We start from the raw sequence: 55779 nt of genomic DNA, 5'->3' as shown, positions 1-55779 counted from the left end.
CCGATGTCCTGGAGCTGATCTGCGCCCTCTGCCAACGCCCCCACAGGCCGCTCACGGCCCTGTGGATCACCCATCGGCTGGACGAGCTGGAACGCTGCACCGCCGCCGCGCTGATGGAGCGTGGTCACCTGGGTTCCTGGCAGGACGGACGCGCCCTGCGGCGCCTGCTCACCCCTTGCCGGTCGGACAGGCCGAGGGGTAGGTTCGACCGGTTGCCATCCTCGGTAGCTCAGCGGTAGAGCGGTCGACTGTTAATCGATTGGTCGCAGGTTCGAATCCCGCCCGGGGAGTTTGCCCAGACTCCAGCCCCAGGGCTGGGGTCTTTTTGGCCCAGGGGCCTGCCCCGTGAGCCGACGGAGGCCCGGCAACCCTGCTTCAATGGTGAAGAGAATCTTCAGATCTCCATGGTCAGCCGTGGGCGCTCCATCGGCTCAACCCAGCTGCCGCAGGGCTTCTGCGCTGGTGGCCTGGGCGATTTCAGCGCGACCTGGGCCGCGCCTGAGGGCCCGGCCCCGCCAGAGAGGCGGCCAGGGTCGCAGGCACGCTGAATTCGAATGAAAATGCGAATCGAAAGGAAAAGCGTTGACTTTGTCCCGTTGCTGCTCACGAACCGCCCTCGGCCCTCCGTTGGCCCCAGGCCCCGGCGCTCCGCCGGCGGCCCCCGTGACACTCCCCTGGAGCCGCCTGCGCCAGCTCCAACGCCGGCATCCATGAAGCCCAGCATCCTGCTGATCGACGAGGACCGCGCCATGCGTGAGCAGGTGACGGCCCAGCTCGAGCGGACTGGCTTTGAGGTGCAGGGCGCCGAAGACGGCCTCAAGGGGCAGGCCCTGGCCCTGCAGTTCAGCCCCGACCTGATCCTGCTGGAGCTGATCCTCCCCAAAGTCGATGGCCTCACCCTCTGCCAGAGGCTGCGCCGGGACGAGCGCACCGCCCGCATTCCGATCATGGTGATTTCGGCCCTGGGGGGCACCAAGGACATCGTCAGCGGCTTCAATTCCGGAGCCGATGACTACCTCACCAAGCCCTTTGATATCGAAGAGCTGCAGGTGCGCATCAAGGCCCTGCTGCGCCGCACCGAGCGGGCGCCGGTGTCGTCCAAACCGAGTGAGATTCTCAGTTACGGCCCGCTCATTCTGGTGCCCGAGCGCTTTGAAGCCAACTGGTTTGACGCACCGGTGCGGCTCACCCACCTGGAATTCGAACTGCTCCGCTGCCTGCTGCAGCGTCACGGCCAGACAGTGGCCCCAGCGTTGATCCTCAAGGAGGTGTGGGGCTACGAACCCGATGACGACATCGAAACGATCCGGGTCCACATCCGCCATCTGCGCACCAAGCTGGAACCCGATCCGCGCAAGCCCCAGTTCATCAAGACCGTCTACGGGGCGGGCTACTGCCTGGAACTGCCCAACGGTGCCCGGCTCGAGGAGCTCGCTCCCTTGATCGTTGCCCACCGCGGCAACAGCGGACCTCCGCTGAACGCTCCCACCGCCGCCTGAGGCCACTGGGCTTCAGCGGGGAAACGTCAGCCCAGCAAGGCCACTTCCCAGGCCAGACGCGGTTGCACGTAGGCCCTGAGCTGGGAACGCAGCTGCTCCAGGCGCCGCTGACGCTGGATCGAGGCGGTCCGGCGCCAGAGCTGAAGCTGCCACCAGTCGAGCAGCCAGAGCTGCTGCTCCCCATCCAGGGCCTCAGTGAGGTCGCGGGCCAGGGCCAGGGCCTCCATCGGGTCGCTGGACAGGGCCAGCAGGCGGTCCGCCAGGCCCTCGGGCAACTGGTTCCACTGCTCCCTGTGCCGCAGAAGCGCCCCCGGTGAGCCAGCGGCCAGCTCCAGCAGACCCGGGGGCTCCGAGATCGCCCCGGCTGGGGAGCCCAGTGCCTGCAGAACCTCGTCCATGGCCAGGGGATCCAGGCGGGAGAAGGGGATCGCCTGGCAACGGGAACGGATCGTGCTCAGCAACCGGTCGGGGGCCGCCGTGAGCAGCAGCAGCAGGCCGCCACCGGGCTCTTCGAGGGTCTTGAGCAGGGCGTTGGCCGCCCCCTCGGCCATCGCCTCCACCGCCTCGATCACCACCAGGACACGGTTGGCCTCCAGGGGCCGGCGGGCCAGAAAACCGCCCACGGCGCGCACCTGCTCCAGCCGCAGCTGGGGGGCGCCCGCCGACTGACGCCGCGCTCGACCGCTTCGGAGGCCGGCACCAGTTCCCCCTGGTGCTGGTAGGTGGGCTCCACCCAGAGCAGGTCGGGGTGGTTGCCGGCCGCCAGTCGCCGGCGCACGGACTCGCTGCCCTGGGGGCCAGCCAGCACCCCTTCGAGAAAGCGCAGGGCCGCCTGGCGACGGCCAATGCCCTCGGGGCCACAGAACAGGTAGGCGGGGGCCAGCCGCTGACGTTCCAGGGCGGCCCGAAGAAAGGTCAGGGCCCGCTCCTGACCCACCAGCCCCGCAAACAGATCAGCCATGGCCGTCCCCCAGCGGCCCCGCCGGCCCCACCACCTCCGCCGTGACCGGTGGAGGCGAAGGCAGCGGAAACCGCTCCTGGAGCAGCTGACGGATCGCCGCGCTCACCTGCTCGGGCCCCTGGTCGGCCTCGATGCGGCGCCAGCCCCGCTCGTTGGCCAGCCGGGCGAACCCCCAGCCACCCGCTCCAGGAACGCCCCACCGGCCGATTCGATCCGATCCGCCGGCCGGTGACCCCGGCGCTGCAGCGAGCGCTCCAGGGGCAGATCCAGCCAGAGGGTGAGATCAGCCACCAAACCGCCCGTGGCGAGGGCCTCCAGGGCGCTGATCCACTCAGACGGCAGCCCCCGGCCATCGCCCTGGTAGGCGGCGGTGGAGCCCACGAAGCGGTCGCTGAGCACCCAATCGCCGGCCGCCAGGGCCGGCTCGATCCGTTGGCGCACATGCTGGGCCCGATCGGCGGCATAGAGCAGCAGCTCAGCCAAGGGATCCGGCGTCGCCTCTCCGGGGGTGCAGCAGCAGCTCCCGCAGGGCCAGCCCGAGGGCCGTGCCACCGGGCTCCCGGGTCACCACCAGGGAGGCCCCGGGGGCCATCAGACCACTGGCCGGAAGCCAGTGCCGGAGGGCTTCGAGCTGGGTGGTCTTGCCGCAGCCATCAATGCCCTCGAGCACCAGAAACCTCCCCGGACCGCAGGAGACCCCACGCTCCCGTGCTCACCCATGGCCTCGCTCATGCCAGACGGGGCCGCAGCAACAGGGCGTTGACCACCACCGTGATCGAACTGCTGGCCATCAGCAGGGCGGCCAGGGGAGGCGAGAGCAGGATTCCGAAGGCCGGCAGCAGCACACCGGCGGCGATCGGCAGCACGATCAGGTTGTAGCCGAAGGCCCAGGCCAGGTTCTGACGCACCTTGGCCATGGTGGAGCGGGCCAGCCCCAGGGCGAGCGCCACCCCCTCGAGGCGCTCCCCGAGGATCACCAGATCGGCCGTGTCCTGGGCGATCTGGGTGCCATTGCCGACGGCGATGCCCAGGTCGGCGGCGGCAAGCGCCGGGGTGTCGTTGATGCCATCTCCCACCATCGCCACCGGCCCCCGTTCCCTGGCGGCCATGATCCGCTCCAACTTCTGCTCCGGCCGCAGCTCCCAGGCCAAGGCATCGACCGGCAGTCCAAGGTGAGCGGCCAACTGGCGCACGGGCTGTTCGCGATCGCCGCTGAGCACCCCGAGCTCCAGGCCCTGGCGCCGCAGTTCCGCCAGGGTGGAAGCGGCATCGGGGCGGGGCTGGTCTTCGACGGCCACCAGCCCCAGCAGCCGCGGGCCCTCGGCCACCGCCAACACCGTGGCCCCCAGGCGCTCCAACTGATCGCGTCGCTGCTCCAGCTCCGGGTCGAGCACCAGGCCCACCTCCCTCAGCCAGCCGGGTCGACCGACCCGGGCGGTGCCCGCCAGAGCATCGATCGTGCCCTCCACCCCCTGCCCGGCGAGGGTGTGGCTGGAGGTCACCGCGAGCAGGCTCAACTGACGCACCTGGGCCTCCTGGAGCAGGGCATGGGCGAAGGGATGGCGGGTCTGTCGCTCCAGGCTGGCGGCGATCTGCACCAGGCGATCAGCCTCCACGCCAGGGGCTGCCTCCACGGCCGTCACCAGCGGACGCCCCAGGGTGAGGGTGCCGGTCTTGTCGAACAGCATCACCTGCACCCGGGCCGCCCTTTCGATCACATCGCCGCCCCTGAACAGCACACCGGAGCGGGCCGCCAGGCCCGTGCCCACGGTGATCGCCGTGGGGGTGGCCAGACCGAGGGCACAGGGGCAGGCCACCACCAGCACCGCGATCGCCAGCTGCAGCGCCAGGGCGGCGGGGGTCGTGGCCATGGCCCCGAGCACGGCATGGCCCGCCTGCATTCCGCCCGCCCCGTGGAAGCCGTGGGCCGAGAACGCCGGTGCCGCCAGCAGCACCTGGGGCCAGAGCGCCGCGCCCCAGAGCCACCAGAACAGGAAGGTGGCGGCGGCCAGGGCCAGCACCACCACGCTGAAGCGACCGGCCACCCGATCAGCCAGCCCCTGGATCGGTGCCTTGCGGGCCTGGGCCTCCTCCACCAGCCGGATGATCCGGGCCAGGGCGGTGTCGGCGCCGGAGCACTCCACGTCGAGCTCCAGGGGCGCCTCCAGATTCAGGCTGCCGGCAGCCAGGGAGGACCCCGGGGCGGCCATCAGCGGCAGGGGCTCGCCGGTGAGGCTCGACACATCCACGGCCGAATGGCCTGAGTGCACCAGGCCGTCCACGGGCACCCGATCGCCGGGCAGGATCCGCAGCCGGTCCCCGGGCCGCAAGCCACCCACCCGCACCAGACGCGGTTCTCCGCCATCGAGCAGCAACAGGGCGGTGTCGGGCTGCAGGGCCGCCAGTTGCTCGAGGGAGCGGCCGGTGCGGTAGCGGGCCCGCTCCTCCAGAAAACGCCCCAGCAGCACGAAGCCCAGAAGCATCACCGGCTCGTTGAAGAAGCACTGCCAGCCCAGGGCGGGCCAGAGGAAAGCCCCCAGGCTGGCCAGGTAGGAACTGCCCATGCCCAGCCCCACCAGGGTGTCCATGCTCGGCACGCCCGCCAGGGCCCCCGGGCCCCGGCCACAAGAATGGAGCGGCCTGGCCCCGCCAGGGCCACGGTGGCCACGAGGGCATGGAACGGGATCTCCGCCAACAGGGGCACCCCCAGCTGACCCGATTCCGCCAGGTGCCCCGCCACCGAGACCAGCAGCAGGGCCAGGGCCACCACCAGCTGGCGCCACTGCTCCCACCAGTGCAGGCGTTGGCGGCGTTCCTGCGGGCTGGGTGAATCCAGGTCGCGGTTGCGGAGCTTGGCGGTGTACCCCAGGCCCCCCAGGCTGGCGATCACCGCTGGCAGCGGATCGCTGGCGCCAGCGTCGGCGCGTGGGGGATCAAGGCCCACCCAGGCCGTGCGGGTGAGCAGGTTGACACTCACCTGGGCCACCCCGGGCTGCTCCAGCAGCCGCTGTTCCACCGCCCGCACACAACCGCCGCACTTCATCCCCTCCACCTCCAACAGCAGGGGTTCGATCTCCCCAGGCGTCTGGATGTCCAGGGCGGAAGCCAGGAAACCGGTGGCGCGGCCAGTGGGGGCAGGCAGGCGGATCGGAGTTTCGGCAGAGGCCGCAAGGTTAGGGAGCCGAGCGGGGGTGAGGATGGGGGGACCTCCACGACCCTTCGCCGTGCCACGCAGTCAACGCAATGACAACTTCATCGACAAGAGCTTCACGGTCATGGCCGACTTGATCGTGAAGCTGATGCCGATCAGTTCCAGGGCCAAGGAGGCCTACATCTATTACAAAGATGGACTCTCCGCCCAGGGCGATGGGGACTACGCCGAGGCCTTGGACAACTACGAAGAGGCCCTGAAGCTGGAGGATGACCCCATCGACCGCGGCGAGATCTTCAAGAACATGGCGATCATCTTCATGAGCAATGGCGAAGAGGAGAAGTCACTCGGCTACTACGCCAAGTCTTTGGAGGAAAACCCAAACTCTCCTTCCTGCCTCAAAAACATGGGTCTGATCTATGAGAAGTGGGGCCGTCTCGCCCAGGAAGAGGGGGATCAGGATTCGGCTGATCGCTGGCTCGACAAGGCCGCGGACCTCTGGGGCCGCGCCGTGCGCCTCTACCCGGGCGGTTACCTGGAAATCGAGAACTGGCTCAAGTCCTCCGGCCGCAGCAACGTCGACGTCTACTTCTGAAGCTCAGGCTCATTCCAAAGCCAAGGCTCAATCGTCGCCGGCGGGAGTCTCCCCCAGGGCGGCCACCAGCGCCTCGGCGATGGTGGCCGCCTCCAGCAGCTGCAGCTCCAGCAACGCTGCCATCGGCCCCAGGCCGCTGCCCGGGGCACCACCGCCCGGCGGAACCCCAGCCGCGCCGCCTCCTGAAGCCGCAGTTCCAACTGCCCCACCGGCCGCAGCTGGCCGCCGAGCCCCAATTCGCCCACCAGCACCGTGCCTGGCGGCAGGGTGAGGTCGCGGCTGCTGGCCACCACCGCCGCGGCCACCCCCAGATCCGCCGCCGGCTCCTCCACCTCCAGCCCCCCGCCACCGCCAGGTAGCAATCAAAGCGGGACAGGGGCAACCCCAGGTGCTTCTCGAGCACCGCCAGGATCTGGTGCAGCCGGTTGGTGCCGATGCCGGTGGCCGTGCGCCGGGGGCTGGCGTAGCTGGTGGTGCTCACCAGGGCCTGCAGCTCCACCACCAGAGGCCGGGTGCCCTCGCAGGCCACGATCGTGGCCGTGCCGGCGGTGAGTTCCTCACTCCCCAGGAACAGCTCACTGGGGTTGCTGACCTCCACCAGGCCCCGGTCACGCATCTCGAACACCCCCAGTTCATGGGTGGCGCCGAAGCGGTTCTTCACGGCCCGCAGCAACCGGTGACTGGCGAGAGCGGTCGCCCTCGAAGGTGAGCACGGCATCCACCAGGTGCTCGAGCACCTTGGGGCCCGCCAGCATTCCCTCCTTGGTCACGTGACCCACTAGCAGCATGGCCGTGTCCTGGCGCTTGGCGATCCGGGCCAGGGCGGCGGCGCAGTCGCGCACCTGGGCCACCGAGCCCGGAGCGCTGCTGAGCTCCCCGTCGTGCAGGGCCTGGATGCTGTCGATCACGGCCACCGCCGGCCGCAGGGCCTCAAGTTCCTGCAGCACATGATCCAGGTCGGTTTCAGCCAGCAGCTGCAGGCCCGAACCCGCCTCGGCTGGCTCGGGGCTGGGTGAAGGGGCCGCCGGGTCGGCCCCGGCCGCCGAAAGCGGCTCCCCCAGCCGCCGCCAGCGCAGCTTGACCTGCTGGGCCGACTCCTCGGCGCTCACATAGAGCACGGAATGGCGACGGGCCATCACCTCGGCGCACTGCAGCAGCAGGGTGCTCTTACCGATGCCCGGATCACCCCCACCAGCACCATGGAGCCAGGCACCAGACCGCCCCCCAGCACTCGATCGAGCTCGTCGTAGCCACTGCTCAGGCGCTGGAAGGCCCCCTCCCCAACGCTGTGAATCGGCAGCGATCGGCGCGGGCGGCCGGGTTCGCCAGGGTCGACGCCAGGGCCGCCGCTGGGGGCCGGGCGCCGCCGCCGACCATCCACCGCGGGGGCGGTTTGCTCCACCAGGCTGTTCCAGCTGCCACAGGCGGAACAGCGGCCAAAGAACTGGCGCGACTGGGCTCCGCAGCTCTGGCAGACGTAGGTGGTGGTGGGGCGGGCCAAGCTGGGTGTATGAAGATTGGTGGTATTCGGTGAACCTGTGACCCTTCGGAGCTTTTCAGTGGTGCCACCGGTTGTAACGCTGACCTCGCCGCGATGACGGCTACCCCCCGCCCCCGCCAAGGGAACCATCCTCGTCGTCGACGACGAGGCGAGCATCCGCCGGATCCTGGAAACCAGGCTGACGATGATCGGGTACCACGTGATCACCGCCAGCGATGGCGTCGAAGCCCTTGAGGCCTTCCACCGGGTCACCCCCGACCTTGTGGTGCTCGACGTGATGATGCCGAAACTCGACGGCTACGGCGTCTGCCAGGAGCTGCGCAAGGAATCGGACGTCCCGATCGTGATGCTCACCGCCCTGGGCGACGTGGCCGACCGGATCACCGGCCTGGAGCTCGGCGCCGACGACTACGTGGTCAAGCCCTTCAGCCCCAAGGAGCTCGAAGCGCGCATCCGTTGCGTGCTGCGGCGGGTGGACAAGGAGCAGGTGGCGGGCATCCCCAACTCCGGTTTGATCCTGGTGGGCGACCTGCGCATCGACACCAACAAGCGCCAGGTCTACCGGGGAGACGAGCGCATTCGGCTCACCGGCATGGAGTTCAGCCTGCTGGAGCTGCTGGTCAGCAAGTCGGGCGAGCCCTTCAGCCGCGGCGAGATCCTCAAGGAGGTGTGGGGCTACACCCCCGAGCGTCACGTGGACACCCGAGTGGTGGATGTCCACATCTCGCGGCTGCGCTCCAAACTGGAGGATGATCCAGCGAACCCCGAGTTGATCCTCACGGCCCGGGGAACGGGATACCTGTTCCAGCGCATTGTCGATGCCGTTGCCTCCGAAGGAACCTGAGTCCAACCTTCCCAGCGCCCGCCGCGTGAAGCCCAACCGCGCGATCCGGCGGCTGGTGATCTGGTACCGCCGCAACGCCGCCGTCACCTCCCTGGTGGACTCGGCCACATCCGCCGCCAACACCGCTGGATCCGTCGCCGGCTCGGTGGCAGGGTCCATGGCCAACACCGCCGGTTCGGTGGCTGGATCGGTGGCCAACACGGCCGGATCCGTGGCCGGCTCGGTGCTGCACCCACTGGTGTTCGATCCCCTGCGGCGTCTGCAGCAGGGCCCCGGCGGTGGCGAGGTTCCGATCCTCGATGGGGAGCGCCTCTGGGTCGCCGTCGATGGCATGGGGGGCGACCACGCCCCCGGACCGATCCTGGAGGGCTGCCTGGAGGCGGTGCGACGCCTGCCCCTGCGCATCCGCTTCGTGGCCGAAACCGAACCCACCCGTCAGGCCGTGGCGGCGCTCGGATTGGAACGGGAGCTGCAGGGGGCCCAGGAGGCGGGCCTGATTGAGCTGGTGCCCAGCGGTCCCTCGGTGGGCATGCACGAGGAGGCCACCGTGGTGCGTCGCAAGCGCGACGCCAGCATCAACCTGGCCATGGACCTGGTGAAGGCCGGTGAGGCCCTGGCGGTCTATTCCGCTGGCAACTCCGGGGCGGTGATGGCCTCGGCGATCTTCCGGCTGGGGCGCCTGGCGGGCATCGACCGGCCGGCGATCGGGGCTCTGTTCCCCACCAAGGACCCCGCCCGCTCGGTGCTGGTGCTGGATGTGGGCGCCAACACAGATTCCAAGCCCGCCTGGCTGCATCAGTTCGCCCTGCTGGGCAGCATCTACAGCCGCGACGTGCTGCAGGTGAACCAGCCCCGGGTGGGCCTGCTCAACATCGGCGAAGAGGAGAGCAAGGGCAACGAGCTCGCCCAGCGCACCTTCGCGCTGCTGGCCGAGGAGCCGAGGCTGCGCTTCGCCGGCAACTGCGAGGGCCGCGACGTGCTCTCCGGCGACTTCGACGTGGTGGTCTGCGACGGCTTCCACCGGCAACGTGTTGCTGAAGTTCCTCGAATCGGTGGGCAGCGTCCTGCTCGATGTGCTGCGGGCCGAACTGCCCCGGGGAAGGCGGGGCAAGGTGGGCTCCGCCTTCCTGCGCTCCAACCTGGTGCGCATCAAGAAACGCCTCGACCACGCCGAGCACGGTGGTGCGCTGCTGCTCGGCGTCAACGGCATCTGCGTGATCGGCCATGGCAGCAGCAAAGCGCTCTCGGTGGTGAGTGCCCTGCGGCTGGCCCACTCGGCCGCCAACCATGGCGTCATGGACGATCTGCTCAAGCTCAGCGCCGAGTCCAGCGCGCTCGCCTCGGCCACCAGCACCGGCAGGCCAGCCACCACAAGCCCCGCTTGAGCTCGGCGCCCGAGGCCGGCCCCTGGGGCCGTCGCCTGTGATTGACTGACGCGATCTGGGTCGGATCAGGTGTCGCTCGGCCAACGGGGCTCAGGGATGGCACTGGTGGGCTGCGGCCGCGGGCTGCCCCGCCACAGCCTCAGCAACGACGACCTGAGCCGGCGGGTCGAGACGAACGACGAATGGATCCGCAGCCGCACGGGCATCGGCGCCCGGCGGGTGGCGGGTCCCGGCGAATCGCTCACCAGCCTCTCGCTCGAAGCCGCCCGCGGGGCCCTCGCCCACGCCGGCTGGGAGGCCGATGAGCTCGATCTGATCCTGCTGGCCACCTCCAGCCCCGATGACCTGTTCGGCAGCGCCCCACGCCTCCAGGGGCTGCTGGGGGCCCACCGGGCCGTGGCCTTCGATCTCACCGCAGCCTGCAGCGGCTTCCTGTTTGCCCTGGTGACCGTCAGCCAGTACATCCGCGCCGGCAACGCACGGCGGGCCCTGGTGATCGGCGCCGATCAACTCAGCCGCTGGGTCGACTGGGACGACCGTCGCACCTGTGTGCTCTTCGGCGACGGGGCCGCCGCGGTGGCCGTGGAGGCCTGCGCTCCGGAAGCCGACGGGCTGCTGGGGTTCCGCATGCGCTCCGACGGCCGCAAAGCCGATTGCCTCACCCTGGCCCAGCGCAGCGAGCGCCTTCCCCTGGTGGGGGAGGTCACCGCCCAGGTGGGCGGATTCGAGCCGATCGCCATGAACGGCAAGGAGGTCTACAAATTCGCCGTGCGGGAAGTGCCCGCCATGCTCCAGGAGTTGCTGGACGAAACCGGCACCAGCGCCGAGCAGCTCGACTGGCTGCTGCTGCACCAGGCCAACCAGCGCATCCTCGACGCCGTGGCCGAGCGCTTCGCGATCCCCCACGACCGCGTGCTCAGCAACCTGGCCGCCTACGGCAACACCTCGGCCGCCACGATCCCGCTGATGCTGCAGGAGGCTGTGGCCGATGGCCGGGTGCAGCCCGGTCACCTGCTGGCCAGCAGCGGCTTCGGCGCCGGCCTGAGCTGGGGGGCGGCCCTGCTGCGTTGGCAGGGGCCCCAGGGCTGAGGCGGCCGCCACCTACGCTCCAGCCCAGCCGCTTCCTGCGCGTCCATGGGCATCGCCTGGGTCTTTCCCGGTCAGGGGTCGCAGAAGCTGGGTATGGCCGCTCCGCTGTTGGATCTCCCTGGCGCCCTGGGGCGCTTCGAGCAGGCCTCCCAGCTGCTGGGCCGCGATCTGCTCGCCATCGTCAGCGGTGAGGGGCTGGAGCAGACCGGCGAACCCAGCGATCTCAACGACACCCGCAACACCCAGCCGGCGCTGTTCGTGATCGAGAGCCTGCTGGTGGATGCCCTCAAGGACCAGGGGCGCAGCGCCCAGCTGGTGGCGGGCCACAGCCTGGGTGAGCTGGTGGCCCTCTACGCCGCCGGCGTGTTCGATGCCGCCACCGGTCTGGCCCTGATGCAGCGCCGCAGTGAGCTGATGGCCGCCGCCGGTGGTGGAGCCATGACCGCCCTGATCGGCTTCGATCGCGGCGAGTTGGAGGCGCTGGTGGCCAGCACCGAGGGGGTGGTGATCGCCAATGACAACAGCGCCGCCCAGGTGGTGATCTCCGGCACACCGGAGGCGGTGGCGGCCGTCAGCGGCCAGGTGCGCAGCAAGCGGGCCGTGCCCCTGGCCGTGTCCGGGGCCTTCCACTCCCCCTTCATGGCCGAGGCCGCAAGCGCCTTCTCGGAGCTTCTCGAGCAGGTGCCCTTCGCCGACGCCACCATCCCCGTGCTCAGCAACACCGATCCCACCCCCGCCACCAGCGGCGCCGTGCTCAAGGAACGCCTGCGCCGGCAGATGGTGAGCGGTGTGCGCTGGCGCGAAACGATGGATCGGTTGGGCGCCGAGGGCATCAGCACCGTGGTGGAGATCGGCCCGGGCAACGTGCTCAGTGGACTGATCAAGCGCAGCCTCGAGGGGGTCACCGTGGCGCAGATCGCCGGCAGCGACGATCTGGGGCTGTGAGGGAAAGCTTCCGCCGTCTGGGGCGCCGCCGTCGGGTGAGTGAGCCACCGTTGCTGTTGACGCCGCGGCCGAGCATCACCTACCAGCTGATCAGCTACCTGCTGGTGTTTCCAGTGTTTCGGCTGCTGTTTCGGGGCCGGATCCTCGGCAAGGCCCAGGTGCCCCAGGAGGGGGCGCTGGTGGTGGTGGCCAACCACGGCTCCCACCTGGACCCGCCCCTGCTAGGCCATGCCCTGGGGCGGCCGGTGGCGTTCATGGCCAAGGCCGAATTGTTCCGGGTGCCGCTGCTGGGCCAGATCATCCGTGCCTGCGGCGCCTACCCGGTCAGCCGCGGAGCCAGTGATCGCGAGGCGATCCGCACCGCCACCGACCGCCTGGAGGAGGGCTGGGCCACAGGTGTATTCATCGATGGCAGCCGCCAGGCGGACGGTCGGGTGAACGCTCCACTGCCGGGGGCGGCGCTGCTGGCGGCCCGGGCCGGGGTGCCCCTGCTGCCGGTGGCCATCTTGAACAGCCACCGGGCCCTGGGCACGGGCCAGAGCTGGCCTCGGCTGGTGCCGATCCAGATCCGCATCGGCACGCCAATCCCGCCGCCGGCCTCAAGGCGCCGGGCCGATCTCGATGTGACCACCGCCGCCGTCCAGGCCCAGATCAATGCCCTGCTGGACCTGGGCCTGCTGACTGGAGCAGAGCCCCGAGCGGCCTTGCCCCCCACGTCCGCACGTCCCGACCCGTCAGCACCCACACCAGGGCCCTGAAACCATCCCCCCACACCTTGCGGCGCCCTTCCGGATGGCAGAGGTTGGCGCAGGGCACCGGCACCGGGGTGATCTGAATGCCGCGGCTGCCGGCCACGATCCGGCCAATCAGCAGCGCCCGGGGCATGTGGTCGCTGCTGGTGACCAGCAGCAGATGCCGGACGCGGGCACGCCTGAGCTCATCCACCAGGGAGGTGAAGTTGGTCAGGGTGTCACGGGCGCGGTAGTCGAGCTGGAACTGGCTGCGCCGCAGGCCCTCGTTGGCGAACAGCCACTGCGCATACTCGGGGTTGCTGCCACCGCTGACCACCACCGGCAGGCCGTAGCGGCGCGCCAGTCGGCCAGCCTCTTGCTCCCGGGCCACATCGCCCCCCAGCACCAGGATCATCTGGGGAGAGGGGGATGGGGCAGCCAGATCCCCCGGGACATCCAGAGCAGGGCCCCGGCCCCCAGGGCCAGCAGCCAGCGCCTGCCCCCCGTCGGCGGCGGCGCCGGGGGCTTGGAGCGATGGGTCCCGGGCCTGGGGGAGGCCGTCAAGGGCGCGGCTCCACGGGACTTGTGGGATAGAGGGGCAGAACGGCCTGCCAGGGGGCCGGCCGCTGGGCCCGCGCCGCCTCGGTGGCGATCTCCAGCAGCTGCACCGTGTCGGCCGCCGCTTCCACCCGCGCCTCCAGCCGCGGTCCTGCGGGGAGGTCCTGCTCAGAGGAGAAAAAGCGCGGGGCCTGGAGTTCCACCATCCCCCCGGATAGGCAGGGCCCGCTCCATAGCAACCGGCCACCAGCCCATGGCGGGGGAGGGTCTGCACCAGCACGAAGCGCTCCGCCGCTGCCCCTGGCACCCCCTGGGCCCGCAGGCGTCGGGCGATCAGAAGAAAACTGCCCACCCCATCGAGGGGGATGGCCAATTGCTGGGCCAGGGTGCGGGCCATCACCACCGTCAGCCGGGTGCCCGTGAAGCCGCCGGGGCCAATCGCCACCGCCAGCCGGCTGATCTCACGCCACCGGGAGGCCGGCAGGACCTGCTCCACGCAGGCGAACAGCTCGGTGGAGAGGGTTCGCCCCAGGGGAAATTCAGCCACGACGGGAGGCGCGACCGCGAGAGTGACGGTCGGCCACTCCTGCAGCCCCACGGCGAGGGTGTCGCTGGAGCTGTGAAGGGCCAACAACAAATCCGCCGTCCCGCTCATGAAGGCAGGCAAGCACCCGGGCGCAGCCCCTGCCAGCGGCCGGGCTCGGCGAGAAAGCTGGCGCAGGCGCGCACGTCCCATTCCACGCCGACGCCACCGGCGGGATGATCGATCACCTGGATGTGGATGCGGGGGTCCGTGGGCACCACATCGGGGGAAGCACTGAGATGGGGGACGCCATGCTGGCGCTCGACCGCGTGGTAGGCCTGGCAGCGGTCGACCCAGTGGCAATCCACGCAGATGCACATGCCGCCGCGCCCTCCGGAGGACCCCATTCTGGGGGCTGGGGCGGCCGCAGCGCTGTGGCAGGCGCTGGGGCCGGAGCGCTGGCCGCTGCCCTGGCAGGTGCTGCCGGAGGGAACGGCCCTGGTGGGGGGCGCCGTGCGCGATGGCCTGCTGGGGCGGCTGGGCCCCCGGCCCGATCTGGATCTGGTGGTGCGCGTTGAGGCGATCGACCTTTGCCGCCACCTGGCTGAGCGTTTAGGCGGCCAGGCGGTGGTGCTGGATCGGGAGCGCTCGATCGCCCGGCTGGTGATCCGCGGCTGGACCGTCGACCTGGCCCGCCAGGTGGGGGACACCCTCGAAGACGACCTGCGCCGCCGGGACTTCAGGATCAATGCCCTGGCCCTGCCTCTGGCCAATGAACCATCGCTGCTGGACCCCACCGGCGGCCTGGGGGATCTGAGCCGGCGTCAGGTGGTGGCCGTTGCCGAACAGAACCTGCTCGACGATCCGCTGCGGCTGCTGCGGGGACTGCGCCTCTCCAGCCAGCTCGACTTCGAGCTGGAGGAGCGCACCTGGAGCTGGATCCTCCTGCACCATGGCCTGCTGCAGGAGGTGGCCCCGGAGCGGGTGCTGGGCGAGCTGGAGAAACTGGCCGCCAGTCCCCTGGGGCACAGGGATCTCGAGTTGGCGCGCTGCAGCGGCCTGCTGGAGCCCTGGGTCAGCGGCGGTCCGGGGGCGGATCTGGCCGCACTCAGCCTTGGGCGGGCGCGCTCCTGCGGACTCAGCCCGCAGGAATCCCATGCCGCCTTGCCCCTGGCCCGCCTGGCCGCCCTGTTCGACAGTCCCGCCCTGGAGCGCTTGCGCAGCAGCCGAAAGCTGCAGGGGCGCTGCGGGCGACTGCGCCGCTGGTGTCAACGGCTGGGGGCCTCGGCCGATCAGGCCAAAGCTGAACTGGAAACGATGGAGGAGGCGGAGCGGCTGGCCCTGCACCGACAGCTTGAAGCGGATCTGCCCGCCCTGGCCCTGCAATTGCCCCCGGAGCTGGCTGAAGTCTGGATGGAGCGCTGGCGCGATCCGGGCGACCCCCTGTTCCACCCCAGGCCGCCCCTGGATGGAAGGGCCCTGCAGCGCGAGCTGGGCCTGAGCGCTTCCCCCTCCTGGGGGAGCTGATCGACCACCTCACCTCGGAGCGGGCCTTCGGTCGCATCGACGACCGCGCCGGGGCCCTGGAGGCGGCGAAACGGTGGCTGGCAAGACAGACAGATCCTGGATCACAGGGCCCCCGCCGTGATTAACTGCTTAGGCAAAGGCGAATCAAGCTGCCTGATCCAGGCTGAAGGATTCAGCTGGGCCCCATCCTTCGGGTCCCTCCCGGTCGCAGCGGCACATGTGCCTGCCCTGGGGCCCACCCTCCTTTGGCCATCCCCTACCTTTTCCCCCTTCCTTCCTCTCCATGAGCGTTCGTCTGTACGTCGGCAACCTGCCGCAGACCTTTGATTCCAAGGAGCTTGATGCTCTGTTCAGCGCCGTGGGCGAAGGGGTCCGTTTCAAGGCCGTGCAGGATCGGGAAACAGGCGCCAGCCGTGGTTTCGGCTTCGCCAACGTCGATGACGAGGCGATCGCCGACGCGGTGATCGATCAACTCAACGGCCGCGACTTCGGCGGCAACCCCCTGCGCATTGAGCGTTCCGAGCGCAAGGATGTGCGCCCCGGCACGGACCGTCGCCCCGGCGCCGCCCCCTCGACCGTGGCCCGCAAGGCGGTCAACAAGGTGGTGCACAGCGACAGCATCGAGGAAGGCGCCCCCGACCCCCGCTGGGCCGGCGAACTGGCCAAACTCAAGAACCTTCTGGCCACCCAGAAGGCGGCGGTCTGATCGATCGGCCGGACATTGGCGAGGAGATGACCACCGGCCCCTATCCCACAGGTTGGTGTCGCTCCTCGAAATGGGGCGACCATCAGATCAGCTTCATCGTCACCGGGGAGGCGCGGCAGGATCGCGCTTCGGTGGTTCTGATCCATGGATTCGGCGCCTGCAAGGAACACTGGCGCCACAACACCGCCGCCCTTGCCCGAGGCCGCCAGACCTTTGCCATCGACCTGCTCGGCTTCGGCTCCAGCAGCAAACCCAGCTCATGTCTCGACGGGGAAGCCTTGGTCCCTGGATCGATCCGTTATGGCATGGACCTCTGGGCTGAACAGGTGGTCGACTTCCTCAACGACCAGGGGGTCGCTCCGGTCCAGCTGGTGGGCAATTCGATCGGCGGTGTGGTGGCGCTCACCTGCGCCCGGCGCCTTGAGCAGCTGGGCCGACCGGCCCGTCAGGTGGTGCTGATCGACTGCGCCCAGCGGGCCCTCGACGACAAACGCCTCGCCAGCCAGCCGCTGCTGGCGCGCTGGGTGCGCCCCCTGCTCAAGAGCGTGGTGCGCCAGCGCTGGATCACCGGCCCCCTGTTCCGGACCCTGGCCTCCCCTGGGATGATCCGCAAGGTGCTGGAGGTGGCCTACCCGAGCGGAAAGAACATCGACGATCAACTGGTGGATCTGCTGCTGCAACCGGCCCGCGACCCCCAGGCACCGGAAGCCTTTCGAGGCTTCATCAATCTGTTCAATGACCGGCTTGCCCCCGATCTCCTCGCCGACCTCAGCACTCCGGTGCGGCTGATCTGGGGGAGGAGGACCCCTGGGAGCCGGTGGCGGAAGCCCGCCGCTGGCTGGCCTACCCGTCCGTCAAGGACATCGCGGTGATCCCGGGCCTGGGCCACTGCCCCCATGACGAAGCTCCCGAGCAAATCAACAGGATCCTCGACGATCTCCTGGAGCAAGGGGACCGCTGAGCCGGCCTGGGGGTCACCTCACCTGGGCGGTGAGATAAGAGAAGGGCAGATCGAGCAACTTTCCTGTCCTGGGCACATAGGCGCGATGGTTGAACACGTCGTAGTTGTGGCGTTCAATCACATCGAGAATGCCGCGATAGAGACGCAGAGACGCCCACACCGGCCAGCGGGCATCGGGGGCCAGCCAGCGCACCCCCTCCTCCGAACGGGCAAACCACTGCCTGGCCCGGCGCAGTTGAAAGGCCATCAGGTCGCGCCAGTTCTGGTTCAAGTTGCCCGCCATCAGATCGGCTTCGCTGTAGCCGAACCGCTCCAGCTCATCCTGGGGGAGATAGATACGACCACGGGCACGGTCCTCACCCACGTCCCGCAGGATGTTGGTGAGCTGGTTGGCGATGCCCAGGGCCACCGCCGCCTCGGACGTGTCCGGCCTGGAACTCCAGGGCGCCGTGGTGTAGGCCGAGTCGACGCCCATCACCTCCTGGGTCATCAGCCCCACCGTTCCCGCCACCCGGTAGCAGTAGAGCTCCAGTTCCTCGAAGCTCGCGTAGCGGTGCTGGAGGAGATCCATCCGCTGGCCCTCAATCATGTCGAGGTAGGGCTGAACGGGCTGGGGGAAGCGCTCCAGGGTGTCGACCATCACCCGGTCCAGCCCATCCCGCACCGTTCCATCGAACAGGGCCCGGGTGCGGACCTCCCAGCGATCGAGCCGATCCGAGAGCTCCTGGGCTGAAACGTGCTGGGCCTCCGGGCCGTCCATCAGCTCATCGGTGCGCCGGCACCAGACGTAGATGGCCCAGATCGCTCGCCGCTTGGCGGGCGGCATCAGCAGGGTGCCCAGATAGAAGGTCTTGGCCCATTCCGCCGTTTCCCGGCGGCAGGCTTCATAGGCCTGCTCCAGGCCCAGGGGGAGATTGTCAGTTCCAGGCAAGGGGGCCAGCACGCCTAGGCCGCCGCCAGGCTCGGTTCGACATCCGTTCCGAGTGTTGATTCGGCCCGATGATCGACCGCCTCGGCGCAGAGGCGCCCGCTGAGAACTGCCCCCTCCATCGAGGCCAGGTAGCGCTGTTTGGTGAAACAGCCCGCCAGGAAGAAATTAGGAATCGGCGAAGCCTGATCGGGCCGCAGGGCCTGGCAGCCTGGCACGGTCTTGTAGACCGAAAGTGGGGTCTTCACAACTTTCGACTTCAGAAGCCTGGCTTGATCCTCACCGGTGAAGTGCATCGGGAACAGGCGCTCCAGCTCCAGCAAGGTCGCGGCCACGATGTCGGCATCGCTGCGGCCGATCCAATCCTTGGCAGGGGCGAACACCAGCTCCAGCATCGAACGCTCGGGATCCTCGTATTCGCGGCAGGTATTGCTCATGTCGGCGTAGACACTGAGTAGCTCGCTGCGGCTGAACAGCAGATGATCGATTTCGGTGAGCTTGCGATCGAACCAGAGGTGGATGTTGATCACCGGTACGCCCTTGAGCCCCTCGAGTTTCTTGAAATAGGGAAGCTCCCTCCAGGGCTCGGGAAGCAGCAGCTTGAGTGGATCCACCGGCATGGCGCTGACGTAGGCATCAGCCTGCACGCTGCGGTCATCCTGCCCCTTGAGGCCAGCGAGACGAAAGCCCCTCACGCTGCCATCGGCGGCCAGTTCGATCTGGCGCAAGGGTGAATTGAGATGAACTTCACCACCGCGCGCCGTGATGTAGTCAACGATCGGCTGACAGAGGCGCTCGGGCGGATTGCCATCGAGAAACGCCATCTTGGAGCCATCGCTCTCCTGCAGAAAACGGTTGAGGGCCGTGAGCACCACGGTGCTGGAGATCTCTTCAGGGTTGATGAAGTTCAAGGCCTTGCTCATGGCCAGGAACACCTCATCGTTGACCCGTTCAGGAATGTTGTGAAGCTGCAGCCACTCCGTCCAGGAGTACTTATCACATTCCTCGACGTAGTCCTGGCCCTTCAGAATCGCGGGTACCAGGCCGAGCCCGAAGCGGATCTTTTCCGGCCAGCTGAGCATGTCGTTGTTGCCCAGAATGGCCGCCAAGCCATTGAAAGGAGCCGGGATGTCAGGGAAATCGAAGCGGCTGTAGGTGCCCGGAACGTCCTTCTGGTTGAAGATCATCGAATGGCTCTTCCACTGGAGCCGCTCTTCGATGCCGAGCTCGGCCAACAGCCGACGCATGTTGCGGTAGGCGCCAAAAAAGATGTGCAGCCCCGTTTCGTACCAGTCGCCGTCCTCGTCCTGCCAGGCCGCCACCTTGCCCCCGAGCACGTCCCGGGCCTCAAAAACGATCGGGGTGTGCCCCGCGTCGCAGAGGTACTTGGCACAGGACAGCCCGGCCAGCCCCGCTCCGGCGATCGCGACACGCATGGAGAAACCCAAAACCAGCGGTAACCCTAAGAGCCCCTCTCCCAGCGCCGTTGGCCCCTGGGGTTCCTAAAGTCGAACCCCTGAGATCTCTCGGGGCCTCCGCCCACGTCAGATCCGCCCGAGCACCCTGCCAGCCATGGCCGACACCCTGCTGCTCAAGTCCACCACCCGCCACATCCGCCTGTTCACGGCGCGGGTGGAGGGTCAGGACCTCGTGCCCAGCCCCGATCAGCTCACCCTCGATGTGGACCCCGACAACGAGTTCCTCTGGGACGCGGCGGTCCTGGAGAAGCTGCAGCAGCGATTCCGAGAACTGGTGGCCGCCCACGCCGGCGCCGAACTGAGCGAATACCACCTGCGCCACATCGGCTCGGAGCTGGAGGGCACGATCCGCACCCTGCTGCAGGCCGGCGAGCTCCGCTACAACCCGGAGGCACGGGTGCTCAATTACTCGATGGGCTTGCCCCGCAGCCCTGAAAGCCTGTGACCCGCTCCCGCTACGGGCGTTCCACCGAGCCGGCCCGCAGCCGCGAGCCCTACGGCTATGACGACGAGGGCTACGACGCGCCGCGCCGGACCGAAGCCCCCGTGGCCGGCGTCCGCCCAGCGGCAGTGCTGGCGGCGGTGGCGGCCCCGGTGGCGGTGGCGGCGCCCCCGGGGGTGGTCCGTTCCAGTTCAGCGTCGCGACCATGGCCGTGCTGGCCGGGGTTCTGGTGGTGGGCATCGGCATCGGCACGGCCCTCTCCAGCAACACCGCCGGCGATCAGGGCAACATCGCCAGCAGCCAGCAGCTCGATCTGGCCGTGCCCGACCCCGAGTTCTGCAAGCAGTGGGGTGCCAGCGCCTTCGTGGTGGACGTGGAGATGTACACGACCATGAACCCGAGCAGCAGCTTCGTGACCCAGCCCAAGCTGCAGCCCGGCTGCGTGATCCGCCGGGAGAACTGGTCCGTGCTCCAGAAGGAGGGGGCGGTCACCAATGAGCAGATGCGCCAGTGCAAACAGCGCATGAACACCTTCGCCTACGTCGGTTCGATCAAGGACAAGCCCGTGGTGCGCTGCGTTTACCAGACGGACATCGTCGACAACAGGTTCCAGACCAGGGGCGTGGCCGGCGCCGCCGACGACAGCGTGGGGATCACCCCTGAGGCGAATCAGTTCTAGACGTCCTGGGGTTGGCTGGAATCGACGCTGGCCAACGGCGTCCCCGAGCCAACCGAGCCTGCTGCAGCGGGCACTGCCATCGCAGGCACTGCTGCCGCCATCTGGGGCGCCCCCTGGGCGGCCCGAGCCGGCTGGCGCAGGGGGCTGTCGGGGCTGGCGAACACCGGCAGGATCTCGCGCCGAAAAGCCTCCGACGCCCTTGAGCAGTAGCGGGCCGGATGGGTGATCAGCTTGAGCTGACGCCGCACCGACAGATCCACCAGGTTGGGGCGGAAGAGGTTGCCCGCCGCCAGCTCCCGCTCGATCGAGACCACCGGCAGGAATGCGGCCCCAAGGCCCGACTGCACCGCGTTCTTGATCGCCTCGAAGGAGTTGAGCTCCATCTCGATCTTGAGCCGGCCCACATCCAGGCCGGAACGGGCCAGCAGCTGGTCGACCATCTTGCGGGTGGTGGACTGGGCATCCAGACAAACGAAACCGAGTCGGTAGAGGTCGTCCTTGCTGATCTCGGCCAGACGGGCCAGCGGATGCTTCACGGGCAGCACCAGGGCCAGCTCGTCGCTGGCGTAGGGCACCACCTGCAGCAGTTCGTTCAGTTCGCTCGGCAGCTCGCCACCGATGATCGCCAGGTCGATCTGGCCGTTGGCCACGCTCCAGCCCGTTCGCCGGGTGCTGTGCACCTGCAGCTGCACGGCCACATCGGGATACTTCTGCCGGAACAGGCCGATCATCCGGGGCATCAGGTAGGTCCCCGTGGTCTGGCTGGCACCGACCACCAGCGAGCCCCCTTGAGGTTGTGGAGGTCGTCGAGGGCGCGGCAGGCCTCCTGGCACTGGCTCAGGATCCGGTCGCAGTAACTGAGCAGCAGATGGCCGGCCTCGGTCAGTTGCGCCTTGCGGCCACCCCGATCGAACAGGGAGACATCGAGTTGCTTCTCCAGGTTCTGGATCTGGAGGCTCACCGCCGGCTGGGTGACGTAGAGGCTGTCGGCGGCCTTCTTGAAGCTGCCCTCGCTGGCGATCGCCCGCAGGATGCGCAGCTGATCGAGTGTGAACGGCAGATCAGCCATGGGAGCGCCCCGGAGGGCTGGCAGCTGCGTAGGGATCGAACTTTAAGGGGAACTGTCTCAGGGCTGGCTCAGGCTCCGCCAGACTTCATCACTGACGCCCCCAACCGTGATCTCGCCCCTCCAACACAGCAGCCTGGTGATGCTGGCCCTGCTGCTGGCCTTCGCCGTGCTCCACAGCGGTGGGGCCGCCCTGCGCGTCTGGGGGAGGAACGCATCGGCGCCAGGGCCTGGCGGCTGCTGTTCGCCGCCCTGAGCATCCCCGCCGCCGTGGTGGTGATCGGGTTCTTCATCGCCCACCGCTACGACGGCCTGCGCCTCTGGAACCTGCAGGAGCAGCCCTGGATCGTGCCGCTCGTGTGGGTGGGGACGGCGATCAGCTTCTTCTTTCTCTATCCCGCCACATACAACCTGCTGGAAATCCCGGCCCTGCTGAAGCCCGAGGTGCGCCTCTACGCCAGCGGCATCATCCGCATCAGCCGCCATCCCCAGGCGGTCGGTCAGGTGCTCTGGTGCGCCACCCACCTGCTCTGGATCGGCAGCAGCTTCACGGCCTGGGCTTGCCTGGGCCTGATCGCCCACCATCTGTTTGCCGTCTGGCATGGCGACCGGCGCCTGGCCGCGCGTTTTGGTGACGCCTTTGAGGAGCTGCGCTCGAGCACCTCGGTGCTGCCGTTCCGGGCTGTGCTGGACGGACGCCAGCGGCTGGTGCTGGCCGAATTCCTCAGACCCTCCCAGCTGGGGATCGCGATCGCGATCGGGGTGCTGTGGTGGAGCCACCGCTGGATCGGCGTGGCCGCGACGGCCTTCAACCGCAGTCCTCTCGGGGCCCTACTGGGCTGATGGCACTCCAACACATCAGGCCTGAGCCGCCCAGGCAGGCTGCCTACACTCCCTGCACCCAAACCCTTCCAGGATGAGCTCGGCCGCTGAACTTGCCTGGTTGATTCCCGTGCTGCCATTGGCGGGAGCCGCGCTGGTGGGGCTGGGGTTGATCAGCTTCAACCGCACCATCAACCGACTGCGCAAACCCGTCGCCCTGCTGCTGATCAGCCTGGTGGGGGCTTCCGCTGTGATCAGCTTCGTGATCCTGGCCCAGCAACTGGCCGGTGCCCCCGCCACCGAAGTGCTGTTCAACTGGGCCAGCACCGGCGACTTCAACCTGCAGATGGGCTACCGGGTGGATCCCCTGGGGGCCGTGATGCTGGCCCTGGTCACCACCATCGCCCTGCTGGTGATGGTCTACTCCGATGGCTACATGGCGCACGACAAGAGCTACGTGCGCTTCTTCACCTACCTGGCCCTGTTCAGCAGCTCGATGCTCGGGCTGGTGCTCAGCCCCAACCTGCTGGAGATCTACGTCTTCTGGGAGCTAGTGGGCATGTGCTCCTACCTGCTGGTGGGCTTCTGGTACGACCGCGAAGGGGCCGCCAACGCCGCCCAAAAAGCCTTCATCGTCAACCGGGTGGGGGATTTCGGCCTGCTGCTGGGCATCCTCGGCCTGTTCTGGGCCACCGGCAGCTTCGGCTTCGAAGAGATCGCTGCGCGGCTCTCCGAGGGCCTCGCCAACGGCAGCATCACCCACGTGGCCGCCGTGATCCTCTGCCTTCTGGTGTTCATGGGACCGATGGCGAAGTCGGCTCAGTTTCCGCTCCATGTCTGGCTGCCCGATGCCATGGAGGGCCCGACACCGATCTCGGCCCTGATCCACGCGGCCACGATGGTGGCCGCCGGGGTGTTCCTGGTGGCTCGGCTCCAGCCCATCTACCTCCAGTTCCCAGATGTGCAGACGGTGATTGCCGTGGTCGGCACAATCACCTGCTTCCTGGGGGCCTCGATCGCCCTCACCCAGCACGACCTTAAAAGGGCCTGGCCTACAGCACCGTCTCCCAACTGGGCTACATGGTCCTGGCGATGGGCTGCGGCGCCCCGATCGCCGGCATGTTCCACCTGGTCACCCATGCCTTCTTCAAGGCGATGCTGTTCCTGGGCTCGGGCTCGGTGATCCACGCCATGGAAGAAGTGGTGGGCCACGAGCCCGTGCTCGCCCAGGACATGCGCCTGATGGGCGGTTTGCGCAAGTACATGCCGGTCACCGCGATCACCTTTTTGATCGGCTGCGTGGCGATCAGCGGCATCCCCCCTGGCGGGTTTCTGGAGCAAGGACGAGATCCTTGGGGTGGCCTTCGCCAGTTACCCACTGCTGTGGGTGGTCGGTTTCCTGACCGCCGGCATGACCGCCTTCTACATGTTCCGGCTCTACTTCCTCACCTTCGAGGGCCCCTTCCGTGGCCATGACACCGCCATGAAGCAACAACTGCTGGCGGCAGCCGGCAAAGGCAGCAGCAGTGAGGAGCAGGGGAGGGCCACGGCCACCACGCCAGCCACCCCCACGAATCCGGCTGGCAGATGGCCGCCCCCTGGCTGTGCTGGCGGTGCCCTCGGTGCTGATCGGTCTGCTGGGCACCCCCTGGCACAGCCGCTTCGGGGCCCTGCTCGATCCACAGGAAGCCGCTGAGGCGGCCGAGCATTTCAGCTGGGGAGAGTTCCTGCCCCTGGCCGGCGCGTCGGTGGCGATCTCCATCACAGGCATCACCGTGGCGGTGCTGGCCTACTCCCTGCACAAGCTTGATCTGGCCAGGCTGGTGGCGGCCCGCTTCCCCAGCGTCAACGCCTTCCTGGCCAACAAGTGGTACCTCGATGACCTCAACGATCGCCTGTTCGTGCAGGGCAGCCGCAAACTGGCCCGCCAGGTGCTCGAGGTGGACGCCAAGGTGGTCGATGGGGTGGTGAACCTCACCGGCCTGCTCACCCTGGGTAGCGGCGAGGGTCTCAAGTACTTCGAAACCGGCCGGGCCCAGTTCTATGCCCTGATCGTGTTCGGTGGGGTGATCGCCCTGGTGGTGCTGTTCAGCGCCTTCGGCTGAGGGCCGGCCAGGGGCTTCAGCAGCCTTCGCCCCTGGGATCGGATCCACTGAATCCAGGGCCACAGGTGGTCGCCGCCCAGCCAGCCGCCGGCCTGGGTGCTGGCCCGGGGCGCCCCCGGCCCTGGCCGAATCCAAGCGCCCGGGGCCACAGGACACTCTGTGTTTAATCCCGTATCCGCACGGACCGCCCTGGACCTGCATTTCTACACTCCGGCGAGCTTCCCCTGCCTCGCCTGTGCTGCTGGACTTCGCTGTGACGACAGGCTCCGTAGCAGCCGTGCCCTGGCTGAGCATCTCGATCCTGTTCCCGATCGCCGCCGCGCTGGCGATCCCCTTCATCCCCGATGCCGGCGACGGCAAGACCGTGCGCTGGTATGCCCTCGGGGTGTCCCTGATCACCTTCCTGGTCACGGCAGCGGCCTACCTCAATGGCTACGACCCGTCGGTGGAGGGCTTGCAGCTGATCGAGCGGGTGGAGTGGCTGCCTGATCTGGGCCTGGCCTGGTCGGTGGGGGCCGATGGCCTCTCAATGCCGCTGATCCTGCTCACCAGCTTCATCACCGCCCTGGCGGTGCTGGCCGCCTGGCCGGTCACGTTCAAACCGCGGCTGTTCTTCTTCCTGATCCTGGCCATGGACGGCGGCCAGATCGCCGTGTTCGCCGTTCAGGACATGCTGCTGTTCTTCCTGGCCTGGGAACTGGAGCTGCTGCCGGTGTACCTGCTGCTGGCGATCTGGGGGGCCAAGAAGCGCCAATACGCCGCCACCAAATTCATCCTCTACACCGCCGGCGGCTCGGTGTTCATCCTGCTGGCGGCCCTGGCGATGGGCTTCCAAGGCGGCGGCGCCCCCAGCTTCGAGTACTCGGCCCTGGCGGCCAAGGAGTTCGGCACACGCTTCGAGCTGCTGGCCTATGCGGGCCTGCTGATCGCCTTCGGGGTGGAAGCTGCCTATCGTGCCGCTGCACACCTGGCTCCCCGATGCCCACGGCGAAGCCACGGCACCGGTGCACATGCTGCTCGCCGGCATCCTGCTGAAGATGGGCGGCTATGCGCTGCTGCGCTTCAACGTGCAGCTGCTACCCGACGCCCACGCCCAGTTCGCTCCGCTGCTGGTGGTGCTTGGGGTCGTGAACATCATCTATGCGGCGCTCACATCGTTTGCCCAGCGCAACCTCAAGCGCAAGATCGCCTACAGCTCGATCAGCCACATGGGCTTCGTGCTGATCGGCATCGGCAGCTTCAGCGCCGTGGGCACCAGCGGCGCGATGCTGCAGATGGTGAGCCATGGCCTGATCGGCGCCAGTCTGTTCTTCCTGGTGGGGGCCACCTACGACCGCACCCACACCCTGCAGCTCGATGAGATGGGCGGCGTGGGCCAGAAAATGCGCAAGATGTTCGCCCTCTGGACCATCTGCTCGCTGGCCTCGCTGGCCCTGCCGGGGATGAGCGGCTTCATCTCAGAGCTGATGGTGTTCGTGGGCTTTGTGACCAGCGAGGCCTACGCCCTCAGCTTCCGCATCGTGATGGCGGCCCTGGCGGCGGTGGGAGTGATCCTCACTCCGATCTACCTGCTCTCGATGCTGCGGGAGATCTTCTTCGGCAAGGAGAACCCCGAGCTGGCCAGCCACAACCAGCTGGTGGACGCCGAGCCCAGGGAGATCTACATCATCTCCGCTCTGCTTGTGCCGATCATCGGCATCGGCCTCTATCCGCGCCTGGTCACCGACAGTTACCGGGCCTCAATTGAGGCGCTGGTGGCCCGCGAAAATCTGGCCTTCAACAAGGTGATCGGACCGATCCCCACCGGCTTGATCCGCAAGAGCCTGGTGGCTCCCAGCCTGTTGCCTCCAGCGCTGGTCCGGGTCTCTGCCCTGGCCTGAGCATCCAGGGGTAACGAAACTCTGCAGTTGACCTCCGCCCGGCCCAGATCCAGGGCGGCTTCCTTACGCTCCCAGACGCCAATCCAGATGTGCGGCAGAGCCTGCGGACCCAGCGATGCGACAGCTGAATTTTCTGCTGATCTTCAGCTTCGGCCTTGCGATGGTGATGTTCACCCTCGAGAACACCGCGGCCACCACGGTGCGCTTCCTGCCGGGGATCAACCTCACCCTGCCCCTGGCCGCGCTGCTGCTGGTGGTGGGGGGCGTGGGGGCCACCGCCGCCTGGGTGTTCGCCGTCTGGACCGGAGTGATCAAGAAGGTGGAAACCCTCGCCGACAACGGTGAGCTGGAAGCCCAACAGGTGCGCATCCGCGAACTCGAGGAAGACGTGCAGCGCTACCGGGCCACGGTGGACGCCCAGCTGGGACTGCTGCCGGCGGCCGGTGAAACCTCAGCGGTGGCTGGCCTGGGTGAAAGCGGGTAGGTTGCGCCCAGCGCAAGGGGGAGACGGTTGGCTGAAGGGGGCGCCAGGCTGGCCATCCGGCTGCTGCAGGACGCCGCTGAACGCGGCGACCTGGACCCCTGGGACGTGGATGTGATTGCCGTCGTCGATGGCTTCCTCGACCAGCTGCGCCAGCGCATCGTGGTGCCCCGACTGGTCAGGGCGGACCGCGGGCAACGGGGGGCAGCTACGAGCAGGACCTCGCTGAAACCAGCGAGGCCTTCCTGGCCGCCTCTGTGCTGGTCTCCCTCAAGGCGGAGGTGCTCGAGGCCCAGACCTTCCCCCCGAAGCCCCCTGGAGGATCCCTTCGATCTCGACTCCTCGGGAGATCCGGCCTACGACGTGGTGATCGAGCTGCCCAGGCGTCCCGAGCGTCACCTCTGGCGCAGGCCCGTGGCCCCGCCGCCTTTGCAGCGACCGGTCACCCTGGGGGAACTGATTCGCCAGCTCGAGGACATTGCCGAGCGCCTGGAGCAGGAGGAGGGCCGCAGCAGGCCCAAGTACCGCAGCAAGCGCCTCAGTGATCGGGCTGCGATCGAGCAGGTGGCGGCCCTGGCCCACCGCGAAAAATTGCCGGAGACCACCGCCGCCCTGAGCCAGTTCCTGCTGCGCTGGCCCCAGGCCCTCGATTGGGTCGACTTCGACGACCTGGTCACGATCTGGACGGCCCAGGCACCAGCGGAGCTGGACAGCGACCGGGTGGGTGTGTTCTGGGCCCTGTTGTTCCTCTGCGCCCAGGGCAAGGTGGACCTGGCCCAGGAGGGGGACTGTTCGCCCCGCTGACCTTGAAACGCAACCTGGTGGAGAGCGAAAGCGTCCAGTTGCCCTTGGTGCCAGCTCCTTTGCCGGCTCGGCAGGCCCTGGCAGCCTGATTTCCGCCCTTAGGCTTGAGTCACTTGAGTAAGGCAGACAGGCGTCGATGAAGGCGATGATCCTGGCCGCCGGCAAGGGAACCCGGGTGCGCCCCATCACGCACACCATTCCCAAACCGATGATCCCGATCCTGCAGAAACCCGTGATGGAGTTTCTGCTGGAGTTGCTCAAGGAGCATGGGTTCACCGAAATCATGGTGAACGTCTCCCACCTGGCCGAGGAAATCGAGAACTATTTCCGCGATGGTCAGCGCTTCGGCGTCGAGATCGCCTACAGCTTCGAAGGCCGCATCGAAGAAGGTGAGTTGATCGGCGAGGCCATGGGTTCAGCCGGCGGCATCAAAAAGATCCAGACCTTCCAGCCCTTCTTCGACGACACCTTCGTGGTGCTCTGCGGCGACGCCCTGATCGACCTCGACCTCACCGAGGCGGTGCGGCGCCATAAGGCCAAAGGTGCCATGGCCAGCCTGGTGACCAAGCGCGTGCCGCGCGATCAGGTCAGCAGCTATGGCGTGGTGGTCACCGGCGATGACGGCCGGGTGCTCACCTTCCAGGAAAAACCCTCGGTGGATGAGGCCCTGGGGGACATGATCAACACGGGGATCTACATCTTCGAACCGGAGGTGCTTGATCACATCCCGGTGGGCGTGCCCTTCGACATCGGCGCCGATCTCTTCCCGCTGCTGGTGGAAGCAGGCGCGCCCTTCTACGCCCTGCCGATGGAATTTGAATGGGTGGACATCGGCAAGGTCCCCGACTACTGGCAGGCGATTCGCAGCGTGCTCGAAGGGCACGTGCGCCAGGTGCAGATCCCCGGCAAGGAAGTGCGCCCGGGGGTGTTCACGGGCCTCAACGTGGCCGCCAACTGGGATCGCATCACCGTCGAAGGCCCCGTCTACGTGGGGGGCATGACCAAGATCGAGGACGGCGCCACGATCATCGGGCCCGCCATGATTGGTCCCAGCTGCCACATCTGTGCTGGTGCCACGATCGATAATTCGATCATCTTCGATTACTCCCGCATCGGTGCCGGAGTGCGGCTGGTGGAGAAGTTAGTGTTTGGCCGCTACTGCGTCGATCGCAACGGCGATCACTTCGATCTCCAGGAGGCCGCCCTGGATTGGCTGATCACCGATTCCCGCCGCCAGGACCACAGCGTCCCCTCTCCTCAGCAGAAGGCCATGGCCGACCTGCTCGGCACAGATTTAGCCGTGGGCAAGGCCGGTTGAACGGCCCCAGGCCTTCCTGGCCTGGGCAACTCAGCGCACGCTCGCGGGATGGGCGAGTGGGGCGACCCCGGCCGCCGCAAGAATCGCCGGAATCCGGTCTTCGGCCTTGATCGCCATCAAATGCACCCCCTGGGCGATCGAGCGGTAGTCGCGCACCTGCTCGGCAGCAATGGCGATGCCCTCGGCGGCAGGGTCGGAAGCGGCGGCGAGGCGGTCGATCAGCACCTGGGGAATCGAGGCGCCCGGCACCACCCGGTTGATGAAGGCCGCATTGCGGGCCGATTTGAGTAGAAACACCCCCGCCAGCACCGGCAGTCCCATGGGATCAGCGATCTCCTGGCAGAAGCGCTCAAGGGCCCTGGTGTCCATCACCATCTGGGTCTGGATGAAGCGAGCCCCGGCCGCCTGCTTGCGCTCCAGCCGGCGCTTGAGACCACTCCAGCTCCCCGACTGGGGATCGGCGGCCGCACCGGCGAACAGCGCCGTGGGTCCATCGGGCAACACGCCCTGCACAGGATCCTCGCCTTGGTTGAAGGCCCGCACCAGCTCGAGCAGCCGCACGGCCTCCAACTCGTTCACCTTCCGGGCGCTGGGCTGATCGCCCGCCTGCACGGGATCACCGGTGAGGCAAAGCAGATTGCGGATGCCGAGGGCATGGGCACCGAGCAGGTCGGCCTGCAGGGCGATGCGGTTGCGATCACGGCAGGTGAGCTGCCAGACGGGCTCGATCCCCGCCTCCAGCAGCAATCGGCAGACCGCCAGGCTGCTCATGCGCATCACCGCCCGGCTGCCATCGGTGACGTTGATGGCATGCACCAGGCTCTTGAGGGACCGGGCCACCGCCAGGGCGCGCGACGGGTCCGCACCCCTCGGTGGGGTCACCTCCGCCGTGATCGCGAACTGGCCGGAGCGGAGAGCCTCTTCCAGAAGCACGAATCGACTCCGCAACCGAAGCGCCCATCATGGATCAGCGCAGCCAGCGCCACTGCGCGCCCTGCGTACAGTGGATGGGTCCGAGGGCGACTGACCCCTGATGACTGATCTCGGCGGCCTGGCAGCGGTGCGCTCCAACCTTTCGGAGCGGGAGCTTGAGATCATCGAACTGGTGGCCACCGGGCTCACCAATCAGGAAGTGGCCAAAAAGCTGATGATCAGTAAGCGCACGGTCGACAACCACGTCAGCAACATCTTCACCAAGACCGGTGCCAAGAACCGGGTGGCCCTGCTGAATTGGGCCATGGACAACGGCAAGATCTGCCGCGATGGCTTCAACTGCTGCTCCCTCCCAGAGGCTGGCCAGCGGCCCTGATCAGGCGCGGCAAAGACTCAGGCCAACGCGCTCAGGCGGCCCAGATCCACTTCGTCCCCGTCGTCACCTAAAGGCTCGAACGTGACGGCCTCGAGCTCGAACAGTTCCACATAGGCCTGGCAGGCATCACGATCTTTCCCCACGAAGCGCAGCAAACCTTGGTGGTCGTAAAGGGCGATCACGGTCTTCAACAGGGATGTGGGCGGAGGTGCTGGGGAGCGTCAAACACCCGAGCCTGTGCCGTTGGGCCCAAGCCTATGGCCTAGGGAGCGGCATCGGTGCCGCCCAGATGCTGCAGGATGTGGCTGCGTTGCTCCTCCCCCAGCAGGCGAACGGGTGGTGGGCCAGGGCCGCATTGCTGAGCTCCCCAAGGCCTGTGATCTCCCAGCGGCACCAAGGCGGGACAGGCACCGGTTGGTCGGCCCGCTCCAGCTCCACTTCGGCGATCACCAGGGGCGCATTGGCCCCTTCGAACACGTCGAGCACCCAATCGCCGCCACTCAGATCGAGCGTGTAGCGGAGCTTGCGCAAGCCCACCGGCGCCAGCGCCAGCAAGGCCTCCGCATCCTCCGGGGGAATCGGGTACTCGAACTCATGGCGGGCCAGGCCACCCGTGGGGGCCTTCAAGGTCAGCCAGGCGCTGGCCGCCCCCCGGGCTCGCTCGCTGACCAGACCCGCTTCAGGGAGCGTGCTGCGCACCCGCACGGTGAAACCCTCACGATCCCCGGCCAGGTAGCCCTGACGCAGGGCCTGCTGGCTGGTCACATGGAGGCGCCAGGCCTCCCCGGAGCGACCAGAAACCGCCGCTCGATCTCCAGTGCCATCAGCCGCCCCGGGGTCCGCCGGGCCGCGCTGATTCGGCCGCAGAAAGGCTGCCGGCCCAATGCAGTTTGTGGGTGAGGGTGCGGTAGTAGGAGGGGCTCTGCTCCAGCACCACCATCAGGGCCTGGTGGCGTGAACGGCGCACCACACAGCGTTCGCCGGGCACCAGTTCCCCGGCCTGGGCGCCGTCTTTCCAGAGGCGCACCCGACGGCCGGGCTCCCCGAGGGGGCGAATCACCAGCTGGGCCCGGGGCGGCACCACCACGGTGCGGCTGGAGAGGCTCATCGGGCAGATCGGGGTGACCACGATCGCGTCCAGTCCCGGATGCAGGATCGGACCACCGGCGGCCATGGCATAGCCGGTGGAGCCGGTGGGGGTGGCGATGATCAGGCCGTCGCCGCGGAAGTGGTCGATGACCTCGCCATCGATGGCCAGTTCCAGATCGCAGGTGGGCGAAAGGGTTTCCAGGCTGGGGCGCACGTAGAAATCGTTCAGGGCGGTGTGAACCGCCGCCGCGTCGTCGGCAGAGTCTGCTGCCGGTGCTGTGCCTGCCGCCCCAGCCGCAGGGCTGAGCGGGGCTTCGCCTTCCAGGGAGGCCTCCAGCATCATGCGGCGCTCAAGGGCGAAGCGGTCCTCGCGCAGGCGTTGCCAGAGGTTGGGCTCCCGGGCGGCGCCATCGCCGTCCCTGAGGCGCAGCAGCTTGCGGTCGTGGGTGAGGAAGCCCAGGTGCCCGCCGACATTGAAACTGAGGATCGGCACCCCCAGCGGTCCCAGGTGACGGGAGGCCCCCAGCACCGTGCCATCGCCCCCCAAGACCAGGGCCAGATCGGGCAGGTCAGCGCCTGCCGCGATCAGGGACGGGTAGGGGTCCAGGTCCAGGCCGCTGGCGGCCATCGCCACGGCGATGCCCTGGCTGCGCAGATCTGAGGCGCAGCGGCGTGCCTGGCGTTGGGCCAGAGCGCTGCCGGCCCGATGGATCAGCCAGACCATCTCCAGGCGCATGCTCAGCCCCTGGAACCATGGAATGAACCGATGAACAAGCGCTCAGACCTACCAGCGCAGCAGGTTGAAGCGTTCCATGTCGACGGTTTCACGGTTGCGGTAGAGGGAGAGCAAAATCGCCAGCCCAACGGCCGCCTCGGCCGCCGCCACGCAGATCACGAAGATCGCGAACACCTGGCCGCGGATCAGCTGACCGTCGACGTAGCTGGAGAAGGCCATGAGGTTGATGTTGACGCCGTTGAGCATCAACTCGATGCTCATCAGCACCCTTACGGCATTGCGGCTGTTGATCAGCCCCCAGACGCCCGTGCAGAACAGCAGCGCCGCCAGCACCAGGTAGGCCTGCAGGGGGATGGTGGTGGGGAGTTCAAGGCTCATGGGGTATTCTCCAGCAGGGACGATTCCAGGGCGGAGCGATCCAGCAGCAGGGGGCTGCGCTCCTTCTCGATCAGACCTTGATCCACCGGCTCACCGGTGATCACATCGCTCACAAGCACGTCGCGGCGGGCCAGCACGATCGCGCCGATCATCGACATCAACAGCAGCACCGAGGCCAGCTCGAAGGGCAGCAGGTAGTCGCTGAACAGATGTTCACCGATGCGCAGGGTGGCTTCATCCCCCAGGGGCACCGGCCCGGGGAGGGCCCAGGAGGTGGTGAGATCGACGCGCAACAGCAAGGCGAACAGGCCGGCGCAGACCGCGCCGGAGAGCACCCGGCGCAGGGCCAGCCCGGGGATGGCGGCCATGTTTTCCTTCTTGTTCACGAGCATGATCGCGAACAGGATCAGCACGTTCACGGCGCCGACATAGACCAGCACCTGGGCGGCAGCCACGAAGCTGGCGTTGAGCATCAGGTAGAGACCAGCCACCGAAAGGAACACGCCCCCGAGCAGGAAGGCCGAATAGACGATGTTGGGCAGCAGCACCACCCCGAGGGCACCCAGCACAAGGGTGATCGAGAGGGCAGTGAAGGAGATGTACTGGGCGGTGGAGGCGATGGTCATCAGGACGGGGCTCCGCTGTCGGGGGCAGGGGCGGCAGCGGCCTGGGCCGCCAGGATCTGATCGGGCCGGGCACCGGCGCGGGGACGGGACGGATCGACTCCGTGGGGATCGATGACCCCCTTGGGCAAGTAGCCAAATTCCTTGAGGGGGTGACCGCCGGATCAGTGGTGACGCTGGTGGGCAGTCGACCGAGGGCGACGTTGTCGTAGTTGAGGCTGTGGCGATCGAAGGCCGCCAGCTCATACTCCTCGGTCATCGAGAGGCAGTTGGTGGGGCAGTACTCGACGCAGTTGCCGCAGAAGATGCAGACCCCGAAATCAATCGAGTAATTTCGGAGTTCCTTTTTCTTGGTCTCTTTATTCGCGACCCAATCCACCACCGGCAGGTTGATCGGGCAGACCCGCACACAGACCTCACAGGCGATGCACTTGTCAAACTCGAAGTGGATGCGGCCCCGGTAACGCTCCGAGGGAATCAGCTTTTCGTAGGGGTACTGAACCGTGATCGGGCGGCGCTTGAGGTGATCGAAGGTGACCGACAGGCCATCGGTGATGTACCTGGCAGCGCTGACCGCGTCCTTGGTGTAGTCACCGACCTGTTTCAGGAAACCGAACATGAGCCTGGGAGGGAAGGGAAGAACGCTGGAGGCCTGGGGCCCATGATGACGTCAGAGGGACTCAGCCGCCGAAAAAGGCGGGGAACGCCAACTTGAGACCGGCGGTGACCAGCAGGTTGACCAGGGCAATCGGAAGCAGGAACTTCCAGCCCAGATCCAGCAGCTGGTCGATGCGCACCCGGGGTGTGGTCCAGCGCAGCAGGATGGCGATGAACACCAGCGCGTAGGCCTTGAGCACGGTCATCACAATGCCGACCGAGCCGGTGATCACCTGCACCAAGGGGGCATCGGGGGACTGACCCAGGGCCGAGGCCAGCCACTCCACCGGCACCGGGAAGCCCCAGCCGCCGAGGTAGAGCACGGACACCAACAGGGCCGAGAGCACGAGGTTGATGTAGCTGCCCAGGTAGAAGAGGGCGAACTTCATGCCCGCGTATTCCGTCTGATAGCCAGCCACCAGTTCCTCCTCCGCTTCAGGGAGGTCAAAGGGCAGGCGCTCGCATTCGGCCAGGGCACAGATCCAGAAGATCAGGAAACCCACCGGCTGGCGCCAGATGTTCCAGCTGAGGATGCCGGCACCGTTCTGCTGATCGACGATGTCGACGGTGGAGAGCGAATTGCTCATCATCACCACCGCCAGCACCGCCAGGGCGAGGGGAATCTCGTAGCTGATCGACTGGGCCGCCGCCCGCAGGCCCCCGAGCAGCGCGTATTTGTTGTTGCTGGAGTAACCGCTCATCAACAGGCCAATGGGCTGGATGCTGCTTAGGGAAATCCAGAGGAAGATGCCCACCCCCACGTTGCTGATCAGCAGGTGCTGGCCGAAGGGCACCACCAGCCAGGAAAGGATCACCGGCACCACCACCAGGATCGGCCCGAGCGTGAACAGCAGCCCGTCGGCCTTGGCCGGGATCACATCTTCCTTGACCAGGAGCTTGAGGCCGTCGGCGATGGGCTGAAGCACGCCGAGGGCCCCGGCGTATTCGGGGCCGATCCGTTGCTGAACCGCCGCCGAAATCTTGCGCTCCAACCAGACGGTCACGAGCACCCCGACGACGGCCGCCACCAGCACCAGCAGCATCGGCAGGGGCAGCCAGAGCAGGCGAGCGGCGGCCGGGGTGAGGCCAAGGCCCTCCAGCGCGGCGCTGAAACTCGATTCCAGATCAAGGCCTGGACTGACCACGCCTACGGCGGAGACGACGGCCGATGGGGCAACGGCTGCAAGTGCAGGGACCATGGGGGCAGCTGCGGTAGGGGCAACTTAGGCGCAGGCGGTCAGGAGCGGGCGATTGCCGGGCGGGCATTGATGGGTGCCCAGGCCCGGCGGCTGGAACCGGTGTAGATCTGCGTGGGCCGGTAGATGCGGTTGGCCCCCAGCTGCTCCTTCCAATGGGCGAGCCAACCGGCCACCCGGGCGATGGCAAAAATCGGGGTGAACAGGTCTTCGGGGATGCCGAGCTTGCGGTAGACGAGGCCGGAATAAAAATCCACGTTGGGGTAGATGCCCTTCGGGCCCAGCCGCTCGGCGGCCACCTCCTCCAACTTGCGGGCCAGGTCGTAGAGCGGGTCGTGGCCGAACTGGTCGAAGAGTTGCTCCGCCAGCTTCTGGAGGATCACGGCGCGGGGGTCCTTGACCTTGTACTCGCGGTGGCCGAAACCCATGATCTTCTGCTTGCCGGCAATCGCCCGATCCAGCCAGGGTTCCACCTGGTCTTCGCTGCCGATCTCCTCGAGCATCGTCAGCACGTCTTCGTTGGCGCCGCCGTGCAGGGGTCCGGCAAGGGTGCCCACGGCTGAAGCCACCACCGCGTAGGGGTCGGTGAGGGTGCTGGCGGTGACGCGGGCGCTGAAGGTGCTGGCGTTGAGGCTGTGCTCGGCGTGGAGAATCAGACAGGCATCGAAAATCCGAGCCGCCAGGGGATCGGGCTCCTGCTCGGTGAGCATGTAGAGGAAGTTGGAGGCATAGGCCAGGTCGTCTCGGGGCTGGATCGGATCCTGGCCCTTACGGATCAGCTGGAACGCCGCCACCATCGTTGGGATCTTGGCGATCAGCCGCACCACGGCCCCGTAGATGTATTCGGGGTTGTCGAGGGCGCGGCGGGAATAGAACAGCCCAAGGGAGGCGGCACTGGCCTGGAGCGCATCCATTGGATGGCCCGCCGAGGGGAAGCTCTTCATCATGTCCCGGATGCGGAAGCTCACCCGGCGGTGCATCTGAACCTCCCGCTCGAAGGCCCGCAGTTCCTCGGCGTTGGGCAACTCACCCCAGATCAGCAGGTGGGTGGTTTCCAGGAAGCTGCTGTGGGCCGCCAGCTCCTCAAGCGGGTAGCCCCGGTAGGTGAGCAGGCCCTGGGTGCCGTCGATGTCACAGATGGCCGATTGGGTGGCGGGCACACCCTCGAGCCCGGGGCGGAAAACCACTCCGTTGCCCATGGCGGGCTGAGGGGAAGCGTCGACCACCATCGCGGCGCGGGGTACGGGAAGGCCGGCAACCTAGGACCGCTCGCCCAAAGCCCGCAGTAGCGCTACCGACCGGCGGTGGCTCAGGCGGAAGCCTCCAGCGCCCTCAGAGCCCCAGGCTGCGGGGGCTGAGCAGCAACTGGAGCGTGGCCCCCGAAAGGGGCCAGGGACCCTCGCTGGAAGCAGCGTCACCAGCATCCGCCAGCTCCAGCAGCACCACCCCCGCCTTGCGCAGCCGCAGGCTGCCGGCGGGCGCCCCGCAAAGCGCCGTCGCCAACGCGCTGAGGTCGGGTTCATGGCCCACCAGCCCCAGGCGGCTCCAGCCGCCCCGCAGCAGCGGTTCAGGGCGCCCCCCGGGGCAAGGGCGGCGCTGATCTCCAGACGCTCCGCCAGGCCCGCCGCCAGCGCCAGTTCGGCGGTCTGACGGGCCCGCACCAGGGGGCTGCTGATCAGGTGATCGCAGCGCAGGCCGATTGCCACCAGCCGCTCCAGCACCTGTTCGCTGCGGCGGCGGCCCTGGGGGTGAGGGCACGGGCGGCGTCCTCCAGCGCCGGGGACCGCTCCTGGGCGATGCCGTGGCGCAACAGCAGCAGTTCGCGGCGGACGCCCATGGTTCAACCCAGCTCCAAGCGGGCCCTCAGCAGCAGAGCGCCGGGGCTGGAATCGCTGGCGGCCCCTGGGGCCTCGGCGCCGGGGCTCCCCCGGAGGCTCAGGGCCAGCCCTTGGACCCGATCGGTCAGGGGGCGCCAGCCAGACCGCCCAGCAGCTGCCAGGGCTGCCAACGGCCCAGCAGGGCCCGGGCCGGCACCGGCGAGAGGGCCCACTGGATCGGGGCACCCGAACTGGCCAGGGCCTCCAGCTGATCCAGGCGCTGGCGGGCGGGGGAATGGCCTTGCCACTGGTCCTGGAGCACCGCCAGGCCCTCGCCCCACCAGGCCACCCCCGCCTCGACGCTGCGGGCGCCGGCCAGGCTGGCGCGCAGTTGGTCGGGGTCGCCCTTGATCGGCCGGGCCTGAAGCTGGGTCCAGGCCGTGAGCTCGTGGCCGTCGGCACTCAGGGGGGCCTCCTGGTAGCCGGCGGCGGCCAGGGCGGGCTGCAGATCGGCGGGCCGGGGCTGCTCCGTGGCGGTGCCGATCAACCAGCCCCCGGCTGGGCCGCCACCAGCAGCGGCCCCGGGGTGCGCTGGGCCACCAGGGACGGCAGGGGCCCCCCAGGTTGGCGAGCGCTTCCGCCAACACCGTGCCCAGCAAGGCATCGCCGCTGGGGGGCTCGCCCTCGCCGCCCTTGAGCAGAGCAGCGGAATCAGCCAGAAGCAGCAGGCTGGTGGGGTTGCCCCGCAGGGCCGCCAGCAGCGGCCTGCCAGCGGCATCGGCGACGGCATTGGCGGCGGCATTGGCGGCCACTCCGAGGGTGCCCGCACCCTCCAGGCGCGCCTCCAGCACCAGTCCGGCGCCGGAGGGCGCCAGGGAGGCGACCAGGGATTGCAGGGGGAGACGGAGGCCAGGGGGGCCGGCAGACCCAGCCAGGGGGCAGCGCTCCTGGACGGGCCGTCACCAGAACGATGCCGGGACCCAGGCGCTCGATCGCCTCGCGCCAGGACGAACTGCCCGCCTGGTTGAGTGCGTCGATCTGGGAAACGTCCAGGGCCTGCTCCAGCACCATCCGCCCAGAGGCGATCAGCACCAGTTGGTCGTCGATCAGAGCAGTGGCCAGGGGCTGGGGGCGCTGGCCCAACAGGGCTCCGCGGCCGCTGATCAGACCCATGCCGCGGTAACGGCTGATCTGCAGGTCGGTGCCGGCCAGGCTGCGGGTCTGCCAGAAGCGCTGCAGAAAGCGGCGGGCCCCCTGGGGATCGCGGCTGGACAAGGCCAGCACCCAGCCGGGCGCAGCCCCTCCGTGGGGGCATCGAGCAGGGCGAGGCTGAGATCGCCGCCCAGCCAGCCGGCCAGCTCACCGGGGTAATCGAGGCCGGCGGCGGCGAAGGCCCCATCCCTCAGCCGTTCCACAGCGGCAGCGGCCTGGCGCCGCTGGCGGGGGAAGCGACCGCCCTGGCATAGGCCACCGCCTGGTCGGGGCTGATCTGGAGATGAACGCTGAGCGGAGCGTTGCGCGCAATGAAGCGGGAGGCCAGGGGCACCCGCAGGCTGTGGTTCTGGAGCGCCAGGGGGCTCTGGCGCAACAGCAACCACCAACCCCCGGCCGCCAGCGAAAGCAGGAGCAAGGCCACCGCCAGCACAACCGCAAGGAAGGGGCGGAGCTTCACGCGGCGACCACAGCAGTGGCCTCATCTTTGTGCATCGAGGTTCTGTTTGACACTCTTCCCTCTGAGCGCGCACCCTTCCGTTTGAACTCGGTAAGTTTCAGCGCCATCGGTTCGACAGCTCCCCAGCTCGGCAGGCCCAGCTGTTGAGGAGCGATCGTTTGAACAGCTCACCCATCCGGCGAACGGCCCTTCCTTCACCCCGCCACGGAACAACCCACCCCATGCCCCAACCCTTCAGCCTCTCCGCCAGCGATCTCAACAACCGCCTGAACGGCGGGGAGGACCTGCAACTGGTGGATGTGCGCGAAGCCTCCGAACTGGAGCTGGCCGCCCTGGGCCATCCCGTGATCCACCTGGCCCTGAGCGCATCAAGGGAATGGACGGAGCGGATCGACAGCCTGCTGGATCGCAGCCGCCCCGTGGTGGTGCTCTGCCATGCGGGCATGCGCAGCTGGCAGTTCGCCTCCTGGCTGATCGAGACCCAGGGCTTCAGCGACGTGTGGAACCTCCAGGGCGGCATCGAGGCCTGGAGCGTGGAGGTGGATCCAACGGTTCCCCGTTACTGAGCGCCCAGGGCTCCCCAGCATCCAGCAGCCAGTCATTAGGCAGCGCCTGCCTGGTCAGTTCCCCCTACGATCCAGGCCGGTGCACCATGACCCCCTGCTGAGCTCCGGCCTGCCTCCTCTACCCCGCCGCCAACAGGAGGTGCTGCAGGCCACCGTGCGCCATTACGTGGACACCATGGAACCGGTGGGCAGCCACACCCTGGTGCGGCGTTTCGGCCTGACCGCCAGCGCGGCCACGGTGCGCTCGGCCATGGGGGCGCTCGAGCAGAAGGGTCTGCTCACCCAGCCCCACACCTCCGCGGGGCGGGTGCCCAGCCAACAGGGCTACCGCCTCTACGTGGACTGCCTGCTGCCCGCCCCAGGGGCCGCGGCCCTGCAGCTGGAGCGGGAGATGGCCAGCCTCAGCCTGCAGTGGACAGCGCTCGATGACCTGCTGCTCCACCTGGCCCGGCGGCTGGCGGACATGACCGGGCTGCTCAGCCTGATCACCCGGCCCCAACGGAGCCAGCCCAGCCTCCAGGCCCTGCGGCTTGTGCCCAGCGGCGAGCGGCTGCTGGTGCTGCTGGTGGAAGGGTCCACCACTGCCACCAGCCTCAACCTGCGCCTGCCAGGGGCACCGCCAGCGAGGTGCCGGCCCTGGAGCGCTGGGCCGCCACCCAGCTCCAGGCCCGCCAGGACCATCAGGGCGACGGCCTCGACTGGGACAACCTGCCCCCGCAGCTGGAGCGCAGCGGCACGCTGCTTCGTCAGGCCCTGGAGCGCCACCGGCGGGCCCGTGGCAGCGAGAGCGAGGGTGCCCTGGCCCTGGGGTTGGGGGGTTGATGGGCCAACCGGAATTCAGCCGCACGGCCAGCCTCCGGCCTCTGCTGCAACTGGTGGAGGAGCAGCCCCAGCAGCTGCTTCAACCTGAAGGCATCAGCGCCCTGGGGGCATCTGGATCGGGGCGGAGCACCCCCACAAGGCGCTGGAGCATTGCGCGGTGGTGCAGGCCAGCTACGCCACCGGCGAAGGGATCGGGGGCCACGTGGCCGTCGTCGGACCGATGCGCATGGCCTATGCCACCGCCCGGGCCGCCGTACGCACGGTGGCCACCAGCCTCAGCCGATTGCTGAACTAGAGCGATCCCTCAGTTGGCAGGCCGCAGCTCATCATCGAGCCGGTCGGCCACGGTGTTCACATCTTTATCACCGCGGCCGGAGAGGTTGATCACCACCTCGGTGCCAGGCGCCAGGGTGGGGCAGAGCTGCTCCAGCCAGGCAAAGGCGTGGGCCGTCTCCAGGGCCGGGATGATTCCTTCCAGCCGGCTGACCCGCTGCAGGGCCTCAAGGGCCTGCTGATCGGTGACGGCGGCGTACTCCGCACGGCCAATCTCCCGCAGGTAGCTGTGCTCCGGGCCCACACCTGGGTAATCCAGGCCGGCGCTGATCGAGTGGGCCTCCTGCACCTGGCCCTCGTTGTCTTGAAGCAGCAGGCTCATCGCCCCGTGCAGCACCCCCACGCGGCCCTCGGTGATCGTGGCGGCGTGGCGGCCGCTGGCCACCCCCTCGCCGGCGGCTTCCACCCCGATCAGGCGCACGGAGGTGTCAGCGACGAAGGGGTGGAACAGGCCCATGGCGTTGGAGCCGCCGCCCACGCAGGCCAGCAGCACATCCGGGAGGCGGCCGAAGGCCTCGGTGCACTGGCGTTTGGCCTCCACGCCGATCACGGCGTGGAAATCGCGCACCAGCATCGGGTAGGGGTGGGGACCGGCCACCGAACCGAGGATGTAATGGGTGGTCTCCACATTGGTGACCCAGTCGCGGATCGCTTCGCTGGTGGCATCTTTGAGGGTGGCGGTGCCGGCGGTGACCGGCTGCACCGTTGCTCCGAGCAGGCGCATGCGGAACACGTTCAGGGCCTGGCGGCGCATGTCCTCGGCGCCCATGAAGACAACGCACTCCAGGCCGAAGCGGGCACAGACCGTGGCCGTGGCCACCCCGTGCTGGCCGGCGCCGGTCTCGGCGATGATCCGCCGCTTGCCCATGCGCAGGGCCAACAGGGCCTGACCGAGGGCGTTGTTGATCTTGTGGGCACCGGTGTGGTTGAGGTCCTCGCGTTTGAGCCACAGGCGCGGGCCCCCTTCCGGGCGGCGGTAGTGCTCGCTCAGCCGCTCGGCCTCATACAACGGCGTCGGCCGGCCCACATAGGTGCGCAGCAGGTGATCGAGGCGGGCGGTGAAGGCCGGGTCCGCCCAGGCCTCGGCGGCCGCCCGCTCCAGGTCCAGCAAGGCCGGGATGAGGGTTTCGGGCACGTACTGCCCCCGAAGCGCCCAAAGCGGCCCAGGGCGTTGGGGCGGGCCTCCTGCGCCAGTTCCGCCGACGTGGGCTGGGTGGTGGTCACGGGCAGGTCGAAGCAGCGGCCATCACACTAGGAAGTGAGGCTCCCTGACTACGCTCGATCGTTCAAGGCTCACTTGCCTCAATGACCTATTGCATCGGTTATTGGCTGGAGCAGGGGCTGGTGTTGGTCTCCGATTCCCGCACCAATGCGGGGGTGGACTACATCTCCAGCTACAGCAAGATGCATGTGTTCCAGCCAGGTCCTGATCGGCTGTTCGTGCTGCTGGCGGCGGGAAGCCTGGCCACCACCCAGGCGGTGATCAACTGGATCCGCCGGGATCTGGACCGTGACGCGGATCTGGAGGCAGGGTCAGGCAAGGATTTGCGTCATTGCGACCATCTCTTCGAAGCGGCGGCCTATATCGGCCGCGTGAATGTGGCCGTTCAGAAAGAGAACGAAGCCGCCCTGCGCGGGTCTGGAGCCAGTGGCGGAGCTTCTTTTATCCTCGGTGGGCAGATCGGCAGCGAGTCCCATGGGCTGTTTCTCATCTACTCCGAGGGCAACGCCATCATGGCGACGCGCGAAACGCCTTATCTTCAGATTGGAGAGAGTAAATATGGCAAACCCCCGCTCGACAATGTGGGCCACACCAACCTTTCGCTCGAAGATGCCGCCCGGCTCTGCCTGATCTCAGAAGTGCTCACCCAGCGCTCCAATCTCAGCGTGGGGCCACCGTTCGAGCTGGTGGTCATTCCAGCGGGAAGTCGGGCGATTTCGCACCAACTCAGGTTCGAGGCCGATGCACCTGAACTCTCCGAGATGATCGAGACCTGGAGCAAGGCCCAGCGGGAGGCTCTGTACCACCTCCCACGTTTTCCCTGGGAAAGCCTGGCCCCGGCAGCCCGGACCTGAGCCGATGACGGCCGCAGCAGGGCGCATCAGCCAGGGTGAGGAGTTCAGCTGACGCTCGGCAACAGGAGCCGCCAAGTTCAATGGCTGCTTGCGGGGGCCTTGGCTGGGCGCTTGTTGGCGGCGGATTTCGCTGACGGCAGCGGCGGCGGTGGGGTCACGGGCCAACCCGCCGGCATCGGCACCTTGATGCGCTTGGCCTGGCAGAGCGGCACCCCGGCCAGCGAGCCGATCAGCACCTCCTGGTCGGGGGAGGGTGGCTGACGGCAGGCGGGTGGCTCCTGGCGGCCCGGCAGCGCCACCCGCACCATCTCGACTTGCACGGGTGGGAGATCCACAGACTGTTGCTGCGCAGTGATTGCAGAAGTAGCGGGGACCTTCGCCATGGGCAAGGGCGGCTGAGAGGACAGCACCGGCCAACTGCTGCGACGTTGAACCGGAACTCCTGCCGGCACTGCCAGGATCAGGCGACACGCTCTTGAGCCCGTGTCGCCTGATCCCCCCGGTCCCGGACATCCAGGCGCCAGACCCTTCTTTTTGCCCCTGGTGGTGTTCAGTTGGCTGGGAAGCCGGCTGCTGTTCTTCGGATCCCTCGCCCTCGCGGTGACGGTCACGGCACCGGGCCAGCTCGCCGAACGACTCTCGTCATGGGACGGAGCCCACTATCTGCGGATCGCCCTTGAGGGTTACGCAGACAACAACCTGGCTTTTTTCCCAGCGTTTCCGGCCGCGGTCCGGCTGGTGAGCGATCTGCTGCCGCTGCCGCCGCTGGTGGTGGCTCTGCTGCTGTCGAACGGGGCCTTCCTGGTAGCCCTGGCACTGCTGCACCGTCTCAGTGAACGCTGGCTGGGAGCCGAGGCCGCCCGCGCCACGGTGCTGCTCACCTGCCTGAATCCGCTCAGCATCTTCTTCTCCCTGCCCTACACGGAATCGTTCTTCCTGCTCTTCAGTACCCTCTCGCTCACCTGGCTGGGAAGGGATCCGATCCCTTCGGTGCGGTTGGCGCCGATCGCCGCACTCTGCGCGGCCTCGCGTCCGAACGGCGTGGCCATCGTGGTACCGATCCTGCTCGCCTATGCCCGCCAGCGCCGCCTGGGCGCCGGCCTGGCGGTGGCCCTGGCGGGCCTGGGGGGTTGGCGGCGGTGGCCTGGATCGGCCTGCACCTGCGCGGTGACCCCCTGGCCTTCCTCCATGCCCAGAAGGCCTGGGGTAACCAGCCGGGGCTCAACATTTCCGGCCTCTCCTACTGGGCAAAAGATCTGACGAAGGTGTTCTTTGGAACCACGAAGGGAGGGCCCTCCGCCCCGCTGAAACTCCTCCATCCGGTCCTGATGACGATCACGGTGCTACTGGGGGGATCGCCTTCCTGCTGCGCCATGGGCGCCCCAAGACCGGCTTCGCGCTCTCCCTGGTGGCGTTTGTGGGGGCCTGGCTGGTGGGTGGCATGTCCGCCCTCAACCTGATGGTGGTGGTGGGTGCGGTTCTGCTGCTTCTGCGGGGCCGCCGAGAGCTTCCTCTGGAGCTCTGGGGCTTCGCGGCCGCCAGCCTGCTCCTCTACCTGATGAAACAGAACACGATGAGCCTGGAGCGGCATGTCTTCGCCACGGCGCCCCTGCTGATGCTCTACGGCGCCCAACTCCAGCGGCATCCCCGCTGGCTGGGATTCCTGCTCGGCTTCGGAACGCTGCAGCTGGTGCTCTATGCCCTGCGGCTGGCCCATGGCCTCTGGATCGGCTGACCTGCTGCGCTGTGATGGCTCAACTAACGGGGACGTTCGCCATGGGCAAGGGAGGCTGGCAGGAATTCAGCCGGGCCGAGAGCCTGCAGCGGCCGGGGCAGGGGGAACGGACCCCTGCCCCGGGCCCAGCAACGGGTGCGCGTGCAGCGCACCAAGGCGGGCAAGGGGGGCAAGACCGTGACCGTGATCACCGGCCTCGACCTGGGCGACGGGGAGGCCAAAGCCCTGCTCAAGGCCCTCAAGGCGCGCGCCGGCAGCGGCGGCACGCTCAAAGACGGGGTAATTGAACTCCAGGGCGACCAGCTGGCCGCGGCCTTGGCACTGCTGGAGCAGGAGGGCTTCCGGCCCAAGCAGGCGGGGGTAGTCCTGGCCCACCACTGGGCCCAACGCCAGGGACAATGGCTCGATCGCTTCTGCCCCCGGCTGCGCCATGACGAGCACCAAAGCCACCAACATCGTCTGGCACCACTCCTCGGTGGACCGCGCCGCCCGGGCCCACCAACGCGGGCACCGCAGCGCCATCCTCTGGTTCACCGGGCTTTCGGGCGCGGGCAAGAGCACCCTGGCGAATGCGGTGAATTCGGCCCTGTTCGAGCAGGGGCTGAGCTGCTACGTGCTCGATGGCGACAACGTGCGCCACGGGCTCTGCAGCGACCTGGGCTTCTCCGACGCCGCCCGCGAGGAAAACATCCGCCGCATCGGCGAGGTCGCCAAGCTGTTTCTCGACGCCGGCGTGGTGGTGCTCACCGCCTTCGTCTCGCCGTTCCGGGCCGACCGCGAGCGGGCCCGTGCCCTGGTGGATGCCGGCGACTTCATCGAGATCCACTGCGCCGCCGATCTTGAGGTCTGCGAAGGCCGCGACACCAAGGGGCTCTACGCCAAGGCCCGCGCCGGAGCGATCAAGGAGTTCACCGGGATCTCCAGCCCCTACGAGCTGCCGGAGGCCCCCGAGCTGCGCATCGACACCGGCGGCCAGAGCCTGGAGGCCTGCGTGCAGGAGGTGGTGAATTACCTGGCGGCCGCTGGGATCATTCCAGCGGCACCTTGATCGAATCGGGCTCCGGCAGCCCCAGGCCCTGGGCCCAGGCGTCGAGGAAGGTCTTCAGGCAACTGGCCACGGGCACCGCCAGCAGCAGCCCCAGCAACTCCCCAAGCCCCAGCAGGCTGCCCACCCGGGCGCCGATCGGCAGGCTGACCAACAGCCAGGCGGGTTGAAGCCCCACGATCTGGCCCATCAGGCGGGGCTGGATCACCTGGTCCACCACCTGGCCCACGGAAATGGCGGCGGCCAGCACCTCCAGGCCCGTGCGGGGATCTTCAAGGGCCAGCAGGAGACTGACCAAGGTGATTGTGAGCGCGCTGGCGTAAGGCACCAGGGTGGTGAAGCCGATCGCCACGGCGAACAGCACCCCGTAGGGGATCCCCAGCAGGGTGAAGACGATGATCTGGGCGCCGCTGAGGATCAGGGCGAGCACCACCTGGCCGGCGAAGTAGCCACGGAACGTGCGCATCACGGTGCCGAGCACCAGCTCCCGCCAGCTGTCCGGCAGCCAGCGGGCCAGGCCGCGACTGATGGAATCCGCCCCCACCAGCAGGAACACCGCCAGCACCAAGACGATCAAGGTGTTGATCGTGAGATTGAGGGTGGCCCCAAGCAGGGCCAGCAACTGCTGGCTGAATCGGCTGGCCAGCTGGGTGGAGCGGGTCAGAAGCTCGCTGCTGAGATCACCGAAATCCGCCGGCAAGCCCCGGGCCGTCAAGCTCGCCTGCAGCTCATTGAGCAGATTTTCCGTCTGGGCCAGCCAACCGGGCAGGGCCGTGACCAGATCCCCCAGCTGCTGCACCAGCCGCGGCACCAGCCAGAGGGCCGCCAGCACCCCCAAGCCAAAGGTTAGGCCCACCACCAACAGCAGGGCCAGGGGCCGGGGCAGGCCGCGGCCCGTGAGCCAGCGGCTGGGCAGATCGAGCAAAAAGGCGATCAACGCCGCCCCCAGGAACAGGGCGGGGAAGGGAGCCAGGGGCACCAGCAGCTGGCGCAGCACGAAGAGGTTGAGCACCAGCAGGGGCAGGGCCAGGGCCAGCCGCAGCCAACGGGGCACCACCAGAGAAACAATGGGGCCCATGGCTCAGGGGGCCATCTGGCGCAGGTACTCGGCGCTGCCGAGGGCCTGGAGCCGCCCATCCTTCGCAACCACCTGGTCATGCAACTCCTGCCGGTAGGCCTCGACGGCCGCCAGCAACGCGGGATCGGCCGTGGCCAGGATCTGGACGGCCAGCAGGCCGGCGTTGGTGCCATTGCCGATGGCCACGGTGGCCACCGGGATGCCTGCGGGCATCTGCACGATCGAATGCAGTGAATCCACCCCGGACAGAGCTTTGCTCTGCACGGGCACCCCGATCACCGGCAAGGGGGTGAGGGCGGCCACCATCCCCGGCAGGTGGGCGGCGCCCCCGGCGCCGGCGATCACCACCTTGAGGCCCCGGCCGGCGGCGGCGCGGGCAAACGCGACCATTTCCTCGGGGGTGCGGTGGGCCGAGAGCACGCGTAGCTCATGGGCGATGCCGAAACGCTCCAGGATCCGCACCGCCGGCTCCAGGGTGGGCAGATCGGAATCGCTGCCCATCACGACGGCCACCAACGGGGTGGGGAATGGGGTGGGGGCGGCGACCACGGGGGCGAGGAACGGAGAATGGCATTCTCCGCTCCGGCGCGGCCCACCGCCACCTGCCCATCTCCCATCTCCCCATGCGCTGGCTCAGCAACGTCCGTCTCCCCGGCGATGAGCGCCTCTGGCGTGTGGGCCTGGGTGAGGAGGGCCAGATCACTGCCCTGCGGCCCCTGGCCCCGGGCAGCCGCGCCGCCGGCGACGACTGGCGGGGCGACTGGCTCAGCCCGGGCGGGGTGGACCTGCAGATCAACGGCGGGCTGGGGCTGGCCTTCCCGGAACTTCAGGAGAGCGACCTGCCCCGGCTGCTGGAGCTGCTGGAGCGGCTCTGGAGCGACGGCGTGGAGGCGATCTGCCCCACCCTGGTGACCTGCGACGTGGGCCCCCTGCGCCAGGCCCTGGCGGTGCTGGAGCAGGCCCGCTCCCTGCACGGCCGCGGGCGCTGCCAGCTGCTGGGGGGCCACCTGGAGGGCCCGTTTCTGGCCCCCGGGCGCCGGGGCGCCCACCCCAGCCAGCACCTGGTGGCGCCCAGCCTGGCGGCCCTGCGGGAGCGCATCGGCGGTTTTGAAGCCACGATCGACCTGGTCACCCTGGCGCCAGAGCTGGCGGGAGCCGCTGAGCTGATCGAGGCCCTGCGCGCCGACGGGATCGTGGTCAGCCTGGGGCACAGCGAAGCGGATGAAACCCAGGCGGGTGACGCCTTCGCGGCGGGGGTGGCGATGGTGACCCACAGCTTCAATGCCATGGCCGGCCTGGGCCACCGCGCCCCGGGGCCCCTGGCGGCGGCGGTGCTGCGGGGCGATGTGGCCCTGGGGCTGATCGCCGACGGGGTGCACGTGGCCCCCTCGATGGCCCTGCTGCTGCAGCGTCTGGCGCCCGAGCAGCTGGTGATCGTCAGCGATGCCCTGGGCCCCTACGGACTGGAGGAGGGCCGCCACCGCTGGGATGAACGCGTGCTGCTGGTGGAAGACGGCAGCTGCCGGCTGGAGGACGGCACCCTGGCGGGGGTGACCCTGCCGCTTCTGGAGGGGGTGAAGCGCCTGGCGGGCTGGGGCGGGGACGCCGCCGGGGCGATCCGGGCGGCCACCGTGACCCCAAGGCGAGTGCTGGGGGACGAACGGCCGCTGGAGGAACTGCTGCTGGGGATGCCGATCGAGGAGTGCCTGCGCTGGCACACGGGCGCTGCAGGCACCTTGAGCTGGCGGCGCGCTGCCTAGGATCCGCGCCCATTCCCCCAGGCCGCCCACGGCCCCGTCCCCATGCCCGCCGATCAGCTGCTGGATCCCTGCCCGAAGGCGGCCGAAAAAGCGGAGGTGCATGCCTACTTCAACAGCACCGGCTTCGAGCGCTGGAACCGCATCTACAGCGATTCGAGCGAGGTCAACAAGGTGCAGCGCAACATCCGCCTCGGCCACCAGAAGACGGTGGATCAGGTGCTGGGGTGGCTGCAGGAGGAAGGGGATCTGGCTCAGCGCAGCTTCTGCGACGCCGGCTGCGGGGTGGGCAGCCTCAGCCTGCCCCTGGCGGCGCTCGGGGCCGGCCGCATCGCCGCCAGTGATCTGTCGGAGGCGATGGTGGCCGAGGCCCAACGCCGGGCCGATGGGCTGGGCCTCGATCCCCAGCGGCTGAGCTTCAGCAGCTCCGATCTCGAGAGCCTGAGCGGCCTCTACGACACGGTGATCTGCCTCGATGTGTTCATCCACTACCCCCAGGAAGCCGCCGAGCAGATGGTGGAGCACCTGGCGGGGCTGGCGGAGCGGCGGCTGATCGTGAGCTTCGCCCCCTACACACCGCTGCTGGCTGCGCTCAAGCGCATCGGCGAGCTGTTCCCCGGCCCCAGCAAGACCACCCGCGCCTACACCCTCAAGGAAACGGGCATCGTGGCGGCGGCCGAACGCAGCGGCTTTGTGCCCATGCGCCGCAGCCTCAATCAGGCGCCGTTTTACTTCTCGCGGCTGGTGGAGTTCCAGCGGGGCTAGCGACAACCGGAATCGTCCCCTGTTGATGCCATGATGATGTTGCAGGAGGCATCAAGATGCGCACCACCCTCACCGTTGACGACCAGTTGCTCACGGCGCTCAAGCAACGGGCCCTGGAGCAGGGGAAGCCGTTTCGGACCGTGGTGGAAGCAACCCTGCGGGCGGGGCTGAGCGCTCCGGCCACCCCGGCCGGCCCTTCGGGCGGCCCCTACCAACTGACCCCCGTGGCCATGGGTGCACCCCGCCAGCCGCTGGAGCGGGCCCTGGCCCTGGCTGATCGACTGGAGGAGGACGCCATCGCCGCCAAGCTGGCCCAACGGCGTTGAAGGCGGCTCAGCCCAAAGCCATGGACCGGGCCAGCGCTGCGCCGTGATCATCCCCGACGCCAACGTGCTGCTCTACGCCGTGAACCAGGACGCGCCCCAACATGGACCGGCGCGGCACTGGTTGGAAGCGACCCTCTCCGGAGACGAAGCGGTGGGCTGGACCTGGCTGGTGCTGCTCGCCTTCCTGCGCATCAGCACCAGCCAGCGGGTGTTCGATCGGCCGCTGGAGGTGGACGAAGCCCTGGCGCTGATCGACGGCTGGCTGGAGCGGCCGGTGAGCCGCCTGGTGCAACCGGGCCCGCACCACTGGCCCTTGCTGCGCCAGCTTCTGAGCGCCAGCGGCACCGCCGCCAACCTCAGCTCCGATGCCCATCTGGCCGCCATCGCCCTGGAGCAGGGGGCCCGGCTGGCGAGCTGCGACCGGGATTTTCAGCGCTTTTCAGGGCTGCGGGCGGAGGCTCCGCTGCGCTGAGCTGATCAGGAGTTCGATCAGCGCGGGCCTCAACAGCGATTCATCCTCAAGTGGCCAAGACCTGTCGACGGAAGGGACCTTGTCGACCGCGTGGCTCCGATCAAGCGCCCGAACCCAAGAGCCCAAGCCCCTCCGGCAGCGGTGCCTCCAGCTCCAGCAGCTCCCCGTCCGGGCGCAGCAGCACCAGCCGATGGGCATGGAGCCGGTAGCCCCCTTCCCCCGGAAGCACCTCGGCGCGGGCCAGGCCGCCCGGCAGATACAGCGGATCCCCCAGCAGGGGCGCGCCGAGGGCGGCGGCATGGATGCGGATCTGGTGAGGCCTGCCGCTGGCGATCGCCACCTCCACCAGGTCGGCACCCGGGCGGCGCTCCAGCAACTTCAGCGTGCTGCGGGCCGCCAGGGCGCCGGGTTCCCCGTCGGCTGCGGCACACCACACCTGATTCAGCAGTGGATGGGGCCGGCGGCCGATGGGGGTGGAGAGCGTGATCGATTCACCCAGCTTCAAGGGCAGGGGAAGGGGCTCGGTCAACGCCCGGTAGAGCTTGCGGCAGCAGGGCGCTTCGCCAACCTGCCGCGCTGCGCCCGCCGTGCTCTCCCGCAGCTGGTCGCTCAACCAGGCCCGGGTGGTCGGGCGGCGGGCGCAGACCAGCAGCCCCGAGGTGAAGCGCCCCAGCCGGTGCACGGGCCGGGGCATATCGGCGGCGTCACCGCCAGCCTCTTCGGAGTGGCGGCGCTCCAGCAGCCGCAGCAGGGTGTGCTCCAGGAAGCCCCCGGCGGGCAGCACCGGCAGGCCGCTGGGCTTGTCGATCACCAGCAGATCGCCGTCATCAAACAGGAGCTGCCACGACCCCGGCACGGCGGCCTCCTCCCAGGGGGCCGATGCCATTGCAACTGGTCTCCGGCCAAGAGGGCAGCATCGGCCCGGAGCCTGCTGCCGTTCCTGTGGAGCTCCCCGGCCGCCAGGCGCTGCGTCCACACCGCCCGATCGGAATGGCGGTAACGGGCCGCATAGAAGCTCAGCACCGTCGCTCCCGCCGGCTCCGCCCCGATGCGATCGCGGTAGGTCCAGCCGCGATTGAACGCCGCCGGCAGCCAGCCCTCGGCCACGGGCCTCCTAATCCACCAGGCCGTTTTCGAGGGCGTAGCGCACCAGCTCGGTGCGGCTGGCGGTGCCGGTCTTGATGAACAGGCGGCTGACGTACTTCTCGACGTTGCGGATCGAGGTTTCGAGCCGGCGGGCGATCTCCTTGTTCATCATCCCCTCGGCCACCAGCTGCAGCACGCTGGCCTCCCGGGGCGTGAACTCGTGGTGCACCGGGGCGCCGGCGGCCTTCTTGCTGCCGCCCATCTGCAGCAGGGAGCGGATCTCGGTGATCTGCTTGGCCATCTGGCCGATGTCGGCGTCGGCGTAGCGGGCGGCCTCCGCCAGCAGCCGCTCCTGGCGGCGCACCACATTGCGCACCCGCGCCACCAGCTCATCGGGATCGAAGGGCTTGGGGATGTAGTCGTCGACGCCCGCCTGAAAGCCCTCGATGCGATCGGCGGTCATGCCCTTGGCGGTGAGGAAGATCACCGGTGTGCCCCCGAGGCGCTCATCGGCGCGCAGCTTCTTGAGCAGCCCGTAGCCATCGAGGCGCGGCATCATCACGTCGCTGAGCACCAGATCCGGCAGCTGCTCCTGGGCCAGTGCCCAGCCTTCCTCGCCGTCGACCGCGGTGGTGACCTCGAAGCCCTCGTCCTGCAGGTAGGCCTGCACCGCCGTGCGCAGGCCGGGTTCGTCGTCCACCAGCAGCAATCGGGCGGGGGCGGGGGCCGCCACGGGCACCTGAGCGGGCTCCTGCTCAGGCTCGAGCGGGGGTTGGGGGTGCTGCATGCCCGGGGGATGGGAGATTGAAATCTATCGAGCGGATGGACTGGGCAACAGGGTCTCCTTCTCCTGGAGGTTGCCGTTGTAGCCGAGCCTGAGGGCCAGGGGCCGCAGGGTGGCGGGGTCAGCGCCCGCCTGCTCCGGGAAGCAGGAGATCCACCAGATGCGGTGGTCCTGGAGGTTGAAAGGGGTGATCAGCCCGCCGGGATTGAGCTCCCGCATCACCAGATTGTTGCCGTCGTGGCTGATCCGCATCGGGCCCGAGGGGGCGCAGCGGATCGTCTCGCTGCGGACGCTGACTCTGTTGGGCAGCTCGTACCAGACCTTGATGCGCCGCAGGCTGGGGTCTTTCTCATCGACGGTGACGCCGTAGACCCCCACCACCCGGCGCCCCTCGAGGGTGGGCTTGTCCTGGATGATCACCATCCCCTTGGGCCGTGATTCCTCAGGGCTGCCAATCACGTTCTGAGCGCCGGCCGGCACCAGGCCTCCGAGCGGGATCAGCGCGAGGGCCAGCAGCGCCAGTGGCCGCTGGCCCAGCCGCCGGGCAAGCCGCAGGGCGAGCGTCCTCCTGGAGAACGAAGGCTGCTTGGCCTGGCTGCTCGTGCCCATCGCTCCCACCAACCATCACTTCGATCTTGTCAGCATGGAGGGGTCGTTCGCCGCAAGGCTCCCCTGGCCGCCCCCATCCCTTACCTCGACCACCAGGCCACCACGCCCTGCGATCCCGAGGTGGTGGCCGCGATGGCGCCCTACTGGAGCGAGCAGTTCGCCAACCCCGCCAGCCGCCTGCACCGCCCGGGGCTGACGGCCAGCGCCGCCGTGGAGCAGGCGCGCCGCTCGCTGGCCGCTGGCCTGGGCGTGGAGCCTGAAGAGCTGGTGTTCACCAGTGGCGCCACCGAGGCCAACAACCTGGCCCTCAAAGGGATCGCCGAAGCCCGATCGAGGCAGGGCCGCCACCTGGTGACCGTGGCCACGGAGCACCGGGCCGTGCTCGACACGCTGCGGCATCTGGAATCCCAGGGCTTCGAGCTCACGGTGCTGCCGGTGAACCCCGACGGCCTGCTGGACCTGAACCAGCTGGGGGCGGCCCTGCGCCCCGACACCGTGCTGGTGAGCGTGATGGCCGCCAACAACGAGATCGGCGTGCTCCAGCCCCTGGCGGCGATCGGGGCCCTCTGCCAGTCCAGGGGCATCAGCTTCCACTGCGACGCGGCCCAGGCCATCGGCCACCTGAGCCTCAAGCCCAGGGAGCTGGGCATCGACCTTTTGAGCCTCAGCGGCCACAAGCTCTACGGCCCCAAGGGCATCGGCGCCCTGGTGCTGGTCGGCGGGGTGCGGCCGGCGCCCCAGCAGCACGGCGGCGGCCAGGAGCGGGGCCTGCGGGCCGGCACCCTGGCAGTGCCCTTGATCGTGGGGCTGGCCAAAGCGGCGGAGTTAGCAGAGAGCGACCGGGAGGCGCGCAGCGAGCGCCTGGGGGCCCTGCGAGATCAGCTCTGGGGCGCCCTGGAAGCCCTCGGCGACGTGCGCCTCAACGGCCACCCGAGCCAGCGTCTGGCCCACAACCTCAACGTGACCATCGGCGGGGTGGAGGGGAGCCAGCTGCACGGTGCCCTGCGGCGGCAGCTGGCGGTGAGCGGCGGTTCGGCCTGCAGCACCGGCAGCCCCTCCCACGTGCTGGCCGCCCTGGGGCGCAGCCGTGCCGAGGCGGCCGCCTCGATCCGCTTCGGGCTGGGGCGTGGCACCACCGACGCCGAGATCGATCAGGCCATCGAGGCGGTGGCCGCCACGGTGCGGGAGCTGCGGGGCGAGCTGATCAGACCATGATCCGGCTGATCAGCACGAAACCCACCACCCCCAGCACCGCCAGGATCACCTGGGCGAGGCGGCTCACCAGCATCCCCGCCACCACCGCCAGGCCCACCAGCAGCGAGCGCTTCAAACGCTCCAGGCCGAAGGGCCCCAGCTCGCCCGAGGCACTGAGCAGTTCCCCCAGGGCGGCCCCCAGCAGCGGCCCCACCAGGGCCCCCACCAACGGGCCTCCGATGGGCATGGCCGGCAGCAGCCCCAGCAGCCCCACCACCAGCCCCAGGCCGGCGCCGATGTAAGCCCAGCGGGTGGCCTGCAGCCGCGCCGCCCCCAGCAGCATCCCCAGGGCGTCAGCGCCCCAACCCAATAGCAGGATCAAGCTGGCCAGCGCCAGGGCCGGCCAACCCACGGCCCAGCCCACCGACCAGGTCCACAGGCCCGCCCCCAGGGGCAGCAGGGCCAGGCCCGGCAGCACCGGAAAGAGGGTGCCCGGGATCGCCACCAGCTGGATCAACAGCGCCAGCCACCAGATCACGTCCTGCTGGTTCATGGGCTCGCCTCGAGGGGGCGCCGGGCCACCCGCAGCTTGGCGGAGCGGCTGCGGGGGTTGAGCTCCTGCTCCGCCTCACTCGCCACCAGGGGCTTGCGCGTGATCCGCTCCAAGCGTTCATCACTGAGAAAGGCGGTCTTGACGCGGCGATCTTCCAGCGAATGGAAGCTGATCACCGCCAGCAGGCCGCCGGGCACCAACCAGTCGGGGGCGCGCCTCAGCAGGGTGTCGAGGGCCCCCAGCTCGTCGTTGACGGCGATGCGCAGGGCCTGGAAGGTGCGCGTGGCGGGGTGGATCCGGCCGCGGCGGGCCTTGGGGGGATAGCAACCCGCCACCAGGTAGGCCAGCGCCGCCGTGCCCCGATCGGCCTCAGTGGCAGCCGTGCCGCCCCAGGGCCCCTGCTCCACGATCCGGCGGGCGATGCGCCGTGAGAGCCGCTCCTCCCCGTAGGCGTAGATCAGGTCAGCCAGCTCGCCTTCCGAGAGGCGATCGATCAGCGCGGCGGCGGTCTCGCCGGCCCCCGGATTCATGCGCATGTCCAGGGGACCATCGACGCGAAAGCTGAAGCCCCGCGCCCCCATCCAGCTGGGGGCTGCTGACTCCCAGGTCCGCCACCACCCCCAGCAGCGGCGCCGGCGGTGTGAAGGCGGCGAAGTTGCCGGCCACCAGGTTCACGCGATTCCCGAACGGGGCCAGGCGTTCGGCGGCGGCCGCCAGGGCGGCGGGATCCTGGTCGAGGCCGATCAGCCGCAGGCCCGGATGGGCCTCCAGCAGCAGGGCGCTGTGGCCGCCGCCGCCCACGGTGCAGTCGAGCAGCAGGCCGCCGGCGCCCAGGCCGGCGAAGGCCGCCAGCAGCGGCTCCGCCAGCACGGGGATGTGCTCGAAGGCCGCGGCGCCGGGGGGCTCAGAAGCAGCAGGAGCGGCAGCCGTGGGGGGACGTTCAGCCAAACGACAACGAAATGGACCTAAGGAGCGCTGGTCCCTTCCTAAGATCCGACCACTCGATTCCGCCTAAGGCGCCATGACGCAGCTCGAAACGCGCACGGAGCCGATGGTGATCAACTTCGGCCCCCATCACCCCTCCATGCACGGGGTGCTGCGGCTGGTGGTGACCCTCGATGGCGAAGACGTGGTGGACTGCGAGCCGGTGATCGGTTACCTGCACCGCGGCATGGAGAAGATCGCCGAGAACCGCACGAACGTGATGTTCGTGCCCTATGTGAGCCGCTGGGACTACGCGGCGGGGATGTTCAACGAGGCGATCACCGTCAACGCGCCCGAAAAGCTGGCCGACATCCCGGTGCCCAAACGGGCCAGCCACATTCGGGTGCTGATGCTGGAGCTCAACCGCATCGCCAACCACCTGCTCTGGCTCGGCCCCTTCCTGGCGGACGTGGGCGCCCAGACGCCGTTCTTCTACATCTTCCGCGAGCGGGAGATGATCTACGACCTCTGGGAGGCGGCCACGGGCCAGCGGCTGATCAACAACAACTACTTCCGCATCGGCGGGGTGGCGGTGGATCTGCCCTACGGCTGGCTCGACAAGCTGCTCGATTTCTGCGACTGGTTCGGCCCCAAGATCGACGAATACGAAAAGCTGATCACCAACAATCCGATCTTCAAGCGCCGCATCGAGGGCCTCGGGGTCATCAGCCGCGAGATGGCGATCAACTGGAGCCTCTCGGGGCCGATGCTGCGCGCCTCAGGCGTGCCCTGGGACCTGCGCAAGGTGGATCACTACGAGTGCTACGACGACTTCGACTGGGACGTGGCCACTGCCCCCGAGGGCGACTGCTACGCCCGCTACCGGGTGCGGATCCAGGAGATGCGCGAATCGCTCAAGATCCTGCGCCAGGCCGCCGCAGCCATTCCCGGCGGCCCCACCGAGAGCCTGGAGGCGCGGCGAATCACCGAAGGCAAGGGGGCGAAGCCTTCAGCTTCGATATGCAGTACATCGCCAAGAAAGTGGCCCCCACCTTCAAGATCCCCGGCGGTGAGCTCTACGCCCGGCTCGAGTCAGGCAAGGGCGAACTGGGCGTGTTCATCATGGGCAACGATGATGTGACTCCGTGGCGCTGGAAGATCCGCGCCGCTGATTTCAACAATCTCCAGATCCTGCCCC

48 protein-coding genes, 1 tRNA gene and 17 pseudogenes (2 of these 66 cut by a window edge) are annotated in these 55779 nt (G+C 68.6%); 34 read left to right on the top strand and 32 right to left on the bottom strand.

Features of this window, described 5'->3' with window-relative positions:
* The 3 genes from AAF143_RS08620 to AAF143_RS08610 all read left to right on the top strand — a co-directional run.
* A protein-coding gene (locus tag AAF143_RS08620) for an ABC transporter ATP-binding protein (protein WP_414026793.1) crosses the window boundary here: on the top strand, window positions 1-239 show its final stretch. Its footprint begins 454 nt before the window's first position; 239 of the gene's 693 nt are visible here — the last part of the coding sequence; its start codon lies off the left edge, out of view; its stop codon occupies window positions 237-239.
* Window positions 219-290: transfer RNA gene (locus AAF143_RS08615), tRNA-Asn, on the top strand. Before AAF143_RS08620 ends, AAF143_RS08615 begins: the two co-directional genes overlap by 21 nt.
* Before the next feature lie 420 nt (window positions 291-710).
* Window positions 711-1499, top strand: a complete 789-nt coding sequence (locus AAF143_RS08610) for a response regulator transcription factor (RefSeq protein WP_255008190.1) — start codon at window positions 711-713, stop codon at window positions 1497-1499.
* A gap of 26 nt (window positions 1500-1525) precedes the next feature.
* Here AAF143_RS08610 and AAF143_RS08605 read toward each other — a convergent pair.
* The 3 pseudogenes from AAF143_RS08605 to AAF143_RS08595 form a co-directional block, all read right to left on the bottom strand.
* Window positions 1526-2460 (bottom strand): annotated as a pseudogene (locus AAF143_RS08605) (DNA polymerase III subunit delta').
* A pseudogene (gene tmk, locus AAF143_RS08600) lies at window positions 2453-3133 on the bottom strand (dTMP kinase). The pseudogenes AAF143_RS08605 and tmk overlap by 8 nt, the downstream one beginning before the upstream one ends.
* Window positions 3134-3188: 55 nt before the next feature.
* Window positions 3189-5503 (bottom strand): annotated as a pseudogene (locus tag AAF143_RS08595) (heavy metal translocating P-type ATPase).
* 181 nt (window positions 5504-5684) lie between these two features.
* Between AAF143_RS08595 and AAF143_RS08590 the strand changes: the two are divergent.
* Window positions 5685-6206 (top strand): photosystem I assembly protein Ycf3, encoded by a 522-nt coding sequence (locus tag AAF143_RS08590; protein ID WP_255008185.1) that lies wholly within the window; start codon window positions 5685-5687, stop codon window positions 6204-6206.
* 27 nt (window positions 6207-6233) lie between these two features.
* Here the strand turns inward: AAF143_RS08590 and radA are convergent.
* Window positions 6234-7707 (bottom strand): annotated as a pseudogene (radA, locus tag AAF143_RS08585) (DNA repair protein RadA).
* A gap of 127 nt (window positions 7708-7834) precedes the next feature.
* On the opposite strand from radA, the gene rpaB reads away from it, so the two are divergent.
* The 5 genes and pseudogenes from rpaB to AAF143_RS08560 all read left to right on the top strand — a co-directional run bounded on the left by rpaB (window position 7835) and on the right by AAF143_RS08560 (window position 12728).
* The gene (gene rpaB, locus AAF143_RS08580) at window positions 7835-8551 is read left to right on the top strand and encodes a response regulator transcription factor RpaB (RefSeq protein ID WP_414026909.1); all 717 of its coding nucleotides are present in this window, start codon (window positions 7835-7837) and stop codon (window positions 8549-8551) included.
* Window positions 8532-9936: pseudogene (gene plsX, locus AAF143_RS08575) on the top strand (phosphate acyltransferase PlsX). Before rpaB ends, plsX begins: the two are co-directional and overlap by 20 nt.
* A 96-nt stretch (window positions 9937-10032) precedes the next feature.
* On the top strand, window positions 10033-11025 hold the full coding sequence (locus tag AAF143_RS08570) for a beta-ketoacyl-ACP synthase III (RefSeq protein ID WP_255008229.1): 993 nt from the start codon (window positions 10033-10035) through the stop codon (window positions 11023-11025).
* Between the two features lie 45 nt (window positions 11026-11070).
* Complete coding sequence (gene fabD, locus AAF143_RS08565; protein ID WP_255008180.1) at window positions 11071-11970, top strand: ACP S-malonyltransferase; 900 nt, start codon at window positions 11071-11073, stop codon at window positions 11968-11970.
* A 35-nt stretch (window positions 11971-12005) separates the two neighbouring features.
* The gene (locus AAF143_RS08560; RefSeq protein WP_255008227.1) at window positions 12006-12728 is read left to right on the top strand and encodes a lysophospholipid acyltransferase family protein; all 723 of its coding nucleotides are present in this window, start codon (window positions 12006-12008) and stop codon (window positions 12726-12728) included.
* Here the strand turns inward: AAF143_RS08560 and tsaB are convergent.
* On the bottom strand, window positions 12622-13890 hold the full coding sequence (gene tsaB, locus AAF143_RS08555; RefSeq protein ID WP_414026792.1) for a tRNA (adenosine(37)-N6)-threonylcarbamoyltransferase complex dimerization subunit type 1 TsaB: 1269 nt from the start codon (window positions 13888-13890) through the stop codon (window positions 12622-12624). The genes AAF143_RS08560 and tsaB overlap by 107 nt on opposite strands.
* A gap of 20 nt (window positions 13891-13910) precedes the next feature.
* Window positions 13911-14162, bottom strand: a complete 252-nt coding sequence (locus tag AAF143_RS08550; RefSeq protein WP_255008176.1) for a Ycf34 family protein — start codon at window positions 14160-14162, stop codon at window positions 13911-13913.
* On the opposite strand from AAF143_RS08550, the gene AAF143_RS08545 reads away from it, so the two are divergent.
* The 3 genes from AAF143_RS08545 to AAF143_RS08535 all read left to right on the top strand — a co-directional run bounded on the left by AAF143_RS08545 (window position 14161) and on the right by AAF143_RS08535 (window position 16887).
* The gene (locus AAF143_RS08545; RefSeq protein WP_414026791.1) at window positions 14161-15309 is read left to right on the top strand and encodes a CCA tRNA nucleotidyltransferase; all 1149 of its coding nucleotides are present in this window, start codon (window positions 14161-14163) and stop codon (window positions 15307-15309) included. The genes AAF143_RS08550 and AAF143_RS08545 overlap by 2 nt on opposite strands.
* Before the next feature lie 283 nt (window positions 15310-15592).
* Complete coding sequence (locus AAF143_RS08540; RefSeq protein WP_255008171.1) at window positions 15593-16015, top strand: RNA recognition motif domain-containing protein; 423 nt, start codon at window positions 15593-15595, stop codon at window positions 16013-16015.
* Window positions 16016-16041: 26 nt separating this feature from the next.
* Entirely contained in the window at window positions 16042-16887 is an 846-nt protein-coding gene (locus AAF143_RS08535) for an alpha/beta fold hydrolase (protein WP_414026790.1), read from the top strand.
* 102 nt (window positions 16888-16989) lie between these two features.
* Here AAF143_RS08535 and AAF143_RS08530 read toward each other — a convergent pair whose 3' ends face one another.
* The gene (locus AAF143_RS08530) at window positions 16990-17919 is read right to left on the bottom strand and encodes a phytoene synthase (protein ID WP_409995628.1); all 930 of its coding nucleotides are present in this window, start codon (window positions 17917-17919) and stop codon (window positions 16990-16992) included.
* Window positions 17920-17921: 2 nt separating this feature from the next.
* On the bottom strand, window positions 17922-19340 hold the full coding sequence (gene pds, locus AAF143_RS08525; protein ID WP_255008167.1) for a 15-cis-phytoene desaturase: 1419 nt from the start codon (window positions 19338-19340) through the stop codon (window positions 17922-17924).
* Between the two features lie 136 nt (window positions 19341-19476).
* On the opposite strand from pds, the gene ndhM reads away from it, so the two are divergent.
* Both ndhM and AAF143_RS08515 read left to right on the top strand, forming a co-directional pair.
* The gene (ndhM, locus tag AAF143_RS08520) at window positions 19477-19827 is read left to right on the top strand and encodes an NAD(P)H-quinone oxidoreductase subunit M (protein ID WP_255008166.1); all 351 of its coding nucleotides are present in this window, start codon (window positions 19477-19479) and stop codon (window positions 19825-19827) included.
* A gap of 202 nt (window positions 19828-20029) precedes the next feature.
* Entirely contained in the window at window positions 20030-20503 is a 474-nt protein-coding gene (locus AAF143_RS08515; protein WP_414026789.1) for a DUF3172 domain-containing protein, read from the top strand.
* Here the strand turns inward: AAF143_RS08515 and AAF143_RS08510 are convergent.
* Window positions 20500-21572: pseudogene (locus AAF143_RS08510) on the bottom strand (LysR family transcriptional regulator). The gene AAF143_RS08515 and the pseudogene AAF143_RS08510 sit on opposite strands and share 4 nt — an antisense overlap.
* A 139-nt stretch (window positions 21573-21711) precedes the next feature.
* Here AAF143_RS08510 and AAF143_RS08505 point away from each other — a divergent pair.
* The 6 genes and pseudogenes from AAF143_RS08505 to AAF143_RS08480 all read left to right on the top strand — a co-directional run bounded on the left by AAF143_RS08505 (window position 21712) and on the right by AAF143_RS08480 (window position 28979).
* A pseudogene (locus AAF143_RS08505) lies at window positions 21712-22412 on the top strand (NnrU family protein).
* 73 nt (window positions 22413-22485) lie between these two features.
* Window positions 22486-24496 (top strand): annotated as a pseudogene (locus tag AAF143_RS08500) (NAD(P)H-quinone oxidoreductase subunit 5).
* A gap of 238 nt (window positions 24497-24734) precedes the next feature.
* Window positions 24735-26376, top strand: a pseudogene (locus tag AAF143_RS08495) (NAD(P)H-quinone oxidoreductase subunit 4).
* 115 nt (window positions 26377-26491) lie between these two features.
* Window positions 26492-26860 carry a lipopolysaccharide assembly protein LapA domain-containing protein gene (locus AAF143_RS08490; RefSeq protein ID WP_255008162.1) on the top strand — a complete coding sequence of 123 codons (369 nt, stop codon included), beginning with the start codon at window positions 26492-26494 and terminating at the stop codon, window positions 26858-26860.
* 27 nt (window positions 26861-26887) lie between these two features.
* A pseudogene (locus tag AAF143_RS08485) lies at window positions 26888-27750 on the top strand (segregation/condensation protein A).
* Window positions 27751-27797: 47 nt separating this feature from the next.
* Window positions 27798-28979, top strand: a complete 1182-nt coding sequence (locus tag AAF143_RS08480; protein ID WP_255008159.1) for a nucleotidyltransferase family protein — start codon at window positions 27798-27800, stop codon at window positions 28977-28979.
* Window positions 28980-29009: 30 nt separating this feature from the next.
* Here AAF143_RS08480 and AAF143_RS08475 read toward each other — a convergent pair whose 3' ends face one another.
* Window positions 29010-29912: a methylenetetrahydrofolate reductase gene (locus tag AAF143_RS08475; protein WP_255008157.1), complete on the bottom strand. Its 903-nt coding sequence runs from the start codon at window positions 29910-29912 to the stop codon at window positions 29010-29012.
* A 100-nt stretch (window positions 29913-30012) separates the two neighbouring features.
* Here AAF143_RS08475 and AAF143_RS08470 point away from each other — a divergent pair, with 100 nt between their 5' ends.
* Window positions 30013-30288 (top strand): helix-turn-helix domain-containing protein, encoded by a 276-nt coding sequence (locus AAF143_RS08470; RefSeq protein ID WP_255008155.1) that lies wholly within the window; start codon window positions 30013-30015, stop codon window positions 30286-30288.
* Window positions 30289-30305: 17 nt separating this feature from the next.
* Here AAF143_RS08470 and AAF143_RS08465 read toward each other — a convergent pair whose 3' ends face one another.
* From AAF143_RS08465 to AAF143_RS08410, 12 genes and pseudogenes are all read right to left on the bottom strand, one after another.
* Window positions 30306-30479, bottom strand: coding sequence for a hypothetical protein (locus AAF143_RS08465; RefSeq protein WP_414026788.1), 174 nt, complete (start codon window positions 30477-30479; stop codon window positions 30306-30308).
* Window positions 30480-30543: 64 nt separating this feature from the next.
* On the bottom strand, window positions 30544-31053 hold the full coding sequence (locus tag AAF143_RS08460; protein WP_414026787.1) for a CYTH domain-containing protein: 510 nt from the start codon (window positions 31051-31053) through the stop codon (window positions 30544-30546).
* A 58-nt stretch (window positions 31054-31111) separates the two neighbouring features.
* Window positions 31112-32113: an NAD(+) kinase gene (locus tag AAF143_RS08455; protein WP_255008149.1), complete on the bottom strand. Its 1002-nt coding sequence runs from the start codon at window positions 32111-32113 to the stop codon at window positions 31112-31114.
* 48 nt (window positions 32114-32161) lie between these two features.
* Window positions 32162-32491, bottom strand: coding sequence for an NADH-quinone oxidoreductase subunit NuoK (nuoK, locus tag AAF143_RS08450; protein WP_255008147.1), 330 nt, complete (start codon window positions 32489-32491; stop codon window positions 32162-32164).
* Window positions 32488-33117, bottom strand: a complete 630-nt coding sequence (locus tag AAF143_RS08445; protein WP_255008145.1) for an NADH-quinone oxidoreductase subunit J — start codon at window positions 33115-33117, stop codon at window positions 32488-32490. The genes nuoK and AAF143_RS08445 overlap by 4 nt, the downstream gene beginning before the upstream one ends.
* Window positions 33117-33733, bottom strand: a pseudogene (ndhI, locus tag AAF143_RS08440) (NAD(P)H-quinone oxidoreductase subunit I). The gene AAF143_RS08445 and the pseudogene ndhI overlap by 1 nt, the downstream one beginning before the upstream one ends.
* A gap of 61 nt (window positions 33734-33794) precedes the next feature.
* On the bottom strand, window positions 33795-34970 hold the full coding sequence (nuoH, locus tag AAF143_RS08435) for an NADH-quinone oxidoreductase subunit NuoH (protein ID WP_255008141.1): 1176 nt from the start codon (window positions 34968-34970) through the stop codon (window positions 33795-33797).
* 38 nt (window positions 34971-35008) lie between these two features.
* A complete protein-coding gene (locus AAF143_RS08430) occupies window positions 35009-36196 on the bottom strand; it encodes a citrate synthase (protein WP_255008139.1) in 1188 nt (395 codons plus the stop codon).
* Between the two features lie 30 nt (window positions 36197-36226).
* Window positions 36227-36673 (bottom strand): hypothetical protein, encoded by a 447-nt coding sequence (locus tag AAF143_RS08425; protein ID WP_414026786.1) that lies wholly within the window; start codon window positions 36671-36673, stop codon window positions 36227-36229.
* The gene (locus AAF143_RS08420) at window positions 36643-36804 is read right to left on the bottom strand and encodes a hypothetical protein (protein WP_414026785.1); all 162 of its coding nucleotides are present in this window, start codon (window positions 36802-36804) and stop codon (window positions 36643-36645) included. Before AAF143_RS08420 ends, AAF143_RS08425 begins: the two co-directional genes overlap by 31 nt.
* Before the next feature lie 125 nt (window positions 36805-36929).
* Window positions 36930-37331: a hypothetical protein gene (locus AAF143_RS08415; RefSeq protein WP_414026784.1), complete on the bottom strand. Its 402-nt coding sequence runs from the start codon at window positions 37329-37331 to the stop codon at window positions 36930-36932.
* A gap of 164 nt (window positions 37332-37495) precedes the next feature.
* Window positions 37496-38420, bottom strand: a pseudogene (locus tag AAF143_RS08410) (DUF3352 domain-containing protein).
* 257 nt (window positions 38421-38677) lie between these two features.
* Here AAF143_RS08410 and AAF143_RS08405 point away from each other — a divergent pair.
* Both AAF143_RS08405 and AAF143_RS08400 read left to right on the top strand, forming a co-directional pair.
* Window positions 38678-39022, top strand: a complete 345-nt coding sequence (locus AAF143_RS08405; RefSeq protein ID WP_255008135.1) for a rhodanese-like domain-containing protein — start codon at window positions 38678-38680, stop codon at window positions 39020-39022.
* 109 nt (window positions 39023-39131) lie between these two features.
* Window positions 39132-40139 (top strand): annotated as a pseudogene (locus AAF143_RS08400) (HrcA family transcriptional regulator).
* A gap of 9 nt (window positions 40140-40148) precedes the next feature.
* Here AAF143_RS08400 and trpB read toward each other — a convergent pair.
* Window positions 40149-41407 (bottom strand): annotated as a pseudogene (gene trpB / locus AAF143_RS08395) (tryptophan synthase subunit beta).
* 75 nt (window positions 41408-41482) lie between these two features.
* Here trpB and AAF143_RS08390 point away from each other — a divergent pair.
* On the top strand, window positions 41483-42253 hold the full coding sequence (locus tag AAF143_RS08390) for a 20S proteasome subunit A/B (protein ID WP_255008133.1): 771 nt from the start codon (window positions 41483-41485) through the stop codon (window positions 42251-42253).
* A gap of 77 nt (window positions 42254-42330) precedes the next feature.
* Here AAF143_RS08390 and AAF143_RS08385 read toward each other — a convergent pair whose 3' ends face one another.
* The gene (locus AAF143_RS08385; protein ID WP_255008132.1) at window positions 42331-42573 is read right to left on the bottom strand and encodes a hypothetical protein; all 243 of its coding nucleotides are present in this window, start codon (window positions 42571-42573) and stop codon (window positions 42331-42333) included.
* A 163-nt stretch (window positions 42574-42736) separates the two neighbouring features.
* Here AAF143_RS08385 and AAF143_RS08380 point away from each other — a divergent pair, with 163 nt between their 5' ends.
* The 4 genes and pseudogenes from AAF143_RS08380 (at window position 42737) to cysC (ending at window position 45036) form a co-directional block, all read left to right on the top strand.
* Window positions 42737-43513, top strand: coding sequence for a mannosyltransferase family protein (locus tag AAF143_RS08380; RefSeq protein WP_414026783.1), 777 nt, complete (start codon window positions 42737-42739; stop codon window positions 43511-43513).
* Window positions 43514-43694: 181 nt separating this feature from the next.
* Window positions 43695-43988: a hypothetical protein gene (locus tag AAF143_RS08375; RefSeq protein WP_414026782.1), complete on the top strand. Its 294-nt coding sequence runs from the start codon at window positions 43695-43697 to the stop codon at window positions 43986-43988.
* Window positions 43989-44123: 135 nt separating this feature from the next.
* Window positions 44124-44270, top strand: a pseudogene (locus AAF143_RS08370) (translation initiation factor); the annotation flags it as partial.
* A 148-nt stretch (window positions 44271-44418) separates the two neighbouring features.
* Window positions 44419-45036 (top strand): adenylyl-sulfate kinase, encoded by a 618-nt coding sequence (cysC, locus tag AAF143_RS08365; protein ID WP_255008130.1) that lies wholly within the window; start codon window positions 44419-44421, stop codon window positions 45034-45036.
* Here cysC and AAF143_RS08360 read toward each other — a convergent pair.
* Both AAF143_RS08360 and purE read right to left on the bottom strand, forming a co-directional pair.
* On the bottom strand, window positions 45017-46111 hold the full coding sequence (locus AAF143_RS08360; protein ID WP_255008129.1) for an AI-2E family transporter: 1095 nt from the start codon (window positions 46109-46111) through the stop codon (window positions 45017-45019). The two genes, cysC and AAF143_RS08360, sit on opposite strands and share 20 nt — an antisense overlap.
* Window positions 46112-46114: 3 nt before the next feature.
* Window positions 46115-46612 carry a 5-(carboxyamino)imidazole ribonucleotide mutase gene (gene purE, locus AAF143_RS08355; RefSeq protein WP_255008216.1) on the bottom strand — a complete coding sequence of 166 codons (498 nt, stop codon included), beginning with the start codon at window positions 46610-46612 and terminating at the stop codon, window positions 46115-46117.
* Window positions 46613-46734: 122 nt separating this feature from the next.
* Between purE and AAF143_RS08350 the strand changes: the two genes are divergently transcribed.
* Genes AAF143_RS08350 through AAF143_RS08335 form a run of 4 tightly spaced genes read left to right on the top strand, consistent with a single transcriptional unit; the run spans window position 46735 to window position 49431 of the window.
* Window positions 46735-47871 (top strand): N-acetylglucosamine-6-phosphate deacetylase, encoded by a 1137-nt coding sequence (locus AAF143_RS08350; protein ID WP_255008128.1) that lies wholly within the window; start codon window positions 46735-46737, stop codon window positions 47869-47871.
* A 42-nt stretch (window positions 47872-47913) separates the two neighbouring features.
* Window positions 47914-48633: a magnesium protoporphyrin IX methyltransferase gene (gene bchM / locus AAF143_RS08345; protein WP_255008126.1), complete on the top strand. Its 720-nt coding sequence runs from the start codon at window positions 47914-47916 to the stop codon at window positions 48631-48633.
* Between the two features lie 56 nt (window positions 48634-48689).
* Window positions 48690-48959 carry a hypothetical protein gene (locus AAF143_RS08340; protein ID WP_255008124.1) on the top strand — a complete coding sequence of 90 codons (270 nt, stop codon included), beginning with the start codon at window positions 48690-48692 and terminating at the stop codon, window positions 48957-48959.
* A 43-nt stretch (window positions 48960-49002) separates the two neighbouring features.
* Window positions 49003-49431: a type II toxin-antitoxin system VapC family toxin gene (locus AAF143_RS08335; RefSeq protein ID WP_255008122.1), complete on the top strand. Its 429-nt coding sequence runs from the start codon at window positions 49003-49005 to the stop codon at window positions 49429-49431.
* A 100-nt stretch (window positions 49432-49531) separates the two neighbouring features.
* On the opposite strand, the gene AAF143_RS08330 is transcribed toward AAF143_RS08335, so the two are convergent.
* Genes AAF143_RS08330 through AAF143_RS08315 form a run of 4 tightly spaced genes read right to left on the bottom strand, consistent with a single transcriptional unit; the run spans window position 49532 to window position 51910 of the window.
* Complete coding sequence (locus AAF143_RS08330) at window positions 49532-50287, bottom strand: RluA family pseudouridine synthase (RefSeq protein ID WP_414026781.1); 756 nt, start codon at window positions 50285-50287, stop codon at window positions 49532-49534.
* The gene (locus AAF143_RS08325; protein WP_414026780.1) at window positions 50239-50538 is read right to left on the bottom strand and encodes a hypothetical protein; all 300 of its coding nucleotides are present in this window, start codon (window positions 50536-50538) and stop codon (window positions 50239-50241) included. The genes AAF143_RS08330 and AAF143_RS08325 overlap by 49 nt, the downstream gene beginning before the upstream one ends.
* A gap of 7 nt (window positions 50539-50545) precedes the next feature.
* The gene (locus tag AAF143_RS08320; RefSeq protein ID WP_255008118.1) at window positions 50546-51304 is read right to left on the bottom strand and encodes a response regulator transcription factor; all 759 of its coding nucleotides are present in this window, start codon (window positions 51302-51304) and stop codon (window positions 50546-50548) included.
* 24 nt (window positions 51305-51328) lie between these two features.
* Window positions 51329-51910 carry a hypothetical protein gene (locus AAF143_RS08315; protein WP_255008116.1) on the bottom strand — a complete coding sequence of 194 codons (582 nt, stop codon included), beginning with the start codon at window positions 51908-51910 and terminating at the stop codon, window positions 51329-51331.
* 63 nt (window positions 51911-51973) lie between these two features.
* Here AAF143_RS08315 and AAF143_RS08310 point away from each other — a divergent pair, with 63 nt between their 5' ends.
* Entirely contained in the window at window positions 51974-53125 is a 1152-nt protein-coding gene (locus tag AAF143_RS08310) for a cysteine desulfurase family protein (protein WP_255008214.1), read from the top strand.
* Here AAF143_RS08310 and AAF143_RS08305 read toward each other — a convergent pair.
* Together AAF143_RS08305 and rsmH are read right to left on the bottom strand one after the other, a co-directional pair.
* A complete protein-coding gene (locus AAF143_RS08305) occupies window positions 53115-53657 on the bottom strand; it encodes a DUF456 family protein (RefSeq protein ID WP_255008115.1) in 543 nt (180 codons plus the stop codon). The two genes, AAF143_RS08310 and AAF143_RS08305, sit on opposite strands and share 11 nt — an antisense overlap.
* Window positions 53654-54605 (bottom strand): annotated as a pseudogene (gene rsmH / locus AAF143_RS08300) (16S rRNA (cytosine(1402)-N(4))-methyltransferase RsmH). Before rsmH ends, AAF143_RS08305 begins: the two are co-directional and overlap by 4 nt.
* A 73-nt stretch (window positions 54606-54678) precedes the next feature.
* Between rsmH and AAF143_RS08295 the strand changes: the two are divergent.
* Window positions 54679-55779 (top strand): annotated as a pseudogene (locus AAF143_RS08295) (NAD(P)H-quinone oxidoreductase subunit H) (it continues 83 nt past the right edge of the window).

Origin of the sequence: Cyanobium sp. ATX-6F1, from assembly GCF_047395825.1 — a bacterium.
In the GTDB taxonomy this organism is placed as follows: domain Bacteria; phylum Cyanobacteriota; class Cyanobacteriia; order PCC-6307; family Cyanobiaceae; genus ATX-6F1.
The sequence above is the reverse complement of the archived record's forward strand: the minus strand, read 5'-3'. Positions and strand labels throughout refer to the sequence as shown.

Coding starts and splice junctions, on each gene's coding strand:
- AAF143_RS08515 (WP_414026789.1), top strand. CDS start 20,030: ATGGCCGTGCTGGCCGGGGTTCTGGTGGTGGGCATCGGCATCGGCACG.
- AAF143_RS08375 (WP_414026782.1), top strand. CDS start 43,695: ATGTCCGCCCTCAACCTGATGGTGGTGGTGGGTGCGGTTCTGCTGCTT.
- AAF143_RS08545 (WP_414026791.1), top strand. CDS start 14,161: ATGCCGCCGCGCCCTCCGGAGGACCCCATTCTGGGGGCTGGGGCGGCC.
- nuoH (WP_255008141.1), bottom strand. CDS start 34,970: ATGGTCCCTGCACTTGCAGCCGTTGCCCCATCGGCCGTCGTCTCCGCC.
- AAF143_RS08340 (WP_255008124.1), top strand. CDS start 48,690: ATGCGCACCACCCTCACCGTTGACGACCAGTTGCTCACGGCGCTCAAG.
- AAF143_RS08390 (WP_255008133.1), top strand. CDS start 41,483: ATGACCTATTGCATCGGTTATTGGCTGGAGCAGGGGCTGGTGTTGGTC.
- nuoK (WP_255008147.1), bottom strand. CDS start 32,491: ATGAGCCTTGAACTCCCCACCACCATCCCCCTGCAGGCCTACCTGGTG.
- pds (WP_255008167.1), bottom strand. CDS start 19,340: ATGCGTGTCGCGATCGCCGGAGCGGGGCTGGCCGGGCTGTCCTGTGCC.
- AAF143_RS08320 (WP_255008118.1), bottom strand. CDS start 51,304: ATGCAGCACCCCCAACCCCCGCTCGAGCCTGAGCAGGAGCCCGCTCAG.
- AAF143_RS08570 (WP_255008229.1), top strand. CDS start 10,033: ATGGCACTGGTGGGCTGCGGCCGCGGGCTGCCCCGCCACAGCCTCAGC.
- AAF143_RS08490 (WP_255008162.1), top strand. CDS start 26,492: ATGCGACAGCTGAATTTTCTGCTGATCTTCAGCTTCGGCCTTGCGATG.
- fabD (WP_255008180.1), top strand. CDS start 11,071: ATGGGCATCGCCTGGGTCTTTCCCGGTCAGGGGTCGCAGAAGCTGGGT.
- AAF143_RS08360 (WP_255008129.1), bottom strand. CDS start 46,111: ATGGGCCCCATTGTTTCTCTGGTGGTGCCCCGTTGGCTGCGGCTGGCC.
- AAF143_RS08315 (WP_255008116.1), bottom strand. CDS start 51,910: ATGGGCACGAGCAGCCAGGCCAAGCAGCCTTCGTTCTCCAGGAGGACG.
- AAF143_RS08540 (WP_255008171.1), top strand. CDS start 15,593: ATGAGCGTTCGTCTGTACGTCGGCAACCTGCCGCAGACCTTTGATTCC.
- AAF143_RS08445 (WP_255008145.1), bottom strand. CDS start 33,117: ATGACCATCGCCTCCACCGCCCAGTACATCTCCTTCACTGCCCTCTCG.
- AAF143_RS08455 (WP_255008149.1), bottom strand. CDS start 32,113: ATGCGCCTGGAGATGGTCTGGCTGATCCATCGGGCCGGCAGCGCTCTG.
- AAF143_RS08550 (WP_255008176.1), bottom strand. CDS start 14,162: ATGTGCATCTGCGTGGATTGCCACTGGGTCGACCGCTGCCAGGCCTAC.
- AAF143_RS08610 (WP_255008190.1), top strand. CDS start 711: ATGAAGCCCAGCATCCTGCTGATCGACGAGGACCGCGCCATGCGTGAG.
- AAF143_RS08305 (WP_255008115.1), bottom strand. CDS start 53,657: ATGAACCAGCAGGACGTGATCTGGTGGCTGGCGCTGTTGATCCAGCTG.
- AAF143_RS08480 (WP_255008159.1), top strand. CDS start 27,798: ATGAAGGCGATGATCCTGGCCGCCGGCAAGGGAACCCGGGTGCGCCCC.
- bchM (WP_255008126.1), top strand. CDS start 47,914: ATGCCCGCCGATCAGCTGCTGGATCCCTGCCCGAAGGCGGCCGAAAAA.
- AAF143_RS08470 (WP_255008155.1), top strand. CDS start 30,013: ATGACTGATCTCGGCGGCCTGGCAGCGGTGCGCTCCAACCTTTCGGAG.
- AAF143_RS08535 (WP_414026790.1), top strand. CDS start 16,042: ATGACCACCGGCCCCTATCCCACAGGTTGGTGTCGCTCCTCGAAATGG.
- AAF143_RS08420 (WP_414026785.1), bottom strand. CDS start 36,804: ATGGGCGTCCGCCGCGAACTGCTGCTGTTGCGCCACGGCATCGCCCAG.
- ndhM (WP_255008166.1), top strand. CDS start 19,477: ATGGCCGACACCCTGCTGCTCAAGTCCACCACCCGCCACATCCGCCTG.
- cysC (WP_255008130.1), top strand. CDS start 44,419: ATGACGAGCACCAAAGCCACCAACATCGTCTGGCACCACTCCTCGGTG.
- AAF143_RS08405 (WP_255008135.1), top strand. CDS start 38,678: ATGCCCCAACCCTTCAGCCTCTCCGCCAGCGATCTCAACAACCGCCTG.
- AAF143_RS08350 (WP_255008128.1), top strand. CDS start 46,735: ATGCGCTGGCTCAGCAACGTCCGTCTCCCCGGCGATGAGCGCCTCTGG.
- purE (WP_255008216.1), bottom strand. CDS start 46,612: ATGGGCAGCGATTCCGATCTGCCCACCCTGGAGCCGGCGGTGCGGATC.
- AAF143_RS08430 (WP_255008139.1), bottom strand. CDS start 36,196: ATGGTGGTCGACGCTTCCCCTCAGCCCGCCATGGGCAACGGAGTGGTT.